Origin of the sequence: Streptomyces macrolidinus (genome assembly GCF_023887685.1) — a bacterium.
Lineage (GTDB): Bacteria > Actinomycetota > Actinomycetes > Streptomycetales > Streptomycetaceae > Streptomyces > Streptomyces macrolidinus.
On record NZ_JAMWMR010000018.1, the window covers coordinates 1 to 56,240 of the forward strand.

General features: G+C 69.7%; 54 protein-coding genes (1 of these 54 running past the window's edge). 23 read left to right on the top strand and 31 right to left on the bottom strand.

Going from position 1 to position 56,240, the window contains the following annotated elements; genetic code table 11:
* Positions 1-57: 57 nt before the first annotated feature.
* Entirely contained in the window at positions 58-918 is an 861-nt protein-coding gene (folP, locus tag NGF19_RS19585; protein ID WP_252426470.1) for a dihydropteroate synthase, read from the top strand.
* 26 nt (positions 919-944) lie between these two features.
* On the opposite strand, the gene NGF19_RS19590 is transcribed toward folP, so the two are convergent.
* Together NGF19_RS19590 and dapE are read right to left on the bottom strand one after the other, a co-directional pair.
* Positions 945-1,703 (bottom strand): LOG family protein, encoded by a 759-nt coding sequence (locus NGF19_RS19590; protein ID WP_252426318.1) that lies wholly within the window; start codon positions 1,701-1,703, stop codon positions 945-947.
* Positions 1,704-1,892: 189 nt separating this feature from the next.
* Complete coding sequence (gene dapE / locus NGF19_RS19595) at positions 1,893-2,972, bottom strand: succinyl-diaminopimelate desuccinylase (RefSeq protein WP_252426320.1); 1,080 nt, start codon at positions 2,970-2,972, stop codon at positions 1,893-1,895.
* An 86-nt stretch (positions 2,973-3,058) separates the two neighbouring features.
* Here dapE and NGF19_RS19600 point away from each other — a divergent pair, with 86 nt between their 5' ends.
* Together NGF19_RS19600 and NGF19_RS19605 are read left to right on the top strand one after the other, a co-directional pair.
* Positions 3,059-4,018, top strand: coding sequence for a VldE C-terminal domain-containing protein (locus NGF19_RS19600; protein WP_252426322.1), 960 nt, complete (start codon positions 3,059-3,061; stop codon positions 4,016-4,018).
* Positions 4,019-4,349: 331 nt separating this feature from the next.
* A complete protein-coding gene (locus NGF19_RS19605; protein WP_252426324.1) occupies positions 4,350-4,766 on the top strand; it encodes an ATP-binding protein in 417 nt (138 codons plus the stop codon).
* Positions 4,767-4,856: 90 nt separating this feature from the next.
* Here NGF19_RS19605 and NGF19_RS19610 read toward each other — a convergent pair whose 3' ends face one another.
* Positions 4,857-5,987, bottom strand: a complete 1,131-nt coding sequence (locus NGF19_RS19610; RefSeq protein WP_308288504.1) for a bifunctional succinyldiaminopimelate transaminase/glutamate-prephenate aminotransferase — start codon at positions 5,985-5,987, stop codon at positions 4,857-4,859.
* A 171-nt stretch (positions 5,988-6,158) separates the two neighbouring features.
* Positions 6,159-6,479, bottom strand: a complete 321-nt coding sequence (gene fdxA, locus NGF19_RS19615; protein WP_252426326.1) for a ferredoxin — start codon at positions 6,477-6,479, stop codon at positions 6,159-6,161.
* A gap of 140 nt (positions 6,480-6,619) precedes the next feature.
* On the opposite strand from fdxA, the gene NGF19_RS19620 reads away from it, so the two are divergent.
* Both NGF19_RS19620 and NGF19_RS19625 read left to right on the top strand, forming a co-directional pair.
* Entirely contained in the window at positions 6,620-7,639 is a 1,020-nt protein-coding gene (locus NGF19_RS19620) for a GNAT family N-acetyltransferase (RefSeq protein WP_252426328.1), read from the top strand.
* Positions 7,640-7,663: 24 nt separating this feature from the next.
* Entirely contained in the window at positions 7,664-8,515 is an 852-nt protein-coding gene (locus NGF19_RS19625) for a transglutaminase family protein (protein WP_252426330.1), read from the top strand.
* Positions 8,516-8,539: 24 nt separating this feature from the next.
* Here the strand turns inward: NGF19_RS19625 and NGF19_RS19630 are convergent, their stop codons facing one another.
* The 10 genes from NGF19_RS19630 to NGF19_RS19675 form a co-directional block, all read right to left on the bottom strand.
* The gene (locus tag NGF19_RS19630) at positions 8,540-9,154 is read right to left on the bottom strand and encodes a response regulator transcription factor (protein WP_252426332.1); all 615 of its coding nucleotides are present in this window, start codon (positions 9,152-9,154) and stop codon (positions 8,540-8,542) included.
* Complete coding sequence (locus NGF19_RS19635) at positions 9,151-10,353, bottom strand: sensor histidine kinase (protein WP_372505696.1); 1,203 nt, start codon at positions 10,351-10,353, stop codon at positions 9,151-9,153. Before NGF19_RS19635 ends, NGF19_RS19630 begins: the two co-directional genes overlap by 4 nt.
* The gene (locus NGF19_RS19640; protein ID WP_252426334.1) at positions 10,350-11,090 is read right to left on the bottom strand and encodes an ABC transporter permease; all 741 of its coding nucleotides are present in this window, start codon (positions 11,088-11,090) and stop codon (positions 10,350-10,352) included. Before NGF19_RS19640 ends, NGF19_RS19635 begins: the two co-directional genes overlap by 4 nt.
* Positions 11,087-12,010 (bottom strand): ABC transporter ATP-binding protein, encoded by a 924-nt coding sequence (locus NGF19_RS19645; RefSeq protein WP_252426336.1) that lies wholly within the window; start codon positions 12,008-12,010, stop codon positions 11,087-11,089. Before NGF19_RS19645 ends, NGF19_RS19640 begins: the two co-directional genes overlap by 4 nt.
* A 132-nt stretch (positions 12,011-12,142) precedes the next feature.
* Complete coding sequence (locus NGF19_RS19650) at positions 12,143-14,350, bottom strand: hypothetical protein (protein ID WP_252426338.1); 2,208 nt, start codon at positions 14,348-14,350, stop codon at positions 12,143-12,145.
* Positions 14,351-14,574: 224 nt separating this feature from the next.
* Positions 14,575-14,994 (bottom strand): DUF6113 family protein, encoded by a 420-nt coding sequence (locus NGF19_RS19655; RefSeq protein ID WP_252426340.1) that lies wholly within the window; start codon positions 14,992-14,994, stop codon positions 14,575-14,577.
* Positions 14,991-15,875: an N-acetyl-1-D-myo-inositol-2-amino-2-deoxy-alpha-D-glucopyranoside deacetylase gene (gene mshB, locus NGF19_RS19660; protein ID WP_252426342.1), complete on the bottom strand. Its 885-nt coding sequence runs from the start codon at positions 15,873-15,875 to the stop codon at positions 14,991-14,993. Before mshB ends, NGF19_RS19655 begins: the two co-directional genes overlap by 4 nt.
* Before the next feature lie 85 nt (positions 15,876-15,960).
* Positions 15,961-16,566 (bottom strand): Uma2 family endonuclease, encoded by a 606-nt coding sequence (locus NGF19_RS19665; RefSeq protein ID WP_252426344.1) that lies wholly within the window; start codon positions 16,564-16,566, stop codon positions 15,961-15,963.
* Positions 16,567-16,617: 51 nt separating this feature from the next.
* Entirely contained in the window at positions 16,618-17,502 is an 885-nt protein-coding gene (locus NGF19_RS19670; RefSeq protein ID WP_252426345.1) for a helix-turn-helix domain-containing protein, read from the bottom strand.
* A 219-nt stretch (positions 17,503-17,721) separates the two neighbouring features.
* Positions 17,722-18,204: an ATP-binding protein gene (locus NGF19_RS19675; RefSeq protein ID WP_289735835.1), complete on the bottom strand. Its 483-nt coding sequence runs from the start codon at positions 18,202-18,204 to the stop codon at positions 17,722-17,724.
* Positions 18,205-18,350: 146 nt separating this feature from the next.
* Between NGF19_RS19675 and NGF19_RS19680 the strand changes: the two genes are divergently transcribed.
* From NGF19_RS19680 to NGF19_RS19690, 3 genes are all read left to right on the top strand, one after another.
* Complete coding sequence (locus tag NGF19_RS19680) at positions 18,351-19,226, top strand: helix-turn-helix domain-containing protein (protein ID WP_252426348.1); 876 nt, start codon at positions 18,351-18,353, stop codon at positions 19,224-19,226.
* Positions 19,223-19,435, top strand: coding sequence for a DUF397 domain-containing protein (locus NGF19_RS19685; RefSeq protein ID WP_252426351.1), 213 nt, complete (start codon positions 19,223-19,225; stop codon positions 19,433-19,435). The genes NGF19_RS19680 and NGF19_RS19685 overlap by 4 nt, the downstream gene beginning before the upstream one ends.
* Before the next feature lie 72 nt (positions 19,436-19,507).
* Positions 19,508-19,717, top strand: a complete 210-nt coding sequence (locus NGF19_RS19690) for a DUF397 domain-containing protein (RefSeq protein WP_252426353.1) — start codon at positions 19,508-19,510, stop codon at positions 19,715-19,717.
* Between the two features lie 13 nt (positions 19,718-19,730).
* Here the strand turns inward: NGF19_RS19690 and NGF19_RS19695 are convergent, their stop codons facing one another.
* The gene (locus NGF19_RS19695) at positions 19,731-19,895 is read right to left on the bottom strand and encodes a hypothetical protein (protein ID WP_252426356.1); all 165 of its coding nucleotides are present in this window, start codon (positions 19,893-19,895) and stop codon (positions 19,731-19,733) included.
* A gap of 128 nt (positions 19,896-20,023) precedes the next feature.
* A complete protein-coding gene (locus NGF19_RS19700; protein WP_252426358.1) occupies positions 20,024-20,218 on the bottom strand; it encodes a hypothetical protein in 195 nt (64 codons plus the stop codon).
* 205 nt (positions 20,219-20,423) lie between these two features.
* On the opposite strand from NGF19_RS19700, the gene NGF19_RS19705 reads away from it, so the two are divergent.
* On the top strand, positions 20,424-22,592 hold the full coding sequence (locus NGF19_RS19705; RefSeq protein ID WP_252426360.1) for a prolyl oligopeptidase family serine peptidase: 2,169 nt from the start codon (positions 20,424-20,426) through the stop codon (positions 22,590-22,592).
* 122 nt (positions 22,593-22,714) lie between these two features.
* Here the strand turns inward: NGF19_RS19705 and NGF19_RS19710 are convergent, their stop codons facing one another.
* From NGF19_RS19710 to NGF19_RS19730, 5 genes are read right to left on the bottom strand one after another with little or no spacing between them, the layout of a single operon-like run.
* Positions 22,715-23,752 (bottom strand): ABC transporter ATP-binding protein, encoded by a 1,038-nt coding sequence (locus NGF19_RS19710; RefSeq protein WP_252426362.1) that lies wholly within the window; start codon positions 23,750-23,752, stop codon positions 22,715-22,717.
* Positions 23,739-24,719 (bottom strand): ABC transporter ATP-binding protein, encoded by a 981-nt coding sequence (locus NGF19_RS19715; protein WP_252426364.1) that lies wholly within the window; start codon positions 24,717-24,719, stop codon positions 23,739-23,741. Before NGF19_RS19715 ends, NGF19_RS19710 begins: the two co-directional genes overlap by 14 nt.
* A 4-nt stretch (positions 24,720-24,723) precedes the next feature.
* Positions 24,724-25,707: an ABC transporter permease gene (locus NGF19_RS19720; protein WP_252426366.1), complete on the bottom strand. Its 984-nt coding sequence runs from the start codon at positions 25,705-25,707 to the stop codon at positions 24,724-24,726.
* The gene (locus NGF19_RS19725) at positions 25,700-26,623 is read right to left on the bottom strand and encodes an ABC transporter permease (RefSeq protein ID WP_252426368.1); all 924 of its coding nucleotides are present in this window, start codon (positions 26,621-26,623) and stop codon (positions 25,700-25,702) included. The genes NGF19_RS19720 and NGF19_RS19725 overlap by 8 nt, the downstream gene beginning before the upstream one ends.
* A gap of 33 nt (positions 26,624-26,656) precedes the next feature.
* Complete coding sequence (locus NGF19_RS19730; protein WP_252426370.1) at positions 26,657-28,273, bottom strand: peptide ABC transporter substrate-binding protein; 1,617 nt, start codon at positions 28,271-28,273, stop codon at positions 26,657-26,659.
* Between the two features lie 532 nt (positions 28,274-28,805).
* Between NGF19_RS19730 and NGF19_RS19735 the strand changes: the two genes are divergently transcribed.
* From NGF19_RS19735 to NGF19_RS19755, 5 genes are all read left to right on the top strand, one after another.
* Positions 28,806-29,834: an ABC transporter permease gene (locus NGF19_RS19735; protein ID WP_252426372.1), complete on the top strand. Its 1,029-nt coding sequence runs from the start codon at positions 28,806-28,808 to the stop codon at positions 29,832-29,834.
* Positions 29,835-29,912: 78 nt separating this feature from the next.
* Positions 29,913-31,679, top strand: coding sequence for an ABC transporter substrate-binding protein (locus NGF19_RS19740; RefSeq protein WP_252426374.1), 1,767 nt, complete (start codon positions 29,913-29,915; stop codon positions 31,677-31,679).
* Positions 31,680-31,798: 119 nt separating this feature from the next.
* The gene (locus tag NGF19_RS19745) at positions 31,799-32,779 is read left to right on the top strand and encodes an ABC transporter permease (protein ID WP_252426375.1); all 981 of its coding nucleotides are present in this window, start codon (positions 31,799-31,801) and stop codon (positions 32,777-32,779) included.
* A 52-nt stretch (positions 32,780-32,831) separates the two neighbouring features.
* Entirely contained in the window at positions 32,832-33,869 is a 1,038-nt protein-coding gene (locus NGF19_RS19750; protein ID WP_252426377.1) for an ABC transporter ATP-binding protein, read from the top strand.
* A gap of 26 nt (positions 33,870-33,895) precedes the next feature.
* The gene (locus NGF19_RS19755; protein WP_252426379.1) at positions 33,896-34,939 is read left to right on the top strand and encodes an ABC transporter ATP-binding protein; all 1,044 of its coding nucleotides are present in this window, start codon (positions 33,896-33,898) and stop codon (positions 34,937-34,939) included.
* Between the two features lie 145 nt (positions 34,940-35,084).
* On the opposite strand, the gene NGF19_RS19760 is transcribed toward NGF19_RS19755, so the two are convergent.
* Complete coding sequence (locus tag NGF19_RS19760) at positions 35,085-35,486, bottom strand: ATP-binding protein (RefSeq protein WP_252426381.1); 402 nt, start codon at positions 35,484-35,486, stop codon at positions 35,085-35,087.
* Positions 35,487-35,689: 203 nt separating this feature from the next.
* Here NGF19_RS19760 and NGF19_RS19765 point away from each other — a divergent pair, with 203 nt between their 5' ends.
* The 3 genes from NGF19_RS19765 (at position 35,690) to NGF19_RS19775 (ending at position 37,425) form a co-directional block, all read left to right on the top strand.
* Positions 35,690-36,532: a helix-turn-helix domain-containing protein gene (locus tag NGF19_RS19765; RefSeq protein ID WP_252426473.1), complete on the top strand. Its 843-nt coding sequence runs from the start codon at positions 35,690-35,692 to the stop codon at positions 36,530-36,532.
* An 8-nt stretch (positions 36,533-36,540) separates the two neighbouring features.
* The gene (locus NGF19_RS19770) at positions 36,541-36,750 is read left to right on the top strand and encodes a DUF397 domain-containing protein (RefSeq protein WP_252426383.1); all 210 of its coding nucleotides are present in this window, start codon (positions 36,541-36,543) and stop codon (positions 36,748-36,750) included.
* A 126-nt stretch (positions 36,751-36,876) separates the two neighbouring features.
* Positions 36,877-37,425: a hypothetical protein gene (locus tag NGF19_RS19775; RefSeq protein ID WP_252426384.1), complete on the top strand. Its 549-nt coding sequence runs from the start codon at positions 36,877-36,879 to the stop codon at positions 37,423-37,425.
* 45 nt (positions 37,426-37,470) lie between these two features.
* Here NGF19_RS19775 and NGF19_RS19780 read toward each other — a convergent pair whose 3' ends face one another.
* The 7 genes from NGF19_RS19780 to NGF19_RS19810 all read right to left on the bottom strand — a co-directional run bounded on the left by NGF19_RS19780 (position 37,471) and on the right by NGF19_RS19810 (position 46,030).
* A complete protein-coding gene (locus NGF19_RS19780; protein ID WP_252426385.1) occupies positions 37,471-37,974 on the bottom strand; it encodes a DinB family protein in 504 nt (167 codons plus the stop codon).
* Positions 37,975-38,075: 101 nt separating this feature from the next.
* The gene (locus tag NGF19_RS19785; RefSeq protein ID WP_252426386.1) at positions 38,076-39,263 is read right to left on the bottom strand and encodes an ABC transporter ATP-binding protein; all 1,188 of its coding nucleotides are present in this window, start codon (positions 39,261-39,263) and stop codon (positions 38,076-38,078) included.
* Positions 39,264-39,275: 12 nt separating this feature from the next.
* Positions 39,276-40,328, bottom strand: a complete 1,053-nt coding sequence (locus NGF19_RS19790) for an ABC transporter ATP-binding protein (protein ID WP_252426387.1) — start codon at positions 40,326-40,328, stop codon at positions 39,276-39,278.
* A gap of 9 nt (positions 40,329-40,337) precedes the next feature.
* Positions 40,338-41,318, bottom strand: coding sequence for an ABC transporter permease (locus NGF19_RS19795; RefSeq protein WP_252426388.1), 981 nt, complete (start codon positions 41,316-41,318; stop codon positions 40,338-40,340).
* Between the two features lie 90 nt (positions 41,319-41,408).
* Positions 41,409-43,217 carry an ABC transporter substrate-binding protein gene (locus tag NGF19_RS19800; RefSeq protein ID WP_252426389.1) on the bottom strand — a complete coding sequence of 603 codons (1,809 nt, stop codon included), beginning with the start codon at positions 43,215-43,217 and terminating at the stop codon, positions 41,409-41,411.
* 134 nt (positions 43,218-43,351) lie between these two features.
* Positions 43,352-44,383 carry an ABC transporter permease gene (locus NGF19_RS19805; RefSeq protein ID WP_252426390.1) on the bottom strand — a complete coding sequence of 344 codons (1,032 nt, stop codon included), beginning with the start codon at positions 44,381-44,383 and terminating at the stop codon, positions 43,352-43,354.
* Between the two features lie 447 nt (positions 44,384-44,830).
* On the bottom strand, positions 44,831-46,030 hold the full coding sequence (locus NGF19_RS19810; RefSeq protein WP_252426391.1) for an RNA-guided endonuclease InsQ/TnpB family protein: 1,200 nt from the start codon (positions 46,028-46,030) through the stop codon (positions 44,831-44,833).
* A 52-nt stretch (positions 46,031-46,082) separates the two neighbouring features.
* Here NGF19_RS19810 and tnpA point away from each other — a divergent pair, with 52 nt between their 5' ends.
* Complete coding sequence (gene tnpA, locus NGF19_RS19815; RefSeq protein ID WP_252426392.1) at positions 46,083-46,511, top strand: IS200/IS605 family transposase; 429 nt, start codon at positions 46,083-46,085, stop codon at positions 46,509-46,511.
* 180 nt (positions 46,512-46,691) lie between these two features.
* Here the strand turns inward: tnpA and typA are convergent, their stop codons facing one another.
* Together typA and NGF19_RS19825 are read right to left on the bottom strand one after the other, a co-directional pair.
* Positions 46,692-48,608 (bottom strand): translational GTPase TypA, encoded by a 1,917-nt coding sequence (typA, locus tag NGF19_RS19820; protein WP_252426393.1) that lies wholly within the window; start codon positions 48,606-48,608, stop codon positions 46,692-46,694.
* A gap of 176 nt (positions 48,609-48,784) precedes the next feature.
* Positions 48,785-50,734 (bottom strand): ABC transporter family substrate-binding protein, encoded by a 1,950-nt coding sequence (locus NGF19_RS19825; protein WP_252426474.1) that lies wholly within the window; start codon positions 50,732-50,734, stop codon positions 48,785-48,787.
* Between the two features lie 390 nt (positions 50,735-51,124).
* On the opposite strand from NGF19_RS19825, the gene NGF19_RS19830 reads away from it, so the two are divergent.
* From NGF19_RS19830 to NGF19_RS19850, 5 genes are all read left to right on the top strand, one after another.
* Positions 51,125-51,415, top strand: coding sequence for an Rv0250c family protein (locus NGF19_RS19830; protein WP_252426394.1), 291 nt, complete (start codon positions 51,125-51,127; stop codon positions 51,413-51,415).
* Positions 51,416-51,429: 14 nt separating this feature from the next.
* Positions 51,430-52,254, top strand: a complete 825-nt coding sequence (gene sdhC, locus NGF19_RS19835; RefSeq protein WP_252426395.1) for a succinate dehydrogenase subunit SdhC — start codon at positions 51,430-51,432, stop codon at positions 52,252-52,254.
* A gap of 27 nt (positions 52,255-52,281) precedes the next feature.
* Positions 52,282-54,222 (top strand): fumarate reductase/succinate dehydrogenase flavoprotein subunit, encoded by a 1,941-nt coding sequence (locus NGF19_RS19840; RefSeq protein WP_252426396.1) that lies wholly within the window; start codon positions 52,282-52,284, stop codon positions 54,220-54,222.
* On the top strand, positions 54,219-54,995 hold the full coding sequence (locus NGF19_RS19845; RefSeq protein ID WP_252426397.1) for a succinate dehydrogenase/fumarate reductase iron-sulfur subunit: 777 nt from the start codon (positions 54,219-54,221) through the stop codon (positions 54,993-54,995). The genes NGF19_RS19840 and NGF19_RS19845 overlap by 4 nt, the downstream gene beginning before the upstream one ends.
* Before the next feature lie 80 nt (positions 54,996-55,075).
* Positions 55,076-56,240, top strand: partial view of a TPM domain-containing protein gene (locus NGF19_RS19850; RefSeq protein ID WP_252426398.1) — the 5' portion only. It continues 344 nt past the right edge of the window; only the first 1,165 of its 1,509 coding nucleotides appear in the window; it begins with the start codon at positions 55,076-55,078; the stop codon falls past the right edge of the window.

The window sequence follows — 56,240 nt, forward strand, 5'->3', positions numbered from 1 at the left end:
CAGACCCTAAGGTCGCAGGCGGCCAAGGAACGGACGGAACGGAAGAGGTCTCAGGGGATGCTCAGGCTGGGCAGGCGGGAATTCGGCGCGCACGAGCCGGTGGTCATGGCGATCGTGAACCGGACCCCGGACTCCTTCTACGACCGGGGCGCCACGTTCCGCGACGAGCCCGCCCTCGCGCGCGTGGAGCAGGCGGTGGCCGAGGGCGCCGCGATCATCGACATCGGCGGGGTCAAGGCCGGGCCGGGGGAAGAGGTGACGGCCGAGGAGGAGGCGCGGCGCACGGTCGGCTTCGTCGCCGAGGTACGGCGCCGCTTCCCCGACGTCGTGATCAGCGTGGACACCTGGCGGCACGACGTCGGCGAGGCGGTCTGCGAGGCGGGCGCCGATCTGCTGAACGACGCCTGGGGCGGGGTCGATCCACGGCTCGCGGAGGTCGCGGCGCGCCACCGGGTGGGGCTGGTGTGCACCCACGCGGGCGGAGCGCAGCCGCGGACCCGGCCGCACCGGGTGCGCTACGACGACGTCATGGCCGACATCCTGGACGTGACCGTGGGCCTGGCCGAGCGGGCGGTGGCGCTGGGCGTGCCGCGCGAGTCGGTGCTGATCGACCCCGGCCACGACTTCGGCAAGAACACACGGCACAGCCTGGAGGCGACGCGACGGCTGGGCGAGATGGTCGCCACGGGGTGGCCGGTGCTGGTGTCGCTGTCCAACAAGGACTTCGTCGGCGAGACGCTGGACAAGCCGGTCAAGGAGCGGCTGGTGGGGACGCTGGCGACGACGGCGGTGTCGGCCTGGCTGGGAGCGCAGGTGTACCGGGTGCACGAGGTGGCCGAGACCCGGCAGGTCCTCGACATGGTGGCGTCGATCGCCGGGCATCGCCCACCGGCGGTGGCCCGCCGGGGCCTGGCCTGACACCCCGGCTCCCCCGCTTCCTGGCCTCAGCGCGCGGCCTCCTTCGACACCAGCGCCACCGCCTCCTCCACGTCGTCCGTCACATGGAACAGGAGCAGGTCCTTCTCCGCGGCCTTGCCCTGGGCCACCATGGTGTTCTTGAGCCAGTCCACCAGGCCGCCCCAGTACGCGGTGCCGTAGAGGACGATCGGGAAGCGGGTCACCTTCTCGGTCTGGACGAGGGTCAGGGACTCGAAGAGTTCGTCCAGGGTGCCCATGCCGCCCGGCATGACCACGAAGCCCTGCGCGTACTTCACGAACATCATCTTGCGGACGAAGAAGTAGCGGAAGTTCAGTCCGACGTCGACGTACGGGTTCAGGCCGTGCTCGTAGGGCAGCTCGATGCCGAGCCCGACCGAGACCCCCTTCGCCTCGCACGCGCCCTTGTTGGCCGCCTCCATCACCCCGGGGCCGCCGCCTGTGATCACCGCCCAGCCCGCCCGCGCCAGGCCGCGCCCGAGCCGTACGCCCGCCTCGTACTCCGGTGAGTCCACAGGCGTGCGCGAGGAGCCGAACACGCTGATGGCGGGCGGGAGTTCGGCCAGCGTGCCGAAGCCCTCGATGAACTCCGACTGGATGCGCAGGACACGCCAGGGGTCGGTGTGGACCCAGTCCGAGGGGCCGCCCGCGTCCAGCAGCCGCTGGTCCGTGGTGCTCGTCGTCACCTGGTCCCGCCTGCGCAGCACGGGACCGAGTCGCTGCTCGTCCGGTGGCACCTTCTTGCCCTCGGGGTTGCCGGTCGGCATGTGCGCTCCCTCCGCGTCGGGGTCTTCCCTGTTCAGGGCCGTCCCCCGCGCGGGCGGAGCCGGGAGTGGAGGGCGAAGCCGCGTTCCTGGGAGAAGGCCGTTCCACCCCAGCGTAGATCCGGGTGGGTCACGTGTGGGGGACCTCCGCCGGTCCGCCATGAACCGCCACGGTGACATCGAGGCGGTGGATCAGGACGTCAGCCAGGCCGTCAGGCGCTCCTCGCCCGCGAGGATCTTCGCCGTGTCCACGCGTTCGTCCCGCTTGTGCGCCAAGTGGGGGTTGCCCGGACCGTAGTTGACGGCCGGAACGCCGAGCGCGCTGAAGCGGGAGACGTCGGTCCAGCCGTACTTGGGCTGCGGGGTGCCGCCGACCGCCGCCACGAAGGCCGCCGCGGCCGGGTGCGTGAGACCGGGCAGCGCGCCGCCGCTGTGGTCGGTCACCACGAACTCCTCGACCCCGCAGTCCGCGAAGACCTCGTGGACATGGGCGATCGCCTCCTGCTCGCTCCGGTCCGGCGCGTAGCGGAAGTTGACCGTGACCACACACTCGTCGGGGATCACGTTCCCGGCGACGCCGCCCGAGATGCCGACCGCGTTCAGCCCCTCCCGGTACTCCAGGCCGTCGATGACCGGGTACCGGGGCTCGTAGGCGGCCAGGCGGGCCAGGATCGGGGCCGCCGCGTGGATCGCGTTCGCGCCCATCCAGCTCCGTGCCGAGTGGGACCGCTCGCCCTTGGTCTTCAACTGCATGCGCAGGGTGCCCTGGCAGCCGCCCTCGACCTGGCCGTCGGAGGGCTCGAGGAGCACCGCGAAGTCGCCCTCCAGCCAGTCGGGGTGGGCCTCGGCCACATGCTTCAGACCGTTGAGGTGTGCGGCGACCTCCTCGTTGTCGTAGAAGACGAACGTGAGGTCGCGGTTGGGCTCGGGGACCGTCGCCGCGATACGGAGCTGGACCGCGACGCCCGCCTTCATGTCGCAGGTGCCGCAGCCCCACAGCACACCGTCCGCCTCCAGCCGCGAGGGGACGTTGTCCGCGATCGGGACCGTGTCGATATGGCCGGCCAGGATGACGCGCTCCGCCCGCCCGAGGTGCGTACGGGCCACGACGTTGTTGCCGTACCGGTCCACCGTCAGATGCGGCAGCGCGCGCAGCGCGGTCTCGATCGCGTCCGCGAGGGGCTTCTCGTTCCCGCTCTCGGAGGGGAAGTCGACGAGCCGGGCGGTGAGCCGCGCGGCGTCCAGCGTGAGGTCAAGGGGGGTGTCGGCCATGTTGTCGACCCTAACGCGACCGGAGCGCCCGAGGCGTTTTCCACAGCCCCGGAAGGCCACTTGAGGCTCTCCAGTACCTTGTACGGGTGCCTGAGCCGTCCCCTTCTCCCCGTCGCCGCGGCCGTCTTCTGCGGAGCACCGCGGCCGTCATGGTCCTGTTCGCTGTCGTCGGCTATCTCGCCGTCCAGTACCTCACCGGTTCGAACGCGCCGAGATGCACGGTCGTTTCGGGACGAGGTGACAGGACGTCGTACGACTTCACACCGGAGCAGGCGGTCAACGCGGCGACGATCTCCGCGGTCGGCACCACCCGCGGCATGCCCGAGCGCGCGGTGACGATCGCGCTGGCGACGGCGCTCCAGGAGTCGGGCCTGCGTAACATCGAGCACGGCGACCGGGATTCGCTCGGTCTGTTCCAGCAGCGCCCCTCGCAGGGATGGGGCACCGAGCGGCAGATCATGGACCCGACGTACGCGGCGGGGAAGTTCTACGAGCACCTGGCCAAGGTGCCCGGCTACACGGAGTTGCCGCTGACGGTCGCCGCCCAGCGTGTGCAGCGCAGCGGCTTCCCCGAGGCGTACGCGAAGCACGAGCCGGACGCCACGCTGCTCGCCGCCGCGCTCACCGGCCACACGGCGGCCACGCTGACCTGCCAGGGCCGCCCGGCCCCCACCGCGACGGGCGGCTCGGACGCCGTACGGGCCGCGCTCGTACGGGACTTCGGGCGCGAGGTGCTGACGTCGGCCGGAGCGGAGGTGGGCGCCGAGCGGCCTTCGCCGTCCCCCACGGCCACGGCGAAGGGGACCACCGACACCGTGACGATCCCGGTGCCCCGGAAGACCACCACCTCGGGCACCGCCGACCAGCGGGGCTGGGAGCTGGCGCACTGGGCAGTGGCCAACTCCTCGTCGCTGCACATCTCGCGGGTCTCCTACGCGGGCCGGGTGTGGTCGCGCGGCGGGTACGCGGACCAGTGGCGTGAGACGGCCCATGTCTCGGACGCGAAGGCGTCGACCGGCCGGGTCCGTATCGTCATAGGCGAGTAGCTCGACCGGCTCGGCCAGCAGTACGAGCCTTCCCTCCCCGGGGTTGTACACGGCGCGCCTCGGTGACGAGGCGCGCCGACGTGCGTACCGCCCCTTCCGCAACGCCAAATCCCCTGGCGGCGAAGGGACTTGGGGATCTCGACGGTCGATTCGCGCGAGGATCGTTTGCCCGATTTCCTCCCCACCTGATAATGCGACGCATTGCCAACTCTTTGCGGCGGGCCACCGCAACCTTCGCGGGTCTCGAGCGGTAGTCACTGCGTCCGAGCCCGCGACGGCATCAGCGGGCACGGTCGGACACTTCACCGTTCTCTCCCGTCTAAGGAGCACCATGTCCCTCCCCCTGACCCGTCGGATCGCCCGTGCCGCGCTGCTGATCGCGGCGGGAGCGGCACCCGTGGTCGGTGCGGCCGGCTCCGCCGGTGCGGCGACGACCGACCTTCCGGGCACCCAGAACCTCGGCGGGCTGACCAACCTCCAGGGCGCGCAGATCGGCAGCGTCGACGGCGCCGCCCAGAAGGTCGCCGGGGTCGCGGGCCACGTCGGCCACACCGCGGTCAAGAAGGCGACGCCGGTCGCGCAGAAGGCGGCGGGTCGACTCGTCGGGACCACGACGCCGGTCGCGCGGAAGGCGACCGGGGCCGCGACGGGACAGACCGGCGGTCTGCTCGGCGACACCGCGAAGAAGGCGACGGGCGGCCTGCCGACGCAGGGACTGCCGCTGCCGGGGCTGCCGCTGGGCGGCTGAGCCCGGGGCGCAAGGCCGACGGCGGAGGGGCCGGGGAACGTTCCCCGGCCCCTCCGCCGTATAGCCGCATAGCCGTATGCGTGCACAGCCTTACGCGCGGGACAGCCGCTCCACCGCCGCCGCCACGCGCTCGTCCGTCGCCGTCAGCGCCACGCGGACGAACCGCTCGCCCGCCGAGCCGTAGAAGTCGCCGGGGGCGACCAGGATGCCCAGGTCGGCGAGGTGGGCCACGGTGTCCCAGCAGGACTCCTCGCGCGTCGCCCACAGATACAGGCTCGCCTCGCTGTGCTCGATCCGGAAGCCGTGCCGCACGAGCGCGTCGCGCAGGGCCGTACGACGGGCCGCGTACCGCGCGCGCTGCTGCGTGACGTGCGTGTCGTCGGCGAGTGCCGCCACCACCGCCGCCTGCGTCGGCGCCGACGTCATCATGCCGCCGTGCTTGCGGATCTCCAGCAGCGGGCCGAGGACGGCCGGGTCGCCCACGAGGAACGCCGCCCGGTAGCCCGCCAGGTTCGAGCGCTTGGACAGGGAGTGGACGGCGACGATGCCCTCGTACGAGCCGCCGCACACGTCGGGGTGCAGGACCGAGACGGGCTCGGCCTCCCAGCCCAGCTCGAAGTAGCACTCGTCGGAGAAGACCAGGACGCCGTGCTCGCGCGCCCAGGCCACGATCCGGGTCAGCTCCTCCTTGCCCAGCACCTTGCCCGTGGGGTTCGACGGGGAGTTGAGCCACAGGAGCTTCAGGCCCGTCGGGTCGAGGGCGGTCACATCGTCGTAGACCTCGTGCTCCGCGCGGGCCAGGCGGGCGCCGACCTCGTACGTCGGGTAGGCCAGGCGCGGGTAGGCGACCTTGTCGCCGGGGCCGAGGCCGAGCTGCGTCGGGAGCCAGGCGACGAGTTCCTTGGAGCCGACGATCGGCAGGACGTGGTGGTGGGTGAGGTCGCGGGCGCCGAGGCGGCGCTCCGCCCAGCCCGTGATCGCGTCGCGCAGCTCGGGCGTGCCCCAGACGGTCGGATAGCCCGGGGAGTCCGCGGCGGCGATCAGCGCCTTCTGGATCGACTCGGGGACCGGGTCGACCGGGGTGCCGACGGACAGGTCGACGATCCCGCCCGGATGCGCGGCGGCCGTCTTCTTGTACGGCTCCAGCTTGTCCCACGGGAACGCGGGCAGGCGGTCGCGCAGCGACGGCCGGGACGAGTGGGGATCTGAGACTGCGGACACGGCGATCGGCTCACTTTCTGCTACGACGACACCCGCAACGGGCGCCGTAAACGCCTCGGTCCCGTGCGGCGCGGGCGGGCGCCGTACGGGACCGAGGCGATGAAGGTTCCCCCTGGTTCCTGTGGTTCCCGGTGGAAGCCGTGGAACCAGGGAGAGGACGTACAGTGCCGCTTACTTGTTCATCGGGGGCAGCGCCGCGATGAAGGGGTGGTCACGCTCGATCAGCCCCAGCTTGCTGGCGCCACCGGGCGAGCCGAGCTCGTCGAAGAACTCGACGTTCGCCTTGTAGTAGTCCTTCCACTCCTCGGGAGTGTCATCCTCGTAGAAGATCGCCTCGACCGGGCAGACCGGCTCACAGGCTCCACAGTCGACGCATTCGTCCGGGTGGATGTACAAGGACCGCTGGCCCTCGTAGATGCAGTCGACCGGGCACTCCTCGATGCACGCCTTGTCCTTGACGTCGACACAAGGCTCTGCGATGACGTAGGTCACGCTGTCGTTCCTCCTCGGTAGGGCGCTGGCGGGCCTCCTCAGGCTCCGCCGCCTGGCGCGCGGGAGCGCGGCGTCGTCGATGCCCGCCCCTAGTATCTCCGTTCTTGGGCATGATCCGAACAGGAGGGGTGAACTGACCTGTGGAAATATCTGCGGGCGGACGGCTCGAAGTCCGTATCACCGCCGCTGACGTGGGCAAACGCGTCTCCGTACGGTGTGTGACCGAACAGGCCTCCGCGGGTGAGAAGTACACCGACACGGTCGGCGTGCTCACCTCATGGGGCGGCGGTGTGTTGATGATCACTCGCCGGGACGGGGAGAGCGTGCGGATCGCGGAGTCCTCGATGGTCGCGGGGAAGGTCGTGCCGGCCGCTCCCGCCCGCCGCAGGGGGCCCTCGGCCTCGTACGAGGAGCTGGCGCGGATCTCCGCCAGGGCCTGGCAGCCGGTGCTGCGGGAGCGGCTCGGCGACTGGGAGCTGCGTGCCGCCGCCGGATTCACGCGCCGCGCCAACTCGGTGCTGCCGCTGGGCGATCCCGGCCTGCCGCTGGACGAGGCGCTCGCGGCCGTACGGCGCTGGTACGCGGCCCTCGGCCTGCCCGCCTACGTGCAGCTCGCGACCGGCGCGGAGGGCACTCAGGAGCTGCTGTGCGCGGAGCTGGCGGCGCGCGGCTGGACGCGGGAGGTGACCGCCGAGCTGTGGACCGGCGCGCTGGCCCCCGTGGCGGACCGCGAGGCCGGTGGCGTACGGCTCACGCGCACGGTGGACGAGGAATGGCTCGCCCGCTACCAGCGCAAGGGGCTGAGCGAGGTCGCGCTGAAGGTGCTGGGCAGCGGGCCCTCGGTGTGGTTCGCGACCGTGCCGGGGGCGGCGGGCGCTCCCCCGGCGGCGATCGGGCGCTGTGTGGTGGACGGGCGGTGGGCCGGTTTCGCGGCCGTCGAGGTCGATCCCGCGCAGCGCCGCAGGGGGCTCGCCACGACCGTGATGGCGGCCCTGTCCCAGCGGGCCCTCGACGAGGGCGCCTCGGCGGCCTGGCTCCAGGTGGAGTCCGGCAGCGCGGCGGCGCGGAGCCTGTATACGGGGCTGGGCTTCGGGGCACACCATGCGTATCACCACTACCGGGAGCCCGAGGGTTCCCACGGCCCGAACACCGGTTCCTGACCGGTGCTGTGAGAGGTTCCAGGCATGCGCGCCCTCCGTCCCCCAGAGCCCGAGCGAGCCACCGACATACGGCGGCGGTTCGCCGAGGAAGCACGCTCCGAGCGGCCCGATCTCGTGACGCTGTGCCTGCTGGTGGGCGCGGCGGCGGACGGGTCGCTGGACGAGGCCGGGTTGGACGCCGCGCAGATCGAGTTGGACCGGCTGGCCGGGCAGTTGCCGTACGCGCCGGGCGGGCCGCGCGCCTGGGCCGCCGCGCTGGCCGACCTCCTCGGTGGGCGCTGCGGGTTCCACGGGGTGGCCGCGGACTACGGGCGCCTGGAGTCCTCGCTGCTGCACGAGGTGCTGCGGCGGCGGCGCGGGCTGCCGATCCTGCTGTCGGTGGTGTGGCTGGAGGTGGCCCGGCGGGCGGGTGCGCCGGTGTACGGGGTCGCCCTCCCCGGGCACTTCGTCGTCGGGTTCGGGCCGTTGGACGAGCAGGTGCTGGCCGACCCGTTCGACGGCGGCCGGGTGCTGACCGGCGGCGACGCCGAGCTGCTGGTCGCCGGGGCCACGGGGGCGCCGCTGGATGCGTCGATGCTCGACCCCGCCGATCCGCTCGATGTCGTCCTGCGGATCCTCAACAACATCCGCGCGTGGGCCGCCGCCCGGCCCGAGCGGTCGGATGTCGCCTTGTGGGCGGTCGAGTTGTCGCTGCTGCTGCCGTCGCATCCGGCGCGGCTGCGGTACGAGCGGGGCCAACTCCTCGTGCAGTGCGGGGACTTCCTGGGTGGGGCGGCCGAACTCGACGCGTACGCCGAGCTGGTGTCCGCCGTGGACGCACCGGCGGCGGAGCGGGTGCGGGGGCAGGCGCGGGCGGCTCGGGCGCGGCTCAACTGAGCTGTTGTCCGGCCGACTCGGCGATCACAGCCAGCCCTTCTCCCGTGCCATCCGTACCGCCTCCGCGCGGTTGCGGACCGCGAGCTTCTGGATCGCCATGGAGAGGTAGTTGCGGACCGTGCCCTGGGACAGGTGGAGGGCTGCGGCCAGTTCGGCGTTGGTGGAGCCGTCCGCCGCCGCGCGCAGGACCTCGCGTTCGCGGTCGGTCAGCGGGTTGGCGCCGTCGGCCAGGGCCGCCGCCGCCAGCGTGGGGTCGATGACGCGCTCTCCGGCGAGCACCTTCCGTATCGCCTCGGCGAGTTGGACCGCGGGCGCGTCCTTCACCAGGAAGGCGACGGCGCCCGCCTCCATCGCGGAGCGCAGATAGCCGGGGCGGCCGAACGTGGTGAGGATGACCACCTTGAGGTCCGGCTGCTCCCGCCGCAGCGCCGCCGCGGCCTCCAGGCCCGTGGCACCCGGCATCTCGATGTCGAGCAGGGCCACGTCGAGGTCGTGCGCGCGGGCCGCCGCCACGACCTCGTCGCCGCGTGCCACCTGGGCGACGACCTCTATGTCGGCCTCCAGCCCGAGCAGTGCGGCCAGTGCCTCGCGGACCATCGACTGGTCTTCGGCCAGGAGGACCTTGATCGTGCTGCTCATGCCGGGGATCCTATGTCGGTGCCGGAGGCGACCGGCACGCGGGCGGCCAGCTTGAAGCCGCGCTTGGCCCGGCCCGCCTCCAGCATGCCGCCGGCCTTCTCCAGGCGTTCGGTCAGTCCGGTCAGTCCGTTGCCGGGGCCCGTGTCGGGGCCGCCGGAGCCGTTGTCCTCGACGGAGAGTTCGAGGAAGGCGCCGTCCAGGGTCTGGCGGCGGAACACGTCCACCGTGCAGCGGCTCGCGCCGCTGTGCCGCACCACGTTGGTGACGGCCTCGCGCAGCGCCCAGGCGAGCGCGGACTCGCTCTCCTCGGGGATGCCGTCGAGATCGGGTTCGGCGGGCAGTTCGGCGCTCACTCCGGCGGCGGTCAACGCGACCCGGGCACCGGCCAGTTCGGCGGACAGCCGGGGGCGCCGATAGCCGGTGACGGCCTCGCGGACGTCGACGAGGGCCTGGCGGCTGACCTGTTCGATGTCGGCGACCTGCTGGGCCGCGCGTTCGGGATGGTCGGGGAGCATCCGGCCGGCCAGCTCGCTCTTCAGGGTGATCAGGGAGAGCGAGTGGCCGAGCAGGTCGTGCAGATCGCGGGCGAGGCGCAGCCGTTCCTCGTTGGCGGCGAGCTGGGCGACGGTGGCGCGGGCCTGGCGCAACTCGATGGTGATGTTCACGAGTTGGCGTACGCCGGTCATCGCGAAGCCGATGAGCAGCACCAGCAGGAGCAGGGTCCACATGCCGTCCCCGCCGTCGTGCTCGACCACGCACAGCATGGCCACGGCGGTCAGCGGGATCGCCCCGTACGCGATCTTCAGCGGGAAGGTCGCCCCGCAGACGACCGACACGTACACGAAGAGGCCGACCCACTGCCCGCCGAGGGTGAGGCTCAGGACGACGGCGAGGACGCCGAGCACGGCGGCGAGGACGCCGACGACGGGCCCCGGGAACGGCCGGCCCATGTTGCGGAAGACCAGCGTCAGATAGATGCCGGTGAAGGCCGCGAGCCCCAGGCAGCCGGCCACGGTGGCGGCCGTGCTGTGGGGCCCGGAGACCAGGTCCTCCACCGGCGAGCTGAGGAAGATCAGCCAAGGGAGGATCCAGAGCAGCTTGCGCAGCACCTCGACCCGGTTGCGGGACGGGCGCACCATCCGCAGCAGCCGCTCGGCACGGGCTTCACCGGATCGCAGGTCTTCCGTCGTGGCGCTCACGCCTTCAGTGTGTCCTTCCGGTAGAGCCAGGCCGCGCCGCCCGTGAACAGGACGAAGAAGACGACGAGGATGGCGATGTCCTGGGCGTGCGGAGCCCGGCTCTCTTCGATGGCCTGCCCCAGGGCGGCGTACGCGTGCGTGGGCACCCACTTGGTGGCGCTCTGCAGCCAGTCGGGGAAGGCCGTCGTCGGCATCCACAGGCCACCGAGGATCGACAGCCCGAAGTAGACGATCATCGTGATCGGGCGGACCGCGTCACCGCTGGCGAGGTAGCCGAGGGCGACCCCGAGCGCGGCGAAGACCAGGCTGCCGGCCCAGATCGCGCCGGTCAGCGCGAGCCACTGCCAGGCGTCCAGGCGGACGTGCTTGACGGCCGCGGCGACGGCGAAGACGACCACGATCGAGGGCAGGCTCACCACGGCGGAACTGGCCGTCTTGGCGAGGACGTACCCGCGCCCCGGCAGCATGGTCAGCCGGAGCTGCCGTACCCAGCCGCTCTCCCGCTCCTTGGCGATGCGCTCGCTGTTGCCCATCAGGACGGCGGTCAGGGCGCCGAAGGAGGCCATGGAGACCATCATGTACGTCGGGAGGGTGAGACCGCTGCCGTCGACCTTCGTCGTACTGTCCGCCTTGCCCGCGATGAGCAGGAACAGGGCCGACGGGTAGATCACCGAGAAGAACAGGAACTTGCGGTTGCGCAGGGCGCGGGCGAGTTCGAGCTTGATCAGGCTGTTCATGACTGCTTGGCCTCCTCGGCCTCCGTGATGGCGACGAACGCCTGCTCCAGACCGAGCCCGGCGACTTCGAGGTTGCGGGGGTAGACGCCGAGACCGTAGAGGGCGTGCACGGTCGCGTCGGCGTCGGAGGACTGGACCCGGACGGTCTGGCCGCTTATGTCGATCGAGGTCAGGAACGGCAGGCGGCGCAGGGCAGCCTCGTCGAACGCGCCCTCCAGGTCGAAGGAGACACGGCGGGCGCCGGCCTTCGCCTTGATCTCGGCGGCGGTGCCGTCGGCGAGCAGCCGGCCGCGGTGCAGGACCAGGACCCGGTCCGCGATGGCGTCGGCCTCTTCGAGGTAGTGGGTGGCGAACAGGACGGTACGGCCCTGGTCGGCCTGCTCGCGCATGGTGGCCCAGAACGCCTGGCGGGCGGAGACGTCCATGCCGGTGGTCGGCTCGTCCAGGACGATCAGGTCGCTGTCGCCCGCGGTGGCCAGTGCGAAGCGCACGCGCTGGGCCTGGCCGCCGGAGAGCTTGTTGACCTTGCGGTCGGCGATCTGGGACACGCCCGCGCGGGCCATCACGTCGTCGACCTTGAACGGCTTCGGGTGCAGCGCGCAGGCGAGCCGCACCAGTTCGACGACGCTGACGTCCTCCATCAGTCCGCCGCTCTGCAGCATGGCGCCGACGCGCCCGGCCACGATCGCCTGGCGCGGGCTGGTCCCGAACACCTTCACCGAGCCACTGTCCGGCTGCTTGAGCCCGAGGAGCAGATCGAGGGTGGTCGACTTGCCCGCGCCGTTGGGCCCGAGCAGGGCCACGGTCTCTCCCGGATGCAGCTCCAGCGACAGCCCGTCGACGGCGCGTACGTCACCGTAGGCCTTGGTCACCTGCTCGAACCCGACCGCCCTGGAGGCGGCCCCCGTTGTCATCGTCATGCCGCAATGATCGCGGAGCGAGGGCGCGCGGTGGCAGTGTCGGCTGTCGGCACTCCGACATGACAGATGTCACCCCGCGCCGCGAGGGGCACGGGGCAACTCCTGTCCTGCTGGCCGGGGTTGGTGGACGTGCTAGCTGGGGTCGGTGTCGATCTTGGCGACGCGCTCCGTCGCCGTCTTGCCCAGCAGCGCGGGGCGCAGTGCCTGGATCACGTCCGTCACCGCCACCGGCGTCTTCTGCCCGGTGCCACGCGCGATGAGGACGCCGTCGAAGGCGTGGCCGTACAGCTCCTTGAGGGCTTCCTTGTTGTACGACTCGACCAACTTGCCGTCGACAGGCTTCACTTCGAGGAACTTCCACAGGGAGTTCTCGGGGCTGAGCAGCACCGAGTGACCCGGGTCGGTCATGACCGTCACCCTGTCGGACATCGCCGGCTCGGCGAACTCCTTCATCATCCGGTCGACCTCGGCGTTCGCGATCGTCGGCTGACGGGTGGTCGTGGCCACCTGTACGGGGGCGCTGGTGTTGCTCTCCACCTGCTTGCGGTACGCCTGTTCGACGGTCTTGGTCGAGGCGGCGAGGTCGATGCCCTTGCCCGCCTTGCCGTACACGGCGACGGCGCGGCCGGACTCGAACTTGATCGTGCCCTCGGTCATCGCCCCGGAGCCGCCCCCGACACGCCCGAGGGCGGCCTGGAGCTTCTCCACGTCGACGGGGATCACCGGCTGGACGACGCGCTTGCGCTCGAACAGGGAGCGGATCACCGAGACCGGGTTGTAGTCGCTCTGCGCGGCCTTGGCGACGGTGGCCTTGCTGTCGACCTGGAGGCCCGACTGCTCGGGCTTGAGGGCGACCGTCTTGCCGCCGATCGACAACCGGAGCGGCTTGTTCGTACGGCTGGCCAGCGCGGCGTCGAGCTTCGCGGCGGCCTCGTCGCGGGTGCCGCCGCCGATGTCGACGCCGAGCACGGTGGTGCCCTTGGGGACGTCGGAGTGGTTCATCAGCAGTCCGGCGCCGTAGGCGACACCGGCGAGGACGACCACGCCACCGCCCAGGAGCACCAGCTTGCTGCGGCCCTTCTTCTTGGCCGGCTTCGCGCTGGGGGCGGGCTTCGTCTCCTTCGGGGGCGTGCTCGGCAGCGGCCCGTCGGAGGGGGCTCCCGCCGCGAACGACCCGAGCCCGTTCTGCTTGCCCAGCGGGGTGCCGGGGACGCCGCTCGTGACGGTCTGCCCGGAGACGTTGCCGCGGGGACCGGGGGCCTTCCGCGGGCCCGGTTCGGCGGGCTTCTGCGGGGTGAGGACCGCGGTGTCGTCGCTGAGCCCGCCGACGGGACGTCGCTGGCCCGCGGCGGCACCAGGAGCGCCGGGGGCGCCGGACGCGCCGGGGACATCGCGGACGCCGGGAGCGTTCGGGCCGGGGCGGCCCGCCGCGGGGCCCGGGGGCGGGACGAGCGGTCCGTCGCCGGTGACCGGGCCGCCGGTCGGGCCCGCCGGGCCACGGAAGCCCAGGTCGGGGACGGGCGGCGGGTTCTCACGGAGAGGCCAGTCGTCGTCGGGGTCTATGACCGGGAGCTGGGCGGTGCTGGCGGCCACGGCCTCGGACACGTCGAAGGAGCCGGTGCCCCCGCCGTGGCCCGGCGCGACGGGGCCCGCGCCCGCGGCACCCGGGAGGCCGCTCTTCGTACCACCGGGGCGTACGCCGCCGCCGGGGGACGCGGTGGGGCGCGCCCCACCCGTACCGTTCGCACCCGGACCACCCGGACGCCCGGCGCCCGCACCGGGGCCGGACTGCGCGGGCGCGGCGCCCTGCGTGCCCTGCGCACCCTGTGCGCCGTTCGCACCGTTCGCGCTCTTCGGGCTGTTCGCACCGTTCGCGCCGTTCGCACCCTTCGGGCCCGAACTCCCGGACGAAGCGGCGCCGTTGGCCGGGCCGCCGCCCTGACGGCCCTTGGCCGTCGAGGACTTGCGGGGCGCGAACCAGTCGCTCGTGGGCTTCTCCTCGGCCGCCGGGGAGGGCTCCGCGGGGCTCTCGGGGACGCTCGGCACGCTCATGGAGGCGGTCGTCTGGGGATCGGCGTCGGTCTCGTCCACGGCGCCCTCCTCCTCGACGGGCTTGCGCACGACCACCGGCGGAATGGGCCGGGACCCGGGGATGTTGATCCGGATCCGGGTGGTCAGCGTGGTCTCGGTCTTGCGTTCCTCCGACTGCGTGGCCGAACGGCTCGCGTCGACACCGTCCCCGGGTGCCATGGGGGTCCCGTACGGCGGCGTCCCCGACGGGTAGGCGGTCGCGCCGCTCCCATGGGCTCCAGCGGACGAACTGTCAGTTTCACGACTCAAGGCAGGTTCTCCCGGTTGGCTCCGCCGCCCGCATCGACCTCAACAGGTGGGGGTCCCCCTGCTCGAGCATGGCCGAGAGCTCGGGGGAGACTCGGCGGTGCGCACCACCATACTGGCCGCTCGCGATGCGCAGAGCGCGCCCGTGGGGAAACCCGCACGCGACCACCACGTCCGTGCCGCGCGCGAACGAGACGTCCGCGAAGTCCTGACGGCGAAGTCGTACGTCACTTGCCAAGTCGGGTGGCGGGGCCGCCCGATGACCGCCCACCGGCAAGGGTGGCGCAGATCACAGCCACGATCATGCCGCCGAGCAGGAACAGATACGACCCCGCGCCCGCACTGAACAGGAAGTCGCCTTCGGGCCGGCTGGAGGTCAGCAGGACGACGGCGATCATCCACCCGGCGGCGGGAGCGAGCGCCCCCGCGCGGGCGGCCGTGGCCCGCGCCCCGCCGACGAAGAGCCCCGCCGCGCCCGCGAGCGCGAGCAGCAGCCCGCCGGGGAACCAGCCGGACTGCACCAGGGCGCCCGCCACACCGACCAGCGCGCCGAGCAGGAGAAGGCCGAGGTAGGCGGCCATCCGCCCGAAGGAGGGCATTCCGAGGGGCTGTGCCAGCCCGCTGGGCCGCTGTCCGGTCGGCGTCATGACGCCACCCCCTGAAAGAGATCCGTCTCCCGGCCGTCGGCCGAGGCGCCGCGTACCAACTCGTAGTACTCGGTGGTGAACAGCGGCTGCGCCAGGTTGTTGGAGAGCGCGAACCACGGCTCGGCGACCTCGATCTGGGTGGCGTGCGCCCGCATCGCCGAAGCCTTCGCGGCGGCGAACTCCGAGCCGTCGATCTCCGTGGTGATCACGGACTCGTCCACGACACCGGGCACATCGTCGACGGCGGCCACCTTCGTGAAGGGCGTCGCGTCGATTTCCTCGCGCAACCGCGCGAAGGCGGCCTCCGCGACCGGCCGCGGCATCCGGTTCCAGTAGATCCTGCCGATCTCCCAGGCCGTGCCGAGGTCCGGGCGGAAGCCGGGATCGGCGGCCAGCTCGGCGGCGCGCATCGCGACGCGGTGGGCCTGGATGTGGTCGGGGTGGCCGTAGCCGCCGTCGGGATCGTAGGTGACGAGGACCTGGGGGCGTACCTCCCGCACGACCGCCACCAGATGACCGGCGGCCTCGTCCAGGTCGGCGGACCAGAAGGCGCCGGGGCGACGGTTCTGCTCGGTGCCCATCATCCCGGAGTCGCGGTACCGCCCGGCGCCGCCGAGCAGGCGGTGGTCGCGCACGCCGAGCCGCGCCATGGCGGCGGCCAGCTCGTCGGCGCGGTACGGGCCCAGCGCGTCGTCGCGGTCGGGCGCAAGGTGCGCGAGACCGGGCGGGATGACCTCGCCCTCTTCACCGAGCGTGCAGGTCACCAGCGTCACCTGCGCGCCCTCGGCCGCGTACTTGGCCATGGTCGCGCCGTTGTTGATCGACTCGTCGTCCGGGTGCGCGTGCACCAGGAGCAGACGCCGGGAGGGCAGATCCGTCATGGGACCACCCTACGAGGCCCTGGCCTCCTTGCTGGTTGTCACCCCTGATCGGCAAGGACGTGAGCGATGGCCGATGACAGCCGTCTCACCTCTGCCTCTCGTCCGTGTAGCGCGGCAGACCGTCGGTCGAGATCGTCCAGTCGGCGATCGTGACGTCCTCGCCGTAGACGAAGTCCTTGCGGGTGGCGTAGCGGGGACCATCGGGGGTCGGATGGATGTCGGAGAGCACGGCGCCGGTGCCGGTGCGGGGGTCGAAGATCGCGTAGGCGGGGATGCCCATGAGGGGATAGTCCCGGACCTTGCCCACCCAGTCGTTGTCCGGGTTGGAGCGGGAGACGATCTCGACGGCGGCGATGAGCGAGCGGGGATCGAAGGACCCGTCACCTTCCATTTCCGCCTCGGCGATCACCATCACGTCGGGGTGCCGCATGATGCTCTCGGGCTCGTCCTCCACGTCAGGCTCTCCCGTGTGGGCGACGATCTCCTCCGGCATGACCCGCTCCAGGCGCTTCCGGAGACGCAGCGCGGTCAGCTCGTGCTGATTCACGGGCGCCATCATGTCGTGGACGAGTCCTTCTTTGGTGATCTCGAACTTGCCGGGAAGGGTGTCCTCCACGGACCGAACGAAGTCCCGCATGACTCGATAGGCGTGGGAGGGGCCCGGCCGCGCGCTGTCCGGTGCGATGGTCATGGCGCTCGCTCCTCGTCGTCTGCACCCAGGGGCAAGGATCTCGCTCTCACGTCAGGCGACCTCCGGAAGACCGGATCGGCAGTCGCGGCAGCGACCGGGGGCAGGGGCGCGGAAGGCGCGGTCGCAGCCTTCGCAGGTCTGGAGCGGGTCTCGTACGGGCAGCGGGGAGGCCGGTGCGCGGAACGGCGGCGGGGGCGGCAGATGGGCGGTGAGACGGTGGGCCAGCAGGGCTGCGGGGCGTCGTAGCCCTTCGGGCGGGAGGTCGGCGGTCAGCGCCTGGTGTACGGCGGCTGGGCTCAGGTCGCGTTCCAACCAGGCGGCGACGCCGGGGGCCAGGTGTGCCGTGTCGTCGACCGACAGGAGGAGGCGCGGATCGCGGCGGCGCAGGTCGGTGAGGAGGTCGGTGGCGGTCCGGAGAAGGGCTGGGGCGGTGCATGCCGGTTGGGGTACGGCAGGGAGGGGCTTGCGGCCCGTGCGCGGTGGACACTTGGCCGGTGTCTCCGCCGGTCCTACCGGCCGGGCAGGGCAACTGGACCTGTCAGGGCAGCGCCGGACCGTTGGCTGATTGCAGGAGGTTGTCCGGGTGACGATACGTCCGCCGGGGGTCCGTTCGCGTTGGCGACGCAGGTAGCCGTGGGTCTCCAGTTCGCGCAGTGCGGCGGCGATGCGCGTGGCCCCCTCGGGGAAGCGGGCGGCGAGGGTCTTGATGTCGACGCGGGAACCCTTCGGCAGGGACTGGATGTGGCAGGCCAGGCCGATCGCGAGGAGGGAGAGGTCCGGGTGCTGGGTGAGGTGGTTGCCGATCACCGTGAAGCGGGTGGTGTGGCGGGTGTTGTCGTGGATCAACCCGCCGGAGTGAGGCCGCCGGTTCGGGTGCTTGCTGCCCGTAACAGGGGCGTGGGCGCGCGGCGGCGCGCTAGGGTTCTGCTCATCCATCGGGAAGCCCTCATCTTCCTCGGTGGTCAGGCCCTCGCATTGGGATGCCAGTCCCGGCGAGGGCCGTCGCATGTCTGCGGATGTGTTGCGCTGAGCGTAGAACCGTGCGGGGCCGCGAAACCCAGCCGAGTCAGGCATATTCACCCGCCCGAGTGAGCGTGGGCACGGGCGTGAGGGGCGGGGTTTGGTGGGGGTCATTTCCCCATCCGTTCTTGGCTATCAGTCGCTGACGCGACCGGAGCACGCGGGGGCGGGATCCGGTGTCCGAAGGTCCAGTTCAGCCCAGACGGTCTTGCGTGGGAACCGGCCCTCTTCGACGTGCCAGCGATCCGCGAGCGCATCCACGAGCAGCAGGCCGCGGCCGGACTCGGCGAGCACGTCGGACACTTGGAGCTCGGGCAGGCGGTCACCGCGCGTGTCGGTGACCTCGATGCGCAGCGTGCGACCGACCACGTAGAGCGTGAGACGGAAGCTGCGACCGGGCAGACGGCCGTGGGTGGCCGCGTTGGCCGCCAGCTCGGCCACGATGTGCGTCGCGGGCTCCGCCGGGATCCCCCAGTTCCGGAGCTGATCGGCCGCGAGCAGCCGGGCCAGGCGGGCACCGCGCGGGGTGGAGGACAGCAGAGCGGTGAAGTCGGGTACGGCGTCGTGGTGTTGGGCCCACGCCCGCCCCTCTGCGGATTTCTGATTCACGTCACTCAGAGTGGCCGGTGACGCTTACCGTGGTGAGTGACCAGGCCGTTGCGTACGGTGACTGTCCGCCTGTTGTCCGGTGCTGTCCGGGCCTGTCGACGACGGACGTACGGGTGCGGGCGTTAGGCACGGCAGTACGACGGAAGGGCACGCTGATGACTGTCGACGCAGATGCGGCACGACTCAAGGACGAGACGGACGAGCCGGGTTGGGAGGTGGATCCGGACGACGAGTGGGGCCTCGCGGTCATCGCCACCGTCGGGCGCCAGTTGAAGCTGCGGCGCGAGGCGGTGGGGATGAAGGCTGGCGAGTTCGGCAAGGCCATCGGCTACGGCGAGGACATGGTCTACAAGATCGAGGGCGGCAAGCGGATTCCCCGGCCCGAGTATCTGGACAAGTCGGACGAGGCCCTGGGCGCGAACGGGCTGATCTCGGCAATGAAGGAGGACGTGGCCAAGGTCCGGTATCCGAAGAACGTGCGAGACCTGGCGAAGATGGAAGCCAGGGCGGTCGAGCTCCAGCTCTACGATCCGTTGAACGTGCATGGCTTGTTGCAGACGCCGGAGTACGCACGGTCGTTGCTGCTGATGCGGCGGCCTGCCTACTCCGAGGACGAGGTGGAGCGGTTCATCGCCGCGCGCATGGCTCGCAAGGCCGTCTTCGAGCGATCCCCGGCGCCTGAACTCAGTTTCGTCCTGGAGGAGTGGACACTTCGACGCCCGCTGGGAGGGAGGGACGCGCTGCGCCAACAGCTTGAACATCTGCTTGAGACAGGGCAGTTGCGGAACGTGGAACTCCAGGTGATGCCGATGGACCGCGAAGAGCATGCCTGCGTGGACGCCGGGATCGAGCTACTGAAGTTCAACGACGGCTCGACAGTGGGCCGTTCGCAGGTAGTGGCCAACGGTCGACCGGTCTCGGAAGCGAGGCAGCTCCGTATCCTCGAACTGAGGTATGGCATCATCCGAGCACAGGCGCTCACGCCGCGTGAGTCGACAGCCCTTATCGAGCGACTGCTGGGGGACACATGATCCGCAACACCGCGCCCGAGGTTGCCTCCGAGCCAGCCTGGTTCAAGAGCAGCTACAGCAGTGGCAGCGAGGGCGACTCCTGCGTCGAGATCGCCACAGTCCCCGGCACCGTCCACGTCCGTGACTCCAAGGACGTACAGGGCCCCCAGCTTGCCCTGTCCGCCACGGCATGGGGCGACTTCCTCACGTACGCCCAGACCGCGAAGTGACCGTAGAGGCGACGCCCAGGCTCTCACGCCGAGGGAGTCGACTGCCTTCATCGAGCAACTGCTGGGAGAGACATGATCCGCAACGCCCCGACCGGGGACACCCCCGAACTGGCCTGGTTCAAGAGCAGTTACAGCAGCAGCAGCGAAGGTGACTCCTGCGTCGAGATCGCCACGATGCCCGGCACGGTACACGTCCGCGACTCCAAGAACGTCGAAGGCCCCCGGCTCATGCTGACGTCAGAAGCCTGGACCCACTTCGTGTCGTACGCGTCCGAGGTCTGACCCGACCGGCCGGTTACTCGGCCTCGGCCTCCGGTACGTCCACCTCGCCGCCCAGGGAACAGGCGATGGCCGTGAACCCGTCCAGGGCGGACTGGAGGTCACGGACGATCCCCTCGGCCATCACCTCGGGCGGCATGCGCGGCGTCATTGCGGCCCCCGCGTAGCTTGTCGAAGGCATCGCGACTCCAGCCGACGAGCACACGGGCCGGAGGCAACGCGGCGAACTCCGGTGCCACGAAGGGGCGGAAGCAGGCGCGCCAGGGCGGGCTTCGGTCACTCGGTGACCGAAGCCCGCTGGCAGGCCGCTCAGAACTTGATGCTTCCGATCATCCCCGCGAGGTTCGTCGTGAGCTGAGTGATCGTCGGCGCGATCGTCGACGAGGAGAGATAGAAGCCGAGCAACATGCACACGACCGCGTGCCCGGCCTTCAGCCCTGACTTCTTGACCAGAAGGAAGACGACGATCGCCAGCAGCACCACCGCCGAAATCGAGAGTGCCACGGCGGCTCACCTCCAATGATCCACAGGGACGCGGGGGTTCGGACTACGGGGTAACAAATCCATGAGGACATACCCACGTTGGGAAATCCACACAGATGCCAGCGGGTTTCTTACCCACCGTGCGCCAGTGATCATAACTATCCGTACGTGCGCATCGATCGGCGCACAGCCGCACAAGGGGGCGCATGGCCAATATGGTCAGGGCATGACGAGCGAACCCGATTCCTTCCCTCGACGGCACGCGCGGACCCAGCGATTCACGCTCGGCGCCCCGCGTTCGTTCACCGTCTCGCCCGATGGTTCTCGTGTCGTGTTCCTGCGCTCCACGTCCGGCACGGACCGCGCTCACCACCTCTGGGTCCTCGACACCGCGGAGGGTGTGGAGCGTCCCGCGGCCGACCCCGGTGCTCTGCTGAAGGGCACCACCGAGCAGGTGCCGCCCGAGGAGCTGGCCCGCCGCGAGCGCAGCCGTGAGGGGGGTGCCGGCATCGTCGGCTACGCCACCGACGCAGCCGTGGAGTTGGCCTCTTTTGCCTTGTCAGGGCGGTTGTTCATTGCCGAGCTGCGCGCGGGCACGGCGCGCGAACTGCCCGCCGCGGGCCCGGTGATCGACCCGCGTCCGGCCCCCGACGGACGGCACATCGCGTACGTCGCGCGGGGCGCGCTGCGCGTGATCGGCGCCGAGGGCGAGGGCGACCGGGCCCTTGCCGAACCGGAGTCGGAGTCCGTCTCCTACGGCCTCGCCGAGTTCATCGCGGCCGAGGAGATGGAGCGTTCGCGGGGCTTCTGGTGGTCGCCGGAGTCCGACCGGATGCTGGTCGCGCGCGTGGACGACACGCCGGTACAGCGGTGGTGGATCTCCGATCCCGCGCATCCGGAACAGGCGCCGCGACAGGTCGCGTACCCGGCGGCCGGAACCGACAACGCGGACGTACGGCTGTTCGTCCTGGGCCTCGACGGGTCGCGCACGGAGGTCGTCTGGGACCGGGTCGGCTACCCGTATCTGGCGCGAGTGCACTGGTCAGCGGCGGGTGCGCCGCTGATTCTGGTCCAGTCGCGCGACCAGCGCGGCCAGCTCTTCCTGGCGGTGGACCCGGACACGGGCGCCACCAGGATGGTGCACGCCGACGAAGATCCAGTTTGGCTTGAACTTTTCCCTGGTATTCCCTGCTGGACCCCCTCAGGACAGCTCGTGCGGATCGCCGACGAGGGTGGCGCGCGCGTGCTGACGGTGGGCGAACGCCCTTTGACGGGGCCGCAGTTGCACGTACGCGCGGTACTCGATGCGTCGGACGACGATGTACTGGTCTCGGCGTCGGCCGGCGAGGCGGCCACTTCCCCGGAGATCGGCGAGGTCCACGTCTACCGCGTCAATGAACTCGGCGTGGAGCGCGTCTCCCAGGAACCCGGCGTGCACGCGGCGGTGCGAGCCGGGGGCGTGATCGTACTCGTCTCCTCGGTCCCTGGCCAACCGGGCACCCGGGCGCGGGTGTTGAGCGACGGCAAGCGCAACGAGGCGGGTGGTGCCCGGAGCGGCCCGACCGGTGGCCCCGCGAAGACCCTGACCGTGGCGTCATATGCCGAACACCCGGGTTTGTCCCCGCGCATGACGCTCACTCAGGGGGGCGCACGCCGAATCCCATGCGCCGTGCTTATGCCTACGGACTACTCCGGTGACACCTCCCTGCCCGTCCTGATGGACCCCTATGGCGGCCCGCACGGTCAGCGCGTGCTGGCCGCGCACAACCCGCATCTGACCTCGCAGTGGTTCGCCGACCAGGGCTTCGCGGTGATCGTCGCGGACGGCCGGGGCACCCCGGGCCGCTCCCCCGCCTGGGAGAAGGAGATCAGGGACGAGGTGGCGGCGGTCGCGCTCCAGGACCAGGTCGACGCGCTGCACGCCCTCGCCGAGGACTTCCCGCTCGACCTGGACCGGGTCGCGATCCGCGGCTGGTCCTTCGGCGGCTATCTCGCGGCGCTCGCGGTGCTGCGCCGCCCGGACGTCTTCCACGCGGGCGTGGTCGGCGCGCCGGTGACCGACCTGCGGCTCTATGACACCTTCTACCAGGAGCGCTACCTCGGGCACCCCGCGGAGCAGCCGGAGGTCTACCGCCGCAACTCGGTGATCGACGACGCGGGCCTGGTCGGCGCCGCGGACCCGGCGCGGCCGATGATGGTCATCCATGGCCTGGCGGACGACAACGTGGTGATGGCCCACTCCCTGCGCCTGTCCTCGGCGCTGCTGGCCGCGGGCCGCCCGCACGAGGTGCTGCCGCTGTCCGGGGTGACGCACATGACCCCGCAGGAGACTGTCGCCGAGAACCTGCTCCTGCTCCAGCTCGACTTCCTCAAGCGCGCCCTGAAGCTCGACTGACCGCGCACAGCGGGCCGGGGCGGCATGGCTGCCCCGGCCCGCACACGGCACCCGCACGGCCGTACGCCGTTCACTGTCCTGCGCGCGTATATCGGTCACGTGTCGATCAAGTTGCCTGCGTGTTAACGGAGTTCGCGTCCGGCTAGGGAGTTCTCCGCGAAGTGGCACGCCGAGTCGTGCGCGGCGGGACCCCCTGCCGTACGGAGCGTCTCGGGCACCGCGAGCAGCGGCACCTCCCGTACGCAGCGCTCCTGCGCCTTCCAGCAGCGGGTACGGAACCGGCAGCCGGAGGGGATGTGGGCCGGGGAGGGCACGTCCCCGCCGAGGATGATCCGCTCCCGGTGCTCCCGCGCCTCGGGGTCGGGCACGGGCACGGCGGACAGCAGTGCCTGGGTGTAGGGGTGGGTCGGGTGGTCGTAGATCTCCGTGTGGCTGCCTTGCTCCACGATGCGGCCCAGGTACATCACCGCGACCCGGTCGGAGATGTGCCGGACGATCGAGAGGTCGTGGGCGATGAAGACGTACGACAGGCCGAACTCCTCCTGAAGTCCCGCCAGCAGGTTGATCACTTGGGCCTGGACGGACACGTCGAGCGCGGACACCGGCTCGTCGGCGACGATGATCTCCGGGCGCAGCGCCAACCCCCGTGCGATACCGATGCGTTGGCGCTGGCCGCCGGAGAACTGGTGCGGATAGCGGTTGATGTACTCGGGGTTGAGCCCGACCACGTCGAGCAGGTCCCGTACCCGTCGGCGCCGGTCGCCTCTGGGCGCGGCCTCGGGGTGGATCTCGTAGGGTTCGCCGATGATGTCGCCGACGGTCATCCGGGGGTTGAGGGAGGTGTACGGGTCCTGGAACACCATCTGGATGTTGCGCCGTACCGCCTTCAGGGCGCGCGGGGACAGGCCGGTGATGTCCTCGCCCCGGTAGCGGATCGCGCCGGCCGTCGGCTTCTCCAGGCTGACGAGCAGCCGGGCGACGGTGGACTTGCCGCAGCCGGACTCGCCGACGATGCCGAGGGTCTCGCCCCGGCCGAGGGTGAAGTCCACGCCGTCGACGGCCCGTACGGCGCCGATCTGCTTCTTGACGAGGATGCCCCGGGTGAGCGGGTAGTGCTTGACCAGCCCGCTGACCTCCAGGATCGGTTCAGTCCCGGTCATGCAGGCACTCCTTCCAGAAGTGGCAGGCGCTCGCCCGGTTCTTTGCGACCGTGTGGAGCGGGGGGACGTCGGTGCGGCACACGTCGCGCGCGAGCGGGCAGCGGGGGTGGAAGGCGCAGCCCGACGGGATGGCCATGAGGTTGGGGGGCAGGCCCTTGATGGCGTAGAGCCGGCCGCCCTTCTGGTCGAGCCGGGGGACGGAGTCGAGCAGGCCGCGGGTGTAGGGGTGGGCGGGCGCCTTGTAGATGTCGTGCACGGGGGCGGACTCGACGACGCGGCCCGCGTACATGACGGCGATGCGGTCGGCGACGTCGGCGACGACGCCGAGGTCGTGGGTGATGAGGACGAGGCCCATGCGGTACTCGCGCCGCAGTTCCGCGAGCAGGTCCATGACCTGGGCCTGGACGGTGACGTCGAGGGCGGTGGTGGGCTCGTCGGCGATGATCAGCGCGGGTTCCAGCGCCAACGCCATGGCGATCATGATGCGTTGGCGCATACCGCCGGAGAACTGGTGCGGGTAGTCGCGGACGCGGTGGGCGGCGCCCGGGATGTGCACCCGGTCCATCAGCGCGACCGCGTGGGCACGGGCGTCCTTGCGGGACATGCCCCGGTGCACGATGAACATCTCGCCGAGCTGGTCGCCCACGGTGAGGACGGGGTTGAGGGCGGACAGCGCGTCCTGGAAGATCATCGCCAGTTCGGCGCCGCGGATCCGGCGCCGCTCCTCCTCCTTGAGTCGCAGCAGGTCACGCCCCTGGAAGAGGATTTGGCCGCCGGTGATCCTGCCGGGCGGGCTGTCGAGGATGCCCATGACGGCCTGGGCGGTGACGGACTTGCCGCTGCCGGACTCGCCGAGCACGGCGAGGGTCTCGCCCGCGTCCACGCCGTAACTGACCCCGTTCACGGCCTGGGCGATCCCGTCACGGGTCCTGAACTCCACGTGCAGATCGCGCACTTCGAGCAGCACGGGCTCACCTCAGCTTCGGATCGAGGGCGTCGCGCACGGCGTCGCCGAGCATGATGAACGCGAGCACGGTGATCGCGAGGGCGCCGGAGGGCCACAGCAGCGCGTGCGGGGCGTTGCGGATGTACGGGGAGGCGGCGGAGATGTCGATGCCCCAGGAGACGCTCGGCGGCTTCAGTCCGACGCCGAGGTAGGACAGGGTCGCCTCCAGGGCGATGTAGGTGCCGAGCGCGATGGTGGCGACGACGATGACCGGCGCGACGGCGTTGGGCGCGATGTGCCGCAGCAGGATGCGGGAGTCGGAGGCGCCGAGGGCGCGGGCGGCCAGGACGTAGTCGTTCTGTTTGGCGGTGATGACCGCGCCGCGGGCGATACGGGAGATCTGCGGCCAGCCGAGCAGCACGATGAACCCGACGACCGGCCAGACGGTGGTGCTGGTGACCACGGAGAGGAGGACGAGGCCGCCGAGGAGGACCGGGATCGCGAAGAAGGTGTCGGTGATCCGGGACAGGACGGCGTCCCAGCCCCGGCCGAAGTATCCGGCGAGGCCGCCGAGGACGGAGCCGAGGAGCGCGACGCCGAGGGTGGCGCAGACGCCTACGGTGACCGAGGTGCGGGCCCCGTGGACGGTGCGGGTGTAGACGTCGCAGCCCTGGCCGTCGTAGCCGAACGGGTGCCCGGCGCGCGAGCCGTCCAGGGCCTTGGAGAGGTCGCAGCTCAGGGGGTTGCCGGGGGCGATCAGCGAGGGCCGGATCGCGAGGACGACGAGGAAGAGGATGACGAGCGCGGAGGCGAGGAAGACGGGGTTGCGGCGCAGGTCGTGCCAGGCGTCGGACCACAGGCTGCGCGGCTTGCCCTCCGGGCCGGTGCCGCCCGGTCCGCCGGGCGTCTTCTCCAGGGTGGTCGCCTCGCTGGCGGCGAGGTCCATGGTGCCGCCGGTGCCGGTCGCGGCCATGGCGCCCTCGGGCTCGTACGGCGGCTGCTCAGGCATAGCGGATCCTCGGGTCGAGTACGGCGTACAGCAGGTCGACGAGCAGGTTGGCGATCAGGAAGACGAGGACGAGGACGGTCACGAAGCCCACGACGGTCTGGGTGTTCTGGCGCAGGATGCCCTGGTAGAGCTGGTAGCCGACGCCGTGGATGTTGAAGATCCGCTCGGTGACGATCGCGCCGCCCATGAGGGAGCCGATGTCGGTGCCGATGAAGGTGACGACGGGGATGAGCGAGTTGCGCAGCAGATGACGGGTGATCACCCGGCGGCGCGGCAGCCCCTTGGCGATGGCCGTGCGGACGTAGTCGGAGCGCTTGTTCTCGGCGATGGTGGTGCGGGTCAGCCGGGTGACGTAGGCGAGGGAGACCGAGGCGAGGACGAGCCCGGGGACGATCAGTTCGCCGAGGGCGGCCTGCGGGGAGACCGAGGGCCGGATCACGCCCCAGCGGACGCCGAACAGGAGTTGGAGCAGCAGACCGGTGACGAAGGTCGGCACGGAGATGACGACGAGGGTGAGCAGCAGGACGGAGGTGTCCATGGGGTGCCCGCGGCGCAGCCCGGTGAGCACGCCGAGCGCGATCCCGATGACGATCTCGAAGGCGATGGCGACGAGGGTGAGCCGGATGGTGATCGGGAAGGCCGTCCCCATCAGCTCGGTGACGCGCTGTCCGTTGAAGGCGGTGCCGAAGTCGCCGGTGAAGACATGGCCCATGTAGGCCAGGTACTGCTGCCACACGGGCCGGTCGAGGCCGAACTCCCGGCGCAGCCGGGCCGCGGTGGCGGGGTCGCAGCGCCGCTCGCCGCACAGACCGGCGACGGGGTCGCCCATTACGTGCACCATGAGGAAGATGAGCAGGGTGGCGCCGAAGAAGACCGGGATCATCTGCAGCAGGCGCCTGATGACGTACCGTCCCATGGGGGCTCCGGGTGGTAGGGGCCGACGTGCGGCTCAGCCGACCTTGATCTCGTCGTAGACGGGCACGCTGAACGGGGTGAGGGCCACGTGGCTCAGGCGGTGGGAGTAGCCCGCGCTGCCGTTCTGGTACCAGAGCGGGATGGCTGCCATGTGGTCCCGTACGACGCCCTCGGCCCGCTGGAACAGCCGTACGGCCTTGGCCCGGTCGCTCTCCGCGTTGGCCTGGTCGACGAGCCGGTCGAAGTCCTTGTTGGACCACTGGCCGTCGTTGGAGGAGCCGCCCGAGTAGTAGAGCGGCTGGAGGAAGTTCTGGATGAGCGGGTAGTCCATCTGCCAGCCCGCCCGGAAGGGGCCCGGCATGCTGTGGCGGCCGAGCTGGTTGCGGAAGTCGGCGAAGGTGCCGACGGGGTTGCCGACGCAGGCGGTGTCGTCGCCGAGCGCGTTGTTGATGGAGTTGCAGACGGCGTCCACCCACTGCTTGTGGGAGCCGGTGTCCGCGTTGTAGGTGATGCGGACCTGTCCGCCGGGCAGTCCGCCGCCCTCCCGGACCAACTGCTTGGCCCGGCGCGGGTCGTGGACGCAGGCCGCCGCGCACAGCCCCGCCTGGAAGCCGCCGGCCGCGCCGAGTACCGGGGAGGTCCAGTCACTGGCCGGGGTGCGGGTCCTGCGGAAGATGGTGCGGGTGATCAGGTCCCGGTCGATCGCCATGGACAGGCCGGTACGGACCTTGCGCATCCTGGGGCTGTTCCAACTCCGGTCGTAGAACGGGAAGGCGAGGGTCTGGATGATGCCTGCGGGGGTGTTGATGTAGCGGCCGTCGAGGTCCTTCCTGGCGAACTTGAGCTGGGTGGCGGGCACGTCGTCGACGAGGTCGAGGTTGCCGGCCAGGAGGTCGGTGTAGGCGGTGTTGCTGTCCGTGTAGACCTGGAGGTCCACGCCCTTGTTCCGCGCCTTGTCCGGCCCTTGGTATCCGCCCCATCTGCGCAGGGCCATCTTGAAGCCCCTGGTGTACGAGACGATCCGGTAGGGGCCGTTGCCCACGGGCTTGCGCAGCCAGTCCTCGTGGTGGTCGAAGAACGCTCTGGGCAACGGCGAGAAGGCGACGTAGCCGAGGGTGTCGGGGAACGTGGAGAACTTCTGGTTGAGCCGGACGGTGAAGGTACGGGGGCCGGTCACCCGGAGCCCGGAGAGGGTGTCGGCGGACTGGGTGCCGGTCTCGGGGTGCACCTTGTCGTAGCCCTCGATGTATCCGAAGAAGTACGCGTTCTTCTGGTTGTTCTTCAGGCTCGCGCCGTAGTTCCAGGCGTCGACGAACGAGCGGGCGGTGACGGGTTCACCGTTGCTGAACCGCCGGCCGTCCTTGACGGTGATGGTGAAGTTCCGCGCGTCGGAGGTGTCGATCCGCTCGGCGAGCATGTTCTCCGGGGCGGCGGTCCGCGGGTTGTAGCGCTTGAGCCCGCGGAAGATCATGTCGAGGACCTTGCCGCCCTGGACCTCGTTGGTGTTGGCCGGTTCCAGCGGGTTCTGCGGATCGCCCCACGACGCGCTGAACACCCCGGGGGTGGTGCCCCCGCCCCCGCCGCACGCCGCCGCCGCGAGGACAACCGCCGCCGCGCCCGCCGCCCATCGGACGGGTCTGGCTCCACGCATAGGGAGTGCCTCCTCGGAGTGCGCCGTTCGCCGTACCGCCAGCGCCGGAGCGCTGTCCGTATATCGGTCAATATCAGCGATCGAGGGGCATCACACTGATGCGCACCATCCACCGAGATCACGTCATTCGGATGGGGCATGCACGAGGGGGTCTAAAAGATCTTGACTGCGGATGGCTCCGGATGGCCCGCGACCCACAACGGATCGCGTCACGGCAAAGCAATAGATCTCCGCCTATCCGCGCCGAACCGTTGATTTGCGAACCCTTGATGTACGCATTTCGACACTCGCCTATCCGCATATCGAACTCCTTGTCCGATTGGCCCGATTGGTCGAGTTGAGGACACAGATCGATCACAACGTGCTACCCGCGTAGCTACGGAAAGGTCAAGTCCAAGCAAAGAACACAAAGAGAAGCCCAAGTCGGCTGAGAATTTATTGACCTTGAATGAATTGCGTTGAAAAAGTCCGGCGTAGCCCGTAGGGGAGTGCCCTGCGGAGTCATCAGACCCTCCCTTGGGCCAGGAGCACCATGACCACCCCTACTCCATCCTCGGCCGCACCTCTTGAGGTGACCGACGAGAACGCCGAGAAGCCGAGCACTTCTGACGGCCCGAAGGACACCGCGACCAGGTCTCCGGGGCAGCTCGCATGGCTCCGTTTCAAGCGGGACCGCACGGGCGTCGTTTCGGCGATCATCGTGATCTGCTTCTTCGTCCTCGGTCTCTGCGCGCCGCTCATAGCGAAGATCTACGGCAAGGACCCGTACACGAACTACGGCGTCGACGACCCCAGCCTGCTGGGCGACAACGGCCTCCCGGCGAAGCCCAACGGCGGCATCAGCAGCGACTTCTGGTTCGGTATCGACCCGCAGCTCGGCCGTGACGTCTTCACGTTCCTCTGGTACTCGATCCGCAACTCGCTGCTGCTCGCCACCGGCATCACCGTCCTCGCCATGATCGTCGGCGTGGTGATCGGCGTGACCGCGGGCTATGTGGGCGGCAAGACGGACTGGCTCCTCGGCCGCGTCATGGACATCCTGCTCGCCTTCCCGCAGCAGCTCTTCTTCGTGGCCTTCACCCCGGTGGTCCTGGCGCTGTTCGTGGGCGACAACGAGAACACGCCCACCTCGCTCATCGTGGCGTCCCTGATCCTGCTGCTCGTCGTCTTCGGCTGGGCCTCCGTCGCCCGACTGCTGCGCGGCCAGGTACTGGCCCTGCGCGAACGGGAGTACGTGGAGGCCGCCAAGGTCACGGGAGCGTCTCCGGCCCGCATCATCTTCAAGGAACTGCTGCCCAACCTGTGGACGCCGATCCTGATCCAGGGCACCCTCATGCTGCCGATGATGGTCTCCACGGAAGCGGGTCTCGCGTACCTCGGTGTCGGTCTTCAGGACCCGACCCCCGACTGGGGCGTCATGATCGGGTACGCCGCCCAGTGGTACCAGGACGACATCACGCTGCTGATGTTCCCCGGCCTCGCGATGGTGATCTTCGTCCTGGCGTTCAACCTCCTCGGTGACTCGGTACGCGACGCGCTCGACCCGAAGACCAAGCGCTGACTCCGAACCCCTTCGGGATCACGGCAATGTCGCCGAGGTACCGGACCACCTCATCAACCCACTTCAAGGCAGGATGCGATGTCCTTCTCGCGCAGAAACTTCCTGATCGCCACCGGCGTCGCCGCCGCGTCGAGCACCGTGCTGAGCGCGTGCAGCAGCGGTAGCTCCAACAGCGGCAACAGCAACGGCGGCAAGCACGACGCGGCCAAGGCCAACACGATCACGATCAAGGTCGGCACCGCGGAGGACTCCAAGGGCCCGGCTCCGGAGGTCTCCGGCGCCAAGAAGGGCGGCAAGGTCTACCTGCTGAACGACGACGACTTCTCGCACCTCGACCCGCAGCGCATCTACTACGCGTGGAACTCGCTCGTCGAGGTCGTCCTCGCCCGCACCCTGACCGGTTACAAGATCGGCGACGACGGCTCGATGACCCTCGTCGGCGACCTCGCGGTCGACACGGGCGTCATGAAGGACGAGGGCAAGACCTGGACCTTCACCCTGAAGGACGGCATCAAGTGGGAGGACGGCTCCGACATAACGGTCGATGACGTCCGCCACGGCATGGAGCGCGGCTTCGCCGACTTCACCACCGAGGGCGCCACCTACGCCCAGGTGTGGCTGACGGGCTCCGAGGAGCCCCGCAAGTCCTACTCGGGTCCGTACAAGGGCAAGCACCTGAAGTCGATCGAGACGAGCGGGAAGAGCATCACCTTCCACCTCGCCGAGGCGCGCCCGGACTTCAACTACGTCCTCGCCATGCACTCGTACGCGCCGGTCCCGGTGAAGCACGACACCAAGCAGGCCTACGACAAGAAGCCGTTCTCCAGCGGTCCTTACAAGGTCAAGTCGCACACCACCGACAAGTCGATGGTGCTGGTCCGCAACGAGCACTGGGACCCGAACACGGACCCGATCCGCAACGCCTACCCGGACGAGTTCGACTTCACCTTCGGCATCGAGGCGGAGACCGCCATCGACCGCCTCATCGCCGACACGGGCAACGACCAGTACGCCGTCTCCTGGCGCACGATCCCGCAGAGCAAGATCCAGCAGGCCACCACCAAGGCCAAGGACCGCACCTTCACGGCTCTGGGCAGCGGCACCAGCGTCTACTGGATCAACCAGACCCGCGTCACGGACATGAGCGTCCGCGAGGCCATCATCCGTGCCTGGCCGACCGCCGGTATCCGCAGGCTCCAGGGCGGCGAGAACCGCGGTGACTACGCGACCGGCTTCATGAGCCCGCTCGTGGCCGGTTACAAGTCGCAGGACGTCTGGGGCAAGCTGAAGAAGCCCGAGGGCGACCCGGCGAAGGCGAAGGAAGTCCTGAAGAAGGCCGGCAAGCTCGGCACCAAGGTCGTCTACGCGTACCAGAACGACCCGGTCAACGCCAAGGTCAAGGTCGTCATCGAGAACGCCCTGACGAAGGCCGGCTTCGAGTTCGTCGGCAAGCCGCTCGACTCCACCACGTTCTACGACCAGATCGGCATGGTCGACAACCCGTACGACGTGTACTGGGGCGGCTGGTCCGCCGACTGGCCGACCGGTTACTCGGACTTCATGCCGTGCTTCCACAGCTCCAAGGTCGTGGACCAGGGCAACAACTACTCGCACCTCAAGAACAAGGACGTGGACGCCGCCATCAAGGCCGCCACGGAGGAGGTCGACCAGACCAAGGCCAACGACATGTGGGCCGCGATCGACAAGCAGGTCACGGAGCTGGGCGCGTTCATCCCCGACGTGTACATGCGCCGCATCTACATGCACGGTTCGAAGCTCGGCAACGTGAAGATGGACCCGAACTTCGACGGTTGCATGCTCTACAAGATGTACGTCAAGGCCTGATCCGTCACTGAGCGGTGGGGCGGCTGCGGCCGCCCCGCCCTCGGCTCGTCCACCGGGCCTCCGGTCACCCCCGGCCCGGCCCGTTCCGTACGACGGCCCTCCCAGGAAAGCCAACCCCCATGCTTCGCTTCCTCGTTCGCCGACTCCTCGGCGCCGCGGTCACGTTGTTGATCATCAGCGCGATCACGTTCATGCTCTTCTACGCGGTGCCGCGCGACCCGGCCCGGATGGCCTGCGGCAAGGTCTGCACGCCGGACACGCTGGAACTGATCCGGCACAACATGGGGATCGATGACCCGCTGCCGCAGCAGTACTGGAACTGGCTGTCGGGCATCTTCGTGGGCCGCGACTACACGGGCATCGGCAACTGCAACGCCCCGTGCCTCGGCTACTCGTTCGTCAACCACGAGTCGGTCCTCGGCACGGTCAAGGACCGCTTCCCGACGACGGCCTCCCTCGCCCTCGGCTCCTCGGTCGTCTTCCTCATCTTCGGTATCGGCACCGGCATGCTCGCCGCCGTGAAGCAGGGCAAGGCCCTCGACAAGATCGCCAGCTCCGCTTCGCTGGTCGCCTCGTCGATGCAGATCTACTTCGTCGGCCCGGTCGCCCTCTACCTGCTCGTGTACCAGACGCACCTGCTCGACCAGCCCGCGTACACCCCGTTCACCGAGAACCCGGCCGCCTGGTTCACCGGTCTGCTCGTGCCCTGGCTGGTCCTGGCGCTGATCTGGACCGCCAACTACACCCGTATGACCCGCTCCCAGATGGTCGAGACACTCAGCGAGGACTACGTCCGCACGGCCCGTGCCAAGGGCCTCTCGCAGCGCACCGTCTTCTTCCGCTTCGCCTGGCGCGGCGCGATGGGTCCGCTCGTCACCATCTTCGGTATCGACATGGGTGTGCTGCTCGGCGGCGCGATGATCACCGAGAAGACCTTCAGCCTCCAGGGTCTCGGCATGCTCGCCGTGAAGTCCGTGATCAACAACGACCTCCCGATGCTCCTCGGCGTCATGATCGTCACCGCGGCCTTCGTGGTGCTGGCCAACATCGTCGTCGACGCGGTCTACGCCATGATCGACCCGCGGATCCGGCTCGCCTGACCCCGCACGCCCCCACCAGCTACCCCGCATCACCCCCTTCTGGAGCGTCCCCGTGACGAGCACCGATCAGCAGCCCTTCCTGTCCGTCAAGGATCTGAAGGTGCACTTCTCGACCGAGGACGGCATCGTCAAGGCCGTCGATGGTCTCTCCTTCGACCTCGCACGCGGCAAGACGCTGGGCATCGTGGGTGAGTCGGGGTCCGGCAAGTCGGTCACCAACCTGACCATCCTGGGCCTGCACAACCCGGACAGCACCGAGGTCGAGGGCTCCATCACGCTCGACGGCCAGGAGCTGAACGGGGCCTCGGAGTCGACCCTGGAGAAGCTCCGCGGCAACAAGATGGCGATGATCTTCCAGGACGCCCTGGCCTCGCTGTCGCCGTACCACACCATCGGCCGGCAGATCGGCGAGACGTACCGCAAGCACACCGGTGCCTCCAAGCAGGAGGCGCGGGTGCGGGCGATCGAGATGCTGCGCCGCGTGGGCATCCCCCAGCCGGACCGTCGCGTCGACGACTACCCGCACCAGTTCTCCGGCGGTATGCGCCAGCGCGCGATGATCGCCATGGCGCTGGTCTGCGACCCCGAACTCCTGATCGCCGACGAGCCGACCACCGCGCTCGACGTGACCGTGCAGGCCCAGATCATGGACCTGCTCAAGGACCTCCAGCAGGAGTTCGGCACCTCGATCATCTTCATCACCCACGACCTGGGTGTGATCGCGGACATCGCGGACGACGTGCTGGTGATGTACGGCGGCCGGTGCGTGGAGCGCGGCCCGAAGGAAGAGGTGCTGCGCACCCCGCAACACCCCTACACCTGGGGCCTGCTGGGCTCCATGCCGACCCTGGACGGCCCGGTCGACGTGCCGCTCACCCCGATCCCGGGCTCGCCGCCGTCGCTGCTGAACCCGCCGTCCGGCTGCCGCTTCCACCCGCGCTGCGCCTTCGCGAACAAGGTCGACGGCAACCGCTGTGCGACCGAGTCTCCCGTGCTGGAGATCGTGGACGGCCGGGGCAACGCCTGCCACCTGACCGACGAACAGCGCCGCGAGTTCCTCGCCGACCTTGCCGCCAGCAAGGCCAACTGACGTACAAGAGACGGGATTTCACCACCATGAGCAGCACCTCTCCCCTCCTGGACGTCTCCGGGCTGACCAAGCACTTCCCGATCAAGGGCGGCTTCCCGATCCGCCGTACGGTCGGCGCGGTGCAGGCGGTCGACGGGCTGGACTTCCAGGTCGCCGAGGGCGAAAGCCTGGGCCTGGTCGGCGAGTCCGGCTGTGGCAAGTCCACGACCGGCCGTCTGATCACCCGGCTCCTGGAGCCCACGGGCGGCACGATCTCCTACCGCGGCCAGGACATCACCCACGCGAGCCGCAGGCAGTTGGCGCCGATCCGGTCCGAGATCCAGATGATCTTCCAGGACCCGTACGCCTCGCTGAACCCGCGCCAGACGGTCGGCAAGATCATCTCCGGCCCGATGGAGATCAACAACATCAATCCGGCGGGTGGCCGCGAGAAGCGCGTCCGCGAGCTGCTGGAGATCGTGGGTCTGAACCCCGAGCACTACAACCGCTTCCCGCACGAGTTCTCCGGCGGTCAGCGTCAGCGCATCGGCGTGGCCCGCGCGTTGGCCCTGGAGCCGAAGCTGATCGTGGCGGACGAGCCGGTCTCGGCGCTGGACGTCTCCATCCAGGCGCAGGTCGTGAACCTGCTCCAGCAGGTCCAGAAGGACCTGGGCATCGCGTTCGTCTTCATCGCCCACGACCTGGCGATCGTCCGCCACTTCTCGCAGCGCGTCGCGGTCATGTACCTCGGCAAGATCGTGGAGATCGCCGACCGCGACGACCTGTACGGCAACCCGCGCCACCCGTACACCCGCGCGCTGCTCTCCGCGGTGCCCGAGGCCACGGTGGACGACACGCCGCGCGAGCGGATCCGCCTGGAAGGCGACGTACCGTCCCCCATCTCCCCGCCGTCGGGCTGCCGCTTCCGCACCCGCTGCTGGAAGGCGACGGAGAAGTGCGCGTCGGAGGCGCCGCCGCTGGTGCAGGTGGAGGGCAACAAGGCGGGCCACCTGACGGCGTGCCACTTCCCCGAGACGCAGGAGACGGTCCCGGCTCCGCGCCTCTCCAAGGACCCCGAGACCGCGGCCTGACACACCCCTTTCCGTCAGCCGCGGCCAACGGAGCCCGACCTTCACAGGCCCCTTGACCCGAGCCCCGAACGTCCGGTTCCCGGGGACGAAGGCCCGTATCGCTCTGCGGTACGGGCCTTCGCCATGTCCCAGGGCGACGGACGGGTCACGCCCCCAGCGTGCACCAAACGTACTTCCCCTCATCCCCGAACCGGGCGGACGGCTCCCACCCCCAGACGTCCGCACAGGCCCCCACGAGCCCCAGCCCCCGCCCCTCCTCGGCCTCCGGCTCCTGCCCCAACGGAGTCGGCGGCTCGGGCGGCGCGGGGTCGGTGTCCCAGGCCCCGATCCACACGACCCCCTGCGGGGTACGCCGAACCCGAAGCGCGGCGGGCCCCTTGGTGTGCCGCACGGCATTGGACACCAACTCGGCGGCGAGCAACTCCGCGGTGTCCACGAGACCGATCAGACCGTGCAGGGTCAGGATGAGGCGCAGGGTGCGACGGCAGACGGTCACCGCTCTGAGGTCGTTCGGGATGTAGAGGGTGTAGTCCCAGGTTTCGGGCATGCGGGATCAACTCCGTTGGGGTGAGGGAGGGTTCGGGCGTGCGGTGGCATTGCCGCGGCCGTCTTGGCGGGGCGGGGCGGTGCACTTCCGCTGTGTGTGCGTTGCGTCACCGACGGTAGGGCTAACTGTTAATGCACTGCAAGCGGGTCGCGTAATCTGACGCCGAACGAGTTGAGTTGACCGGCGCGTCGGAGGGGACATCGATGCCATTGAGGCCCGAGCCAACGGCACGTCAGTTGCGCTTGGCTGTCGAGTTACGCAGACTCCGCGATGCGGCAGGGCTCACGGCGCGGGAGGCGGCGAGACTGCTCGGGGTGAGCCCTCCGCACATCAGCCAGATCGAGTCAGGCCTCACCGGCGTGAGCGAGAATCGGCTGCGCCGCCTGGCCGCCAACTACTCCTGCACGGACGAGGAGTTGATCGAGGCACTGGTAGCCATGGCGACCGACCGGACGCGGGGTTGGTGGGAGGACTACCGGGAGCTGCTGCCCACACCGTTCCTCGACCTCGCGGAGTTGGAGCACCATGCCACCTTCCTCCAGGAGGTGCAGTTCCTCTTCGTCCCCGGGCCACTCCAGACAGAGGACTACGCACGCGCTGTCTTCTCCTACCGGATCCCTGAACTGCCGGTGGACGAGATCGAGTTGCGCGTGCGTCACCGGATGCAACGCAAGACGGCCGTCGCAGGCACTCCGTACGAGGCCGTCATCCACGAGGCCGCACTGCGCATCATGGTCAACGACCGCAGCGCATCACGCGCTCAACTCGCCTACCTCTTGGAGCGCTCCGAGGCCGAGCACGTCACTGTGCGCGTCATTCCCTTCCAGTTGGAGGGGTTCGCCGGGGCTGCGAGTGCCATGACATACGCGGGTGGCGCCGCCCGGAAGCTGGATACGGTCGTACACGACGGTCCTCATGGAACGGCGTTCATCAACTCCGAAGCCCAACTCGTTGCCTTTCGAACGCTCTTCCATAGAGTGAAGGGCGTATCGCTCGATCCCGAGCGCTCGCGTGACTTCATCCACAGGTTGGCGAAAGAGCTGTGAGACACCCCATGCGCACCCCCGACAACTGGCGGAAGTCGTCCTACTCCGGTCCCGGCGACGGAAACTCGTGCGTCGAGATCGCAACCACTCGCGCCCTCGTAGCCATCCGCGACTCCAAGGACCCAGCCCAAGGCGCCCTCGCCTTTCCGCCCGCGGGCTTCACCCTCTTCATCGAGTCGCTGAAGAACGCGCCGCATCTGGTGTCCAAGTTCGACTGATACAGATCACTCTTGGGCAGCCGAGCAGATCTCAGGGTGATCCCACAGGATTCGTCGGACCGCGGGCACCCCGGCGCGCTAGCGTCGGGCACGCTGTGTCGTCCACGCGTAACCGAGGAGAATCCTGTGGCATCGTCTTGCAGCCCGGAGTACGCCCCCGCGGGGGATGTAGGTGCGGCGCTCATGGTGGTCGACTCCCAACTCAAGGCCATCTACGACGGCAAGGCGGAGACCGACCCCGAACAGCGGCAGTTGCGCGAGCAGTTCATGGCGTCGCTCGGCCCCGACGACGTGGACGACCTGTTGGACGGCGTGTGCACGCTCATCTACATGTTCATGCAGTGGCTGCGGAGGGCCTACGAGGACCACGACAGGGACGTCATCGAGTACGTCGTCCCCAGCTTCGTGGCGTCGTTGCGCATGATGCCGAAGAGCATCCGTCCCGAGGTCATCCCCACCATGACCGGCCTGGTCGTCGCGGCCGGCACCGGTCTCAGCCCCAACCTGTGGCGCAAGCAGTACGGCGACTGGACCGGCGCCGAGATGAATCCCCTGGAAGCCACGGCCTTCCTGCTCGCGGAGCACATCAACCGGCTCACCGACGACCACGACTTCGCCACCCGCATGATCACCAACGCACTGTCCCACTCGTCGCGAGGCGCCTCGTCGGCGTGACCAAGCTCCGACGCCATCCCGCAGAGCGGGTGGACAAGGCCCGGCTCAGTCGCCGCGCGTGCCGTCGATCAGTTCGCGCAGGATGTCCAAGTGGCCGTTGTGGCGGGCCGTTTCCTCGATCAGGTGGTGGAGGATCCAGCGCAGGTCGACATGGAGGCCGTCGCGCACCGGGCGCTTCGCCGTGGCGTCCAGGGCCTGGGAGCTGACCAACTCGCGGTAGCGCGCGCTCTGTTCGTCGTACTCGTCCAGCAGCTCGGCCAGCGGACGCTCGACCGCGATCCGCATCTCGCGGTCCGGGTCCTCCTCCGTCCACGGCCCCTCGTCCTCCTCCCCGAGGAACACCACCTGCAGCCAGTAGTACTCGACCCAGCGCAGATGGCTGATCAGCCCGCTCAGGGTCATCAGCGGGGAGCCGGGCAGCGGCGCCGCGACGGCACCCTCCGCGGAGACGCCCTCGCACTTGGCGCGGGCGGTGGCGCGGGCGTAGTCGAGGAAGGTGGTCAGTTGTGTGCGCTCGTCCCAAGCGGGAGGCGTGTCGGTTCGTATCATCGAGAGGAGCATCCCGGAATCGCGGCGGGGAAGTCGAGCCAATATCGAGGTGCGGGACGGGAGTCAGCCCTCCCTGTGCACGTTGCCAGCACCCCGCCGCGTCACCCCTCCCCCTCCTCCAGCGCCGTCAACGCCGGGTCCAGCACGATGTCCTCCTCCCGTGCCTCCGTCGTCGGGGCCTCCGGGAAGTGGCAGGCCGTCAGGTGGTGCGGGCGGTTGCCCGAGAGGCGTACCAGCGGGGGTTCCTCCGTCGCGCACTTGTCCTGGGACTTCCAGCAGCGCGTGCGGAAGCGGCAGCCCGAGGGTGGGGAGATGGGGGACGGTACGTCGCCTGCCAGGCGGATGCGCTCGCGTCCGGTCTCCTCCGCTCCGCCGTCCAGTGTCACCTCGGGTACCGCGGACAGCAGTGCGTGTGTGTAGGGGTGGCGTGGGCGCTTGTAGATGGAGTCGCGGTCGCCGACCTCGATGATCTTGCCCAGGTACATGACCGCGACGCGCTGCGAGAAGTGGCGGACGATCGCCAGGTCGTGGGCGATGAACAGGAAGGCGATGCCCAGGTCCTTCTGGACCTGCTGGAGCAGGTTGACGACCTGCGCCTGGATGGAGACGTCCAGCGCGGAGACCGGCTCGTCCGCCACGATCAGCTTCGGCTCCAGGGCCAACGCGCGGGCCACGCCGATGCGCTGGCGCTGGCCGCCCGAGAACTCGTGCGGGAAGCGGTTGTAGTGCTCGGGGTTCAGACCCACGATCTCCAGCAGCTCACGGACGCGCTTCTCCCGGCCGCCCGTCGGGTCGATCCCGTTGATCTCCATCGGGCCGGAGATGATCTTGCCGACCGTCTGGCGCGGGTTCAGTGACGAGTACGGGTCCTGGAAGATCATCTGGATCTCGGACCGGATCGGCGCCAACTGCTTACGGCTCGCGTGCGCGATGTCCCGGCCGCGGTAGGAGATCGACCCGCTCGTCGGCTCCAGGAGGCGCGTGATCAGGCGGCCGGTCGTGGACTTGCCGCAGCCCGACTCGCCCACCAGGCCGAAGCTCTCGCCCACGTGCACGGTCAGATCGATGCCGTCCACGGCCTGCACCGCGCCGACCGTACGGCGGATCGGGAAGCCGCCCTTCACCGGGAAGTGCTTGACCAGCTTCTCCACCACCAGCAGCGGTTCCCCGGGCGACTCCGCCGCCCCTGCGCCCGCCTCGCGCGGACCCGGCAGGGTCGCTTCACCCTTCGCCGCCTCACCCTTCGAGACGTCCACGCCCTTCGAGACGTCCACGGCCTCTTCCTCCATTGCGCGCCCTCCCTACCGCAGCCGGGGCTTGATCTGCTCGACGAAGATGGTCTGCTTCTGCTCGGCCGTGAGATGGCATGCCCCGCCCCGCCCCGGCGGCAGCAACGGCAGTTCGTCCACGCACCGCGCCCCGCCCACCTCGCCCTGGAAGGCGCACCGCGGGTGGAAGCGGCAACCGGACGGCGGGTTCAGCAGCGACGGCGGCGTCCCCGGGATCGGGGTGAGCGCGGCGCCGAGGTCGGAGTCCAGGCGCGGCATGGAGTTCAACAGGCCCCATGTGTAAGGGTGTTGGGGCGACCGAAGCACGTCGTGCACCGTGCCGCGCTCGACCGCTCCCCCGGCGTACATCACCATGATGTCGTCGGCCACGTCGGCGATGACCCCGAGGTCATGGGTGATGAAGATGATCGCCGAACCGAACTCCTGCTGAAGGTCCTTGAGCAGATCGAGGATCTGCGCCTGCACGGTAACGTCCAGCGCCGTGGTCGGCTCGTCGGCGATCAGCAGGTCGGGGTCGCACACCAGCGCCATGGCGATCATCGCGCGCTGCCGCATACCGCCGGAGAACTGGTGCGGATACTCCTTCGCCCGCTCCTTGGGGTTGGGGATGCCGACCTTGCCGAGCATCTCCACCGCCCGCTGCCAGGCCGCCTTCTTCGAGGCCCCGGTGTGCTTCATGAACGGCTCGGCGATCTGCCGGCCCACCGTGTAGTACGGCGACAGGGCGGTCAGCGGGTCCTGGAAGATCATCGCGACCTTGTTCCCGCGCAGCTTCTCCAGCTCGGACTCGCGGGCGGTGATCAACTCCTGTCCGTCCAGCACGATCTCGCCGTCGATCGTGGTGAACATCGGGTTGTGCAGCCCGAGTATGGTCAGGTTGGTCACCGACTTGCCGGAGCCCGACTCCCCCACGATGCCGAGGGTCCGGCCTCGTTCGAGGTCGAAGGAGAGCCCGCTGACCGCGCGGACGACGCCGTCCTCGGTCGTGAAGCTGACATGCAGGTCCCGCACCGACAGGAAGGCACCCTCGCCGGAGTCGTCTGGTTCCTTGGTCACAGTGGTCACGGAGTGCTCCTAGGAGAGCCGTACGCGCGGGTCGATGAACGCGTAGCAGGTATCCACGATGATGTTGAACAGCAGGATCATGGTGGCGGCGAACAGCATCACACCGAGCAGCAGCGGCAGATCACTGAAGAACACCGACTGTACGGCGAGTTGGCCGATCCCCGGCAGACCGAAAGTGGTCTCGGTGATGATCGCGCCGCCCAGCAGCGAGCCGAGGTCGATGCCGAAGATGGTGACGACGGGGATCAGCGAACCGCGCCAGGCGTAGCGGAAGAAGACGTACCGCCGCGACATGCCCTTGGCGCGGGCGGTGCGCACATGTTCCTCCTGGAGCTGTTCGATCATCGAGGAGCGCGCCATACGGGTGTACTGCGCGGCGAAGATCGTGGACAGCACCACCCAGGGGATGAGCAGCCCCGAGAACCAACTCACCGGATCCGACGTCAGGTTGTGGTACGCGGGCTTTTCGAACAGATGTGACTGGTAGACGAGGAGCGCGAGCGCCAGCGGGCCGAGGAAGTAGATCTGCATCGAGCTGATCACCATCGAACCGGCCGTGACCGTCTTGTCGATCAGCGAGCCGCGCTTCCAGGCCGCCAGGAGTCCGGTGGCGAGGCCCGCCACCAGGAAGACGACGGCCGCGCCCAGGGTCAGCGAGACGGTGGTGGGCAGGCGGTCCATCAGGGTCGGCCAGACCGCCTCGTTGGTGTGGTACGAGTACCCGAAGCAGGGAGCCGGGCACGGGCCCTGGTCGAAGGAGTCGCTGCCCAGGACGATGTTGTGCAGGAAGGTCAGGTACTGCTCGGGGATCGACTTGTCGAGGCCGAGCACATGGTGGATGTTCTCGATGTTGGCCGGCGTGCACGTCTTGCCGCAGATCAGCAGCGCCGGGTCCCGAGGCATCCCGAAGAACAGCAGGAACGTGACGACGCTCAGCAGGAAGAGGATGACGACGGCGCCGAGGGTCCGGCGTACGAGGAAGCGCAGCATGACAGGGCAGCTCTCAGACGTCAGCGGGCCGGGCGGTGCCCGGCGCGGCCCGTGGGACGGCCGCGCCGGAGACCGGGCGAACGGACGGGGTTACTTGACGTACAGCCGGCGCGGGTCGATGCCGCCGAGCACGTCGTCGTAGGCGAGGCCGCCGACCTGGGAACCGGCGATCTGGACCTGCTTGTAGTAGCCGGTCGGCACCGCGTGCACGACCTCGGTGAGCAGGTACTTGTCCAGCTTCTCCCACTCGGTCGCGGCCTTCACCGGGTCGGTGATGGTGCTGATGCGGTCGATCTCGCTGTTCACATGGGCGTCGTTGACCTGCGGGTAGTTGTGCGCGCCGTCGGCGATCAGGCGCCCGTCGGTCGTCGGCGGGAGCACGGTCGATGCGGACGGCCAGTCGGCGCCCCACGAGGTGTGGAAGATGTCGAAGTTGTTGTGGATCTTGCTGACTTCGTCGAAGTAGGTCTCGGCCGGAAGCTCCTGGCGCTGCACGTCGAAGCCCGCCTTCTTCAGCCCCTCGGCCATGGCGGTGGAGTACTGCTGCCCCTCAGGGGTGTTGACGTAGGCGAAGGTCAGCTTCATGCCGGACTTGCCGGCCTCCTCCAGCAGCTTCTTGGCCTTGGCCGGGTCACCCGCGGGCTTCTTCTTCTTGCCGAACGGGTCGAAGGTGGGGTCGTAGCCACTGACGGTCGGGCTGATCAGGCCGCCCGCGACCTCCATGGCCGCCTCGCCGCCGTAGGCGCGGACGAACGGGGTGACGGGCAGGGCGTAGGCGATGGCCTCGCGGACCTTCTTGTCCTTCAGCTCCGGCTTGCTCATGTTGATGTTGATCTGGCCCACATAGGGCTGGTAGCCCGCGACCGTACGGGACTTCATCTTGGGGTCGCTGAGAACCCGCGAGAGGTTGCCCGCGTCGACCTGGTTCTGCAGGCTGACGCCCTTCCGGTCGACCCCGCTGTCCGCGATGAGCGCCTTGGTGGACATCTCGTACTGCTGGTTGAAGGTGACGTTGAACCGGTCCACGTACTGATGGCGGATCGGGTCCGTCTTCGGGTCCCACTGGTCGTTCTTGACGAGCACCATCGACTTGCCGGACTTGAACGACTGGATCTTGTACGGTCCGGTCGCCAGCGGCGCCCGGTCGTACTTCTCCTTGGTGTCGCCCTTCTCCTCCACGATGGAGTAGCCCGTCATGGCGAGCGCGTACGGCAGGTCGGTGACGGGCTTCTTGAAGTGGAAGACGACGGTGTGCTCGTCCGGCGTCTCGAGGACGCTGTCCGGCAGATGCTTGCCCTGGTACGGGCCGTCCGGCAGCAGCTTGCGGTAGTCGGTCCCGGCGGTGTCGGCCATCCACTGCTGGAGGTAGGTCGGGCCCTTGGTGAGGAAGGGCGCGAAGAGCCGCTCGAAGCTGTGACGGACGTCCTTGGACGTGATCGTGGCGCCGTCCTGGAACTTGATGCCCTCCTTGAGGGTGTACTTCCAGGTCCGGCCGCCGTCGGACACGGTGCCGGAGTCGGTGGCCAGGTCGCCGACGACCTCGTGCTTGCCGCCGTCGTCGCTGGTCGCCTTGTAGCCGGTCAGACCCCGGTGCAGCAGCGGGGCCAACGTGGCCTCGGCGAAGGTGTAGATCTGGGCCGGGTCCAGGTGGGCGGGGCTGTCGCGCTCCAGGAACTCCATGGTGCCGCCGCTCTTGGCGCCGGGGACGGGGGCGGCGGGACCGGTGGAGGCCGCCACGTCGCCGAACTTGATCAAGGCCTGCTGGCGCTTGGCGTTGGTGTCGTCCTTCTTGTGGTTGTCGCCGCCGCTGCTGCCGCCCTTGCTGCAACCGGAGAGCACGAGCGCTCCGGCCGCGAGCACCGAGACCGCGGCGTAGACATGGCGTCCGCCCCTACTCATCACTCAGTTCCCACCCATCTGTTGTCACTCGTGCATACGAAGTGCCGTGACATGGCACGGAGTTGTGTGGAGTTGCTTGGACCTGCCGTGGGGTGTGCGGGGACGTGCGGCGCGTTGGCCCGCGAACTACGCGGTCAGCGCGCGGACTTGGGGTCGAAGGCGTCCCGGACCGAGTCGCCGAGCAGATTGAACGCGATGACGAAGATGATCATCGAGACGCCGGGGAAGAACATGTAGGTGATGTCGTTCTGGAGCACCAGCTCCGTCGACGCCTTGGCGAACATCTGGCCCCAGTCGGGCGTCGGTTCGACGATTCCGACGCCGAGGAACGACAGGGCCGCCTCGGCCGTCACGAAGTTCGGCAGCAGATACGTGGACTGCACCAGCAGCGGCGTCACCACGTTGGGCAGGATCTCCTTGCGGATGATGCGCTCGGAGGTCGCCCCGCTCACCCTGGCCGCCTCGATGAACTCCCGTTCGCGCAGGCTGAGGGTCGCCCCCCGCAGGATGCGGCCGAGGCTCATCCAGCCGAGGAGCCACTGCACGGCGATCAGCGCGACCACGCGTACATAGGTGGGTGTCTCGTCCCGCGGGCTGACGAAGAGGGAGACCACGACCGGCATGCTCGCGATGAAGAAGAGCTGCGCGGGGATGGCGAGCAGGAAGTCGATCAACCGGCCGATGGCGAAGTCGGCCTTGCCGCCGAGATAGCCCGCCGTGACCCCGAGGACGATGCCGGTGAGGACCACCGCGACCGTGACCGTCAGCGAGATCATCAGCGAGGTGCGGATCCCGTAGATCAGCTTGGTGAAGACGTCGTAGCCGTTGCCGGGTTCGAGGCCGAACCAGAACTCACCGCTGATGCCGCCGTTGGGCTGGACCGGCACCCCGGCACTGTCGAACAGCTCGGGGCGCTCGTCCGCGTACACGGTGAACGGGTCCTTGCCGTACACCTTGGAGATCAGCGGTGCGAGCAGTCCGATCAGGAAGAAGAAGCCCACGACGAAGGCGGAGACCACGCCGACACGGTCCCGCTTGAAGCGGATCCACATCAGCCGGCCGGGCGACCGGCCCTCCACCTGTCCGCCCTCGGGCCCCTTGCCCGGTTCCCGCTCACCGCCGACGACCGGTGTCCCACCGCCCTCTGCCTTCGGAGGGCTCGTCATGATGCGTCCAATGCATGCGTCCGTTTCAGAGGTACGCCGAGCCGATGGCCGCCCCAGGGCGCGGGCGGGCCACGGCTTGGACCACGTGGATCAGGAAGTGACGAACTGTCTGCCGGACGACTGCTTATCGGTCGCCGCTGGCGACAAGTCCCAGGTGAACACGCGTAGTCGGCATTGGCGCCGCCTCCTTGACTCAACAGGTGCACGGACAGGAGGGGTTGACCGTCTGTCCCTCCGACACCCCTGACGGAGGGTCACACACCCCACCGGTGCTCGTGAGTCGATGCGCCGTCCCCGCGGCGCCTGACCCATTGACCCGAGCGTGTGCCCCACTATCTGCCATGAGCCAGGGACCGAACACCGTCTTTAGGTCTCGGTTCGATCACAGCTCACCTGCACATCAGCCGGAATGTGACTCCTCCACCCTCTGAAGGGGGTGGCTTCTCGCTATGCCGGTTGGGCTTCGCGACGGACCAGCCCGGCCCGTAGAACGTTCAGGGCGCCCACTGTGTCGGCGTGCGCGTGGTGGCCGCAGGCGACGCAGTGGAACTTCTCCTGTGTGGGCCGGTTCTCCTTGGCGGTGTGCCCGCATGCGGGGCACCGCCGGGAGGTGTTGCGGGGGTCCACGGCCATCACTTCCCGCCCGGCGCTTTCAGCCTTGGCGTTCAGGATCGCGAGGAACACCCCCCATCCGGCATCGGCGATCGAGCGGTTCAGCCCGGCCTTGGACGCGGCCCCGTTGGGCAGGAAGCGGCCCGGCCGGCCGGGGTCGGGCTTGGGTTCGGGAGCCCGGCTCATGTTGCGGATCCGGAGGTCTTCGTGCGCGATGAAGTCGTGTTCGCGTACGAGGTCGAGCGCGGCCTTGTGCGCGTGGTCCAGGCGCTGGCGGCGTACCTTGCGGTGCAGTCGGGCGACCTTCTCCACGGCCTTGCGGCGGCGTTTGCCGCCTCGCTTGCACCGGCTGAGCGCCTGTTGCGCTTCTTCGAGCTTCGCGGCGGCCTTGTGGCCATGACGCGGATTGGGCACGAAGCGGCCGTTCGAGTCGGCGAGGAAGTTGGCTATGCCGAGATCGACGCCGACCACACTGCCCGCCCGGGGCAACGGCTCGGGCGCGGCCTGCTCGGCGGTCAGGATGACGTACCAGCGCTTGCCCTCACGCTTGACGGAGACAGTCTTGACCTTGCCGACGACCGGACGGTGCTGGTGCACCTTGACGTGCCCGACGCCCTGGAAGCGGACGGGGGTGACGGGGTCGTGCGGTGTGGAATCCCAGCGGCAGCCGTCCCCGTCCTTGGGGAAGTCCACGGTGTCGAACCGGCCGATACCCCGAAAGCGCGGATAGCCGGGCTTGTGACCGCCCTTGACGCGGCGGAAGAACGCGGCGAACGCCTTGTCCAGACGCCTGAGCGTCGCCTGCTGCGAGCTGAACGACCAGCGACCCTGACGCTCCGGATCGAACGCCCGGATCTCCTTGAGCTGAGCCGACTGGTCCCCGTACCGGACGCTGGTCTTGGATACGTGCCGGTAGGCGTCGCGGCGTTCCTGCAAGGCGCCGTTGTAGAGCGAGCAGTGATCGCGCAGCATCTCGCCCAGCGCGACCGCCTGGCCCACGGTGGGCCGCATGAGGAACTTGTACGCACGGATCACCCGGCCCACCCCCTTTCCTGGTCAGCCCGCTTGAGCTTACTACGCTTGGTGTATGTCACCACGCTGGGAACCAAACCCCGATGTACGGCGCGGCCGTCACGTCGTCTATGACCTTCATGCACACTTGGTGTTCGTCACCAAGTACCGGCGGAACGTCTTCAACGCCGAGATGCTGACGCGCTGCGAAGAGATCATGCGGAACGTGTGCGCCGACTTCGGCGCGGAGCTCGTCGAGTTCAACGGCGAAGAGGACCACGTGCATCTGCTGGTGCACTACCCGCCCAAGGTGGCCCTGTCCAACCTGGTCAACAGCCTCAAGGGTGTCTCCTCGCGGTACCTGCGTGCCGAGTTCACCGACCGCGTCAACCGCGCCACCATGCACGGCCGCTTCTGGTCCGGCTCCTACTTCGCCGGATCATGCGGCGGCGCACCGCTCCAGGCAGTGAAGGACTACATCGACAACCAGAAGCGCCCCGACTGAGGTCGAACATTCCGCAGCGATACTGCGGCGCTGCACGCCACAGGGTTCAGGATCGGATTCCCTCCCCGCCTGAAGGCGGGGATTCCCCCGAAAGAGAGGGATGGACATACGAAAGCCCGGATGACCCCATGTGGGGCCACCCGGGCTTCGGTGGCGTCAGGGCTTCACGCCCCGGCCGGATCAGCCGTGCTTGGCGCGGCTGGCGGCGCGGGCGCGCTCACGCTGGTCGAGGGCGACCTTGCGGATGCGGACGGCCTCCGGGGTCACCTCGACGCACTCGTCGTCGCGGCAGAACTCCAGGGACTGCTCCAGCGACAGCTTGCGCGGCGGCACGATCGACTCGGCGATGTCGGACGTCGCGGACCGGATGTTGGTGAGCTTCTTCTCCTTGGTGATGTTGACGTCCATGTCGTCGGCGCGGGAGTTCTCGCCGACGATCATGCCCTCGTACACCTCGGTGCCCGGCTCGACGAAGAGCGTGCCGCGCTCCTGGAGGTTCGTCATCGCGAACGCCGTGACACTGCCGGAGCGGTCGGCCACCAGCGAGCCGTTGTTACGGGTCTGGAGGTTGCCGAACCAGGGCTCGTGGCCCTCGTGGATGGAGTGGCCGATGCCCGTACCGCGCGTCTGGGTCAGGAACTCGGTACGGAAGCCGATCAGGCCGCGCGAGGGGACCACGAACTCCATGCGGACCCAGCCGGAGCCGTGGTTGGACATGTTGTCCATACGGCCCTTGCGGACGCCCATGAGCTGCGTGACCGCGCCCATGTGCTCCTCGGGCACGTCGACCGTCATGCGCTCGACCGGCTCGTGGACCTTGCCGTCGATCTCCCGGGTGACCACCTGCGGCTTGCCGACGGTCAGCTCGTAGCCCTCACGGCGCATCTGCTCGACCAGGATGGCCAGCGCCAGCTCACCGCGGCCCTGCACCTCCCAGGCGTCCGGCCGCTCGGTGTCCAGCACCCGCAGCGAGACGTTACCGATCAGCTCGCGGTCGAGGCGGTCCTTGACCTGGCGCGCGGTGACCTTGCGGTCCTTGACCGTGGCCTTGGCGTTGGCGCCCTTGCCGGTACCGCCCCGGCCGACCAGCGGCGAGGTGTTCGTACCGATGACCATGGAGATCGCGGGCTCGTCGACCGTGATCAGCGGCAGCGCGACCGGGTTCTCCGGGTCGGCCAGGGTCTCGCCGATCATGATCTCGGGGATGCCCGCGACGGCGCAGATGTCACCGGGGCCGGCCTTCTCGGCGGGCTTGCGGGTGAGGGCCTCGGTCATCATCAGCTCGCTGATGCGAACGTTGCTGACCGTGCCGTCGCGCTTGATCCACGCGACCGTCTGGCCCTTGCGCAGCTCGCCCTGCTCGACGCGGAGCAGCGCGATACGGCCGAGGAAGTTGTCGGCGTCGAGGTTGGTGACGTGCGCCTGGAGCGGGGCGTCCTCGTCGTAGGTCGGGGCGGGGATGTGCTCCAGGATCGTGGAGAAGAACGGCTCCAGGCTGGTGGAGTCGGTCGGGACCGTGCCGTCCTCCGGCTTCGTCAGCGAGGCGATGCCGTCACGGCCGCACGCGTAGACGATCGGGAACTCGATCTGCTCCTCGTCGGCGTCGAGGTCGAGGAACAGGTCGTAGGTCTCGTTGACGACCTCGTCGATGCGCGAGTCGGGGCGGTCCGTCTTGTTGATGCACAGGATGACGGGCAGCCGCTGCTGGAGCGCCTTGCGCAGCACGAAGCGGGTCTGCGGCAGCGGACCCTCGGAGGCGTCCACGAGGAGGACGACGCCGTCCACCATCGACAGACCGCGCTCGACCTCGCCACCGAAGTCGGCGTGGCCGGGGGTGTCGATGATGTTGATCGTGATGGGGTCCCCGCCGTCCTTCGGGTGATACTTCACCGCGGTGTTCTTGGCGAGGATCGTGATGCCCTTCTCACGCTCCAGGTCGTTCGAGTCCATGACGCGGTCGTCGACCTGCTCGAGCTGGTGGGCGGCGAAGGCACCGGCCTGCTTGAGCATGCCGTCGACGATGGTCGTCTTGCCGTGGTCGACGTGGGCGACGATGGCGACGTTGCGGATGTCGTGACGCGTAGCAGTCACTGCCATGTGTGGCGTACTCCCGGAGTGGTGAGGACGGCCCCGCGCGTACTGTCCGTGTGGCGCGGGCCCTGCCGGGCTGGACACGCCACGGCCTCACCCCATGTTACGGGGCCGCTGGAGTACTGGCTCGCCGGGTTGTATCAGCCCAGGTCAGAGGCTCATTCATAGGGATTCACCGGGATTTACCGGGGTTCACGGGCATCTTGCGGGTGCGGACCGCCCGCGGACGGCGATACAGGGGCCCCGGAGGCGGCTCCCGGCCCGCGCGCACCCTTCTTCAGGAAGCCCATGTCCTCGTAGACCGGGGTCTGGAAGCCGAAGGATCCCGCGTTGGCCACGCTCACGCGGGCGGCCGTGAGCTGGGGGCGCTGGTAGAGCGGGATCGAGCCCGCGACGGCCCACAGGCGTACGTCGGCCTTGCGGACCAGGTCGCGCTCCTCGTCCTCGTCCAGGGTGGCGATCGCCTCGTCGAAGAGCTGGTCGACCTGGTCGGTGCCGACCCGGGTGTAGTTCTGCTCGACGTTCAGCGAGCCGTCCGCCGCGGGCACCGGCTTGGCGAAGATCGGCCGGGCGTCGGTCGCGGGGAAGGCGGACACGGGCCACGAGTACAGCGCGAGGTCGTAGTCCCCGGAGGCGATGTGGTCCCGGAAGAAGCTGTCGTCGGGGACCTTGGTGATCTCCGTACGGATCCCGACGCGGTCGAGCATGCGCGCGACGTGGTCGCCGACGGTCCGCAGGGACTGCGACCCCGACCCCGAGGGCAGCAGGAACCGCAACTGGAGCGGCTTGCCGTCCTTCGCGAGCGCACCGGCCGCCGCCCCGCCTGCGCCCGCCTTCCTGCCCTCGCTCCCGGCCTGCTTCTTCTGCCCCGCGCCCGGCCCGGACACCCAGCCCGCCTCGGTCAGCAGTTCCTTGGCCTGCGCGGTGTCCTGCTTGCCGAGCGCGCCGCTGCCGTCCTCGTACGCGGGCTGCCCGGCGAGGGCGAGGTGGCTGCCGAGGGGGGTGACGGGCAGCCCGAGCGGCTTGAGGACCAGCCCGGCGAGCGCGGTGCGGTCCAGGGCGCGGGCCACGGCCCGGCGGACGCGCTCGTCGGAGAGCGGGCCCTTGGAGCCGTTGAGGGCGAGCTGGGTGTAGGCGGGCTCCAGGGACTTGCGGATCACGACGTCGCGCGCGGCTGCCTGTGCGGGCGGCCCCTGCTGGGGGGTGCCGTGCTGGGAAGTGCTGTGCTGGGGGGTGCTGCCGCTCTTGCCGGGGGTGACGGGCGCGATCCGCCGCGCCTCCTCCGGGTCGACCTCCGCCAGGTCGATCCTGCCGTCGGCGAGCGCCTTGGCCCGCTGGTCGCGGGGGACGGCCACGAGGGCGATCTCGGAGAGCTTGGCGGTCCGGCCCCACCAGCGCGGATTGCGCTTGAGCGTGACCTGGCCGCCCTGGTGGTCGACCTTCTGGACGGCGAAGGGCCCGGCGGTGACCTTCAGAGTCTTCCGCGCCCCGTCGTTGAACCCGCTCGGGGTGCCCGTGACGTCCTTCGGGTACAGCGGGGAGAACAGCGACTCCCAGTCGGCGTACGGCTTGCCGAAGGTGACCTTGACCTCGCGGTCGTTCGCGCCGCGCTCGACCTTCTCGATGCGGTCGTAGCCGGCGTTGCGGGCCGTCCAGTACGCACTGTCCTTGCCGGAGAGGGCGTGCCACTGGGCGGCGAAGTCGGAGGCGTCGATCCTGCGGCCGTCGCTCCACACCGCCCGCCGGTCGAGCCGGTAGACGACGACCTGCCGGGGCTCGGTGGCGGTGACCTCGGCCGACTCCAGGACGTCGGGGTTGCGCTGCGGGCGGCCGTCCGCGTCGAGCCGGAACATCCCCGGCAGGACGGCGGCGGCGACGCGCGAGGTGGTGGCGTCGGCGTCGGTCTGGAAGGTGTTCAGGGTCTCGGGCACGGTGTCGACGGCCCAGCGCAGGGTGCCGCCGTCGGTGACGAGAGCGCGGGCGGCCGGGGCGATGTCCTGCGCGGCGGTCGGCTTGCTCTCCCGCTCCTCATCCACGCTGCACGCGGCGAGCGCGGTCGCCGCGAGGGCCCCCGCGATGAGGAACGTGGCCGAGCGCAGCACCGCGCCCGGTCCGGCACCGTCGTGGGACATCGCGGACATCGCGTACCTCCGGGGAGCCGCTCTGCGGATGAGTGGGCGTCACCGCCCGAGTCGACAAGACGACTGGGCGTTCTGCCCAGAATTGCCACAATTTGAAGCTGATCGTATAGACCTACTGAAGAGGGACGGGCGCAACGACGCGCGGCGGCACGGCCGCGCGGCGGACGAAGTCCACCCGGACGGCGCATTCCAGACCGCCGCTCGGGCCGGGACGCCCACCCGCCGACCGCGCCCGCACCCGTAAACCCGTACACATCTGTCCCACCATCAGAGGCAAATCCGCGCAGATCCCTTCACACTGGGTGTGTGACGCGCAACACTCACAGGCGCAGGCAGGTTGCCGCCTGAGGCCTCTCCGACCCGTGGAAGTGAGGTCACGTCATGTCCGTGAACGACGAACTGACGTCGGTCCAGCGGTGCCTCGACGACCTGTACCGGTCGGTGGGGCGCCTGGAGCAGCAGATGGGCGGCGGCGGGCTCGACATACGCCGGGTACGCACCGCCGCCGACCACCTGCGCGAGAGCCTGGCGCTGCTGCGCGAGACGGCCACCGCGCCCACCGCGCCCCGCGAGAGCGAACTCGTGACGATCTCCGACACCCCGTACGACACCACCCTGTGGACGGACGCGGACGACGAGGGCCTCGGCGCCCGCGGCCGGCACGCCCCCTGAAAGGTGCGCCCGAGTTGGCCACTGGTACGGAACCCCAACCCAGCAGCGGCGGCGGCGTACGGACCGGTACGCGCGCCGCGATCGCCGCACCGCATCTGCGCACCGACCGCTGGTGGCTGGCCCCCGCCGTCACCGCGGCCGGTCTCCTGGCCTTCGTCCTCTACTCGACCTGGCGGGCCTTCGCGGACACGCACTACTACTCCGCGCCCTACGTCTCGCCGTTCTACTCGCCCTGCCTGGCGGAGCGGTGCCAGACCATGCACGCGGGGCCCAACGCGGCCCTCTTCGGGAGCTGGTGGATCATCTCCCCGGCGATCATCATCCTGATCTTCCCGCTCGGCTTCCGGCTGACCTGCTACTACTACCGCAAGGCCTACTACCGCGCCTTCTGGCTGTCGCCCCCGGCCTGCGCGGTGGCGGAGCCGCACCGCGCGTACACCGGCGAGACCCGGCTGCCGCTGATCCTGCAGAACCTCCACCGGTACTTCTTCTACGCGGCGCTCCTGGTCGCGGGTGTGCTCACCTACGACACCGTGCTCGCCTTCCGCGACACCCACTACCGCTGGGGACACATGGGCCTCGGCACGCTGCTGTTCCTGCTGAACATCGCGCTGATCTGGGCGTACACGCTCTCCTGCCACTCCTGTCGGCACATCGTCGGCGGCAGGATCAAGCACTTCTCCCGGCATCCCGTGCGCTACCGGGTGTGGGGGTTCATCAGCAGGCTCAACGCCCACCACATGCTGCTGGCCTGGGCGTCCCTGGTGAGTGTGGCGCTCGCCGACTTCTATGTGTTCCTGCTCGCGTCCGGCGCCTTCTCCGATCCGCGCTTCTTCTGACGAACTTCTGATGGGTGAGGCCTTGTGATGTCCGTGGTCGACCGGCAGGAATGGGACGTCGTCGTGGTCGGGGCCGGCGGGGCCGGTCTGCGGGCCGCCATCGAGGCGCGCGAGCGAGGCGCGCGTACGGCCGTGATCTGCAAGTCGCTGTTCGGCAAGGCGCACACCGTGATGGCCGAGGGCGGCATCGCGGCGGCGATGGGCAACGTCAACCCGCACGACTCCTGGCAGGTGCACTTCCGCGACACCCTGCGGGGCGGGAAGTTCCTCAACCAGTGGCGGATGGCCGAGCTGCACGCGCGCGAAGCGCCGGACCGAGTCTGGGAGTTGGAGACCTGGGGCGCCCTCTTCGACCGTACCGACGACGGGCGCATCTCGCAGCGCAACTTCGGCGGCCACGAGTACCCGCGCCTCGCACACGTCGGCGACCGGACCGGCCTGGAGCTGATCCGCACGCTCCAGCAGAAGATCGTCGCCCTCCAACAGGAGGACAAGAAGGAGACCGGCGACTACGAGTCCCGGCTGAAGGTCTTCCAGGAGTGCACGGTCACCCAGGTCCTCAAGGACGGCGACCGGGTCTCCGGGGTCTTCGCCTACGAACGCGAGTCCGGGCGCTTCTTCGTCCTCGAAGCACCCGCCGTCGTGATCGCGACGGGCGGTATCGGCAAGTCCTTCAAGGTGACGTCGAATTCGTGGGAGTACACGGGCGACGGGCACGCGCTGGCCCTGCTCGCCGGGGGGCACCTGCTGAACATGGAGTTCGTGCAGTTCCATCCGACGGGCATGGTCTGGCCGCCGTCGGTGAAGGGCATCCTCGTCACCGAGTCGGTGCGCGGGGACGGCGGGGTGCTGCGCAACTCCGACGGCAAGCGGTTCATGTTCGACTACATCCCCGACGTCTTCAAGGAGAAGTACGCGGAGTCGGAGGAGGAGGGCGACCGCTGGTACGAGGACCCCGACCACAACCGGCGCCCGCCCGAACTGCTCCCGCGTGACGAGGTCGCGCGGGCCATCAACGCGGAGGTGAAGGCGGGCCGCGGCTCGCCGCACGGCGGGGTCTTCCTCGATGTGTCGACCCGGATGTCCGCCGAGGTCATCCGGCGCCGACTGCCGTCCATGTACCACCAGTTCAAGGAGCTGGCGGACGTCGACATCACCGCCGAGGCGATGGAGGTCGGGCCGACCTGCCACTACGTGATGGGCGGTGTCGCGGTCGACTCCGACACGGCGGCGGCCCGCGGGGTGCCGGGGCTGTTCGCCGCCGGGGAGGTTGCCGGAGGGATGCACGGCTCCAACCGGCTGGGCGGCAACTCCCTCTCGGATCTCCTGGTGTTCGGGCGCCGGGCGGGACTGCACGCGGCCCATTACGCGGCCGGGACGGCCGGGCGCCCGCGCGTGGACGACGCCCAGGTGGCCACGGCCGCGGCGGAGGCCCTGCGCCCGTTCTCCGCCGAGGGCCCGGCGACCGGCGAGGGGCAGACCCACCCGCCGGAGAACCCGTACGCCCTCCACCAGGAACTCCAGCAGACGATGAACGACCTGGTCGGCATCATCCGCCGCGAGTCGGAGATGGAACAGGCCCTCAAGAAGCTCGCGGAACTGCGGGCACGGGCCCGCCGGGCGGGCATCGAGGGCCACCGCCAGTTCAACCCGGGCTGGCACCTCGCCCTGGACCTGCGCAACATGCTGCTGGTCAGCGAGTGCGTGGCACGCGCCGCGCTGGAACGCACGGAGTCGCGCGGCGGACACACCCGCGAGGACTTCCCGACGATGAACCGGACGTGGCGCTGCGTGAACCTGCTGTGCCGCCTCACCGACCCGGGCGGCCCCCAGGCGGCGTCCGATCCGGTCCGCGGCCAGATCACCCTCTCCCGCGAGACCACCGACCCCATCCGCCCCGACCTGCTCGCCCTCTTCGAGAAGGAGGAGCTGGTCAAGTACCTCGCCGAAGAGGAGCTGTGCGCATGAGCGGCTACGAGGCTCGCTTCAAGGTGTGGCGGGGGGATACGCGGGGCGGTGGGCTGGAGGACTTCGCGGTCGAGGTCAACGAGGGCGAGGTGGTGCTGGACATCATCCACCGGCTCCAGGCCACCCAGGCGCCCGATCTCGCGGTGCGCTGGAACTGCAAGGCGGGCAAGTGCGGTTCGTGCTCGGCGGAGATCAACGGGCGGCCACGGCTGATGTGCATGACGCGGATGTCGGTCTTCGAGCGGGACGAGACGATCACCGTGACCCCGCTGCGCGCCTTCCCGGTGATCCGCGATCTGGTGACGGACGTGGGCTTCAACTACCGGAAGGCGCGCGAGATCCCGGCCTTCGTGCCGCCCTCCGGGCTGGGCCCCGGTGAGTACCGCATGTGGCAGCAGGACGTGGACCGGCCGCAGGAGTTCCGTAAGTGCATCGAGTGCTTCCTGTGCCAGGACGTCTGCCATGTCGTCCGTGACCACGAGGAGAACAAGCCGGCGTACGCGGGGCCGCGCTTCCTGATGCGGACGGCGGAGCTGGACATGCATCCGCTGGACGCGGCGAGCGAGACGGGTCTGGACCGCAAGCGCACGGCCCAGGACGACCACGGGCTCGGCTACTGCAACATCACCAAGTGCTGCACCGAGGTGTGCCCCGAGAGCATCAAGATCACGGACAACGCGCTGATCCCGATGAAGGAGAGCGCGGCGGACCGCAAGTACGACCCGCTGGTGTGGCTGGGGTCGAAGATCCGGAGGCGTTCTCCGGCGGACTGAGACGCCTTCCGTAGGCCCCCGCGTCCCCGAAGGGCGCACCCCGGTCGCGGGTTCGCCTCGCCGGTCATACGCTCCCACTTGTGACGCCGCCAATGCCGATGGGCGTGGTGGGAGCCGCGGGCGGGACGTCCGGCGGCGACCTGGTGCTGCCGCTGGTGGCCGTGGGGACCGCCGTGGCCCTGGCCGGGTACGCGTCGCTGCGGCGCGGGCTGCGCGCGAGGACGCGGACGACACCGGGCGGGCGGACGCCGACCGTCGTACCGCTGGACGAACTCGACCGGCGCGCCGGGGACTCGCTCGTCGCGATCGACGACTGTGTGCGGACGAGCCGAGAGGAACTCTCGTACGTCACCGCGCGATGGGGCGAGGAAGCCGTGCATGCGCATGTGGCGGCCGTGGAGTTCGCCGCGGCGGAGCTGGCCGCCGCGTTCCGGGCGCGGCATCAGCTCGACGAGGGGGCGGGGGCGAGGCGGGAGCTGCTGGAGGAGATCGTCGCGCGATGCGACGCGGCGGGGCGGCGGCTGGACGCGGAGGCGCCCGGGTTCGACGGGACACGGGCGCTGGAGCGGGCCGCGCGGGAGGCGGTGGAGTACGCCGAGACGCGGTTCCGGCGGCGGGCGGCGCGGGCCGTGGACACGGACGGCGTGCTCGCCGAGCTGCGCGAGCGCTGTGCCCTGGCCGCGTATCTGCCGGTGGCGGGCCATGACGAACAGGCCAAGGACCGGCTGGTGTTCGCCACGACGTGTCTCAACGGGGCGCGCCGGGCCCTGGACCGGGACGAGATCGAGCACGCGGTGGCCCGGCTGCGGGCGGCGGAGGCCGCCGTCGACCAGGCGGGAGTGCTGACGGACGGCATCGCCCGGCTCGCGACGGAGCTGGCCACCGCGACGCGGAAGCTGCCCGCCGCTCTCGCCGCCACGGCCAGGGATCTGGCCGAGGCCCGCGCACTCCTGGACACGCAGGGCGCCCGAGCGGATCTGCGGGGGCGGATCGCGTACGGGGAGTCGGTGGTGGAGGCGCTCCGGGCCGAGGCTCCCGCCGCCGCGCGGGGGTGGCGCGATCCGGTGGGGGCGCTGCGGCGGATCGAGCACGTGTCGACCGGGCTGGACCGGGCCCTCGCGCGCACCCCGGACGGCTCGCGGGCCCTGGCCCGGCTGGAGCGGGCGCTGCTGACCGCGCGCAGTACGGTCGCCGCCGCGGCGGACCATGTGACGGCGTACCGAGGCGCGGTCGGCGTGGAGGCGC

Excerpts from the sequence above, each read along its gene's own strand:
- folP (WP_252426470.1), top strand. The coding sequence starts at position 58 with ATGCTCAGGCTGGGCAGGCGGGAATTCGGCGCGCACGAGCCGGTGGTC.
- NGF19_RS19590 (WP_252426318.1), bottom strand. The coding sequence starts at position 1,703 with ATGCCGACCGGCAACCCCGAGGGCAAGAAGGTGCCACCGGACGAGCAG.
- dapE (WP_252426320.1), bottom strand. The coding sequence starts at position 2,972 with ATGGCCGACACCCCCCTTGACCTCACGCTGGACGCCGCGCGGCTCACC.
- NGF19_RS19605 (WP_252426324.1), top strand. The coding sequence starts at position 4,350 with ATGTCCCTCCCCCTGACCCGTCGGATCGCCCGTGCCGCGCTGCTGATC.
- NGF19_RS19625 (WP_252426330.1), top strand. The coding sequence starts at position 7,664 with ATGCGCGCCCTCCGTCCCCCAGAGCCCGAGCGAGCCACCGACATACGG.
- NGF19_RS19630 (WP_252426332.1), bottom strand. The coding sequence starts at position 9,154 with ATGAGCAGCACGATCAAGGTCCTCCTGGCCGAAGACCAGTCGATGGTC.
- NGF19_RS19640 (WP_252426334.1), bottom strand. The coding sequence starts at position 11,090 with ATGAACAGCCTGATCAAGCTCGAACTCGCCCGCGCCCTGCGCAACCGC.
- NGF19_RS19645 (WP_252426336.1), bottom strand. The coding sequence starts at position 12,010 with ATGACGATGACAACGGGGGCCGCCTCCAGGGCGGTCGGGTTCGAGCAG.
- NGF19_RS19655 (WP_252426340.1), bottom strand. The coding sequence starts at position 14,994 with ATGACGCCGACCGGACAGCGGCCCAGCGGGCTGGCACAGCCCCTCGGA.
- mshB (WP_252426342.1), bottom strand. The coding sequence starts at position 15,875 with ATGACGGATCTGCCCTCCCGGCGTCTGCTCCTGGTGCACGCGCACCCG.
- NGF19_RS19665 (WP_252426344.1), bottom strand. The coding sequence starts at position 16,566 with ATGACCATCGCACCGGACAGCGCGCGGCCGGGCCCCTCCCACGCCTAT.
- NGF19_RS19670 (WP_252426345.1), bottom strand. The coding sequence starts at position 17,502 with ATGGATGAGCAGAACCCTAGCGCGCCGCCGCGCGCCCACGCCCCTGTT.
- NGF19_RS19680 (WP_252426348.1), top strand. The coding sequence starts at position 18,351 with ATGACTGTCGACGCAGATGCGGCACGACTCAAGGACGAGACGGACGAG.
- NGF19_RS19685 (WP_252426351.1), top strand. The coding sequence starts at position 19,223 with ATGATCCGCAACACCGCGCCCGAGGTTGCCTCCGAGCCAGCCTGGTTC.
- NGF19_RS19690 (WP_252426353.1), top strand. The coding sequence starts at position 19,508 with ATGATCCGCAACGCCCCGACCGGGGACACCCCCGAACTGGCCTGGTTC.
- NGF19_RS19695 (WP_252426356.1), bottom strand. The coding sequence starts at position 19,895 with ATGCCTTCGACAAGCTACGCGGGGGCCGCAATGACGCCGCGCATGCCG.
- NGF19_RS19705 (WP_252426360.1), top strand. The coding sequence starts at position 20,424 with ATGACGAGCGAACCCGATTCCTTCCCTCGACGGCACGCGCGGACCCAG.
- NGF19_RS19710 (WP_252426362.1), bottom strand. The coding sequence starts at position 23,752 with ATGACCGGGACTGAACCGATCCTGGAGGTCAGCGGGCTGGTCAAGCAC.
- NGF19_RS19720 (WP_252426366.1), bottom strand. The coding sequence starts at position 25,707 with ATGCCTGAGCAGCCGCCGTACGAGCCCGAGGGCGCCATGGCCGCGACC.
- NGF19_RS19725 (WP_252426368.1), bottom strand. The coding sequence starts at position 26,623 with ATGGGACGGTACGTCATCAGGCGCCTGCTGCAGATGATCCCGGTCTTC.
- NGF19_RS19730 (WP_252426370.1), bottom strand. The coding sequence starts at position 28,273 with ATGCGTGGAGCCAGACCCGTCCGATGGGCGGCGGGCGCGGCGGCGGTT.
- NGF19_RS19735 (WP_252426372.1), top strand. The coding sequence starts at position 28,806 with ATGACCACCCCTACTCCATCCTCGGCCGCACCTCTTGAGGTGACCGAC.
- NGF19_RS19740 (WP_252426374.1), top strand. The coding sequence starts at position 29,913 with ATGTCCTTCTCGCGCAGAAACTTCCTGATCGCCACCGGCGTCGCCGCC.
- NGF19_RS19745 (WP_252426375.1), top strand. The coding sequence starts at position 31,799 with ATGCTTCGCTTCCTCGTTCGCCGACTCCTCGGCGCCGCGGTCACGTTG.
- NGF19_RS19755 (WP_252426379.1), top strand. The coding sequence starts at position 33,896 with ATGAGCAGCACCTCTCCCCTCCTGGACGTCTCCGGGCTGACCAAGCAC.
- NGF19_RS19760 (WP_252426381.1), bottom strand. The coding sequence starts at position 35,486 with ATGCCCGAAACCTGGGACTACACCCTCTACATCCCGAACGACCTCAGA.
- NGF19_RS19765 (WP_252426473.1), top strand. The coding sequence starts at position 35,690 with ATGCCATTGAGGCCCGAGCCAACGGCACGTCAGTTGCGCTTGGCTGTC.
- NGF19_RS19770 (WP_252426383.1), top strand. The coding sequence starts at position 36,541 with ATGCGCACCCCCGACAACTGGCGGAAGTCGTCCTACTCCGGTCCCGGC.
- NGF19_RS19780 (WP_252426385.1), bottom strand. The coding sequence starts at position 37,974 with ATGATACGAACCGACACGCCTCCCGCTTGGGACGAGCGCACACAACTG.
- NGF19_RS19785 (WP_252426386.1), bottom strand. The coding sequence starts at position 39,263 with ATGGAGGAAGAGGCCGTGGACGTCTCGAAGGGCGTGGACGTCTCGAAG.
- NGF19_RS19795 (WP_252426388.1), bottom strand. The coding sequence starts at position 41,318 with ATGCTGCGCTTCCTCGTACGCCGGACCCTCGGCGCCGTCGTCATCCTC.
- NGF19_RS19800 (WP_252426389.1), bottom strand. The coding sequence starts at position 43,217 with ATGAGTAGGGGCGGACGCCATGTCTACGCCGCGGTCTCGGTGCTCGCG.
- NGF19_RS19805 (WP_252426390.1), bottom strand. The coding sequence starts at position 44,383 with ATGACGAGCCCTCCGAAGGCAGAGGGCGGTGGGACACCGGTCGTCGGC.
- tnpA (WP_252426392.1), top strand. The coding sequence starts at position 46,083 with ATGTCACCACGCTGGGAACCAAACCCCGATGTACGGCGCGGCCGTCAC.
- typA (WP_252426393.1), bottom strand. The coding sequence starts at position 48,608 with ATGGCAGTGACTGCTACGCGTCACGACATCCGCAACGTCGCCATCGTC.
- NGF19_RS19825 (WP_252426474.1), bottom strand. The coding sequence starts at position 50,734 with ATGTCCCACGACGGTGCCGGACCGGGCGCGGTGCTGCGCTCGGCCACG.
- NGF19_RS19830 (WP_252426394.1), top strand. The coding sequence starts at position 51,125 with ATGTCCGTGAACGACGAACTGACGTCGGTCCAGCGGTGCCTCGACGAC.
- NGF19_RS19840 (WP_252426396.1), top strand. The coding sequence starts at position 52,282 with ATGTCCGTGGTCGACCGGCAGGAATGGGACGTCGTCGTGGTCGGGGCC.
- NGF19_RS19845 (WP_252426397.1), top strand. The coding sequence starts at position 54,219 with ATGAGCGGCTACGAGGCTCGCTTCAAGGTGTGGCGGGGGGATACGCGG.